The 56087-nt window shown below is 69.6% G+C and carries 52 protein-coding genes; 30 read left to right on the top strand and 22 right to left on the bottom strand.

The window, feature by feature from the left end; all coding sequences use genetic code 11:
* Positions 1-19 precede the first annotated feature (19 nt).
* Complete coding sequence (gene uvrA, locus HZU84_RS12125; RefSeq protein ID WP_149502253.1) at positions 20-2947, top strand: excinuclease ABC subunit UvrA; 2928 nt, start codon at positions 20-22, stop codon at positions 2945-2947.
* Here uvrA and HZU84_RS12120 read toward each other — a convergent pair.
* Positions 2928-3959, bottom strand: a complete 1032-nt coding sequence (locus HZU84_RS12120) for a GGDEF domain-containing protein (RefSeq protein WP_180692934.1) — start codon at positions 3957-3959, stop codon at positions 2928-2930. The genes uvrA and HZU84_RS12120 overlap by 20 nt on opposite strands.
* A 266-nt stretch (positions 3960-4225) precedes the next feature.
* Here HZU84_RS12120 and HZU84_RS12115 point away from each other — a divergent pair, with 266 nt between their 5' ends.
* Positions 4226-6709 carry a putative bifunctional diguanylate cyclase/phosphodiesterase gene (locus HZU84_RS12115; protein ID WP_149502256.1) on the top strand — a complete coding sequence of 828 codons (2484 nt, stop codon included), beginning with the start codon at positions 4226-4228 and terminating at the stop codon, positions 6707-6709.
* A gap of 78 nt (positions 6710-6787) precedes the next feature.
* Entirely contained in the window at positions 6788-9226 is a 2439-nt protein-coding gene (locus HZU84_RS12110; RefSeq protein WP_149502257.1) for a putative bifunctional diguanylate cyclase/phosphodiesterase, read from the top strand.
* Here HZU84_RS12110 and HZU84_RS12105 read toward each other — a convergent pair.
* Genes HZU84_RS12105 through HZU84_RS12095 form a run of 3 tightly spaced genes read right to left on the bottom strand, consistent with a single transcriptional unit; the run spans position 9210 to position 12921 of the window.
* The gene (locus HZU84_RS12105) at positions 9210-11102 is read right to left on the bottom strand and encodes a polysaccharide biosynthesis protein (protein ID WP_149502259.1); all 1893 of its coding nucleotides are present in this window, start codon (positions 11100-11102) and stop codon (positions 9210-9212) included. The two genes, HZU84_RS12110 and HZU84_RS12105, sit on opposite strands and share 17 nt — an antisense overlap.
* Positions 11099-11695, bottom strand: coding sequence for a sugar transferase (locus HZU84_RS12100; protein WP_149502261.1), 597 nt, complete (start codon positions 11693-11695; stop codon positions 11099-11101). Before HZU84_RS12100 ends, HZU84_RS12105 begins: the two co-directional genes overlap by 4 nt.
* A gap of 23 nt (positions 11696-11718) precedes the next feature.
* Positions 11719-12921: a DegT/DnrJ/EryC1/StrS family aminotransferase gene (locus tag HZU84_RS12095; RefSeq protein WP_149502263.1), complete on the bottom strand. Its 1203-nt coding sequence runs from the start codon at positions 12919-12921 to the stop codon at positions 11719-11721.
* Positions 12922-12998: 77 nt separating this feature from the next.
* On the opposite strand from HZU84_RS12095, the gene HZU84_RS12090 reads away from it, so the two are divergent.
* From HZU84_RS12090 to HZU84_RS12075, 4 genes are all read left to right on the top strand, one after another.
* Positions 12999-13328: a YkgJ family cysteine cluster protein gene (locus HZU84_RS12090; protein WP_149502265.1), complete on the top strand. Its 330-nt coding sequence runs from the start codon at positions 12999-13001 to the stop codon at positions 13326-13328.
* A 115-nt stretch (positions 13329-13443) separates the two neighbouring features.
* Entirely contained in the window at positions 13444-15651 is a 2208-nt protein-coding gene (locus HZU84_RS12085; RefSeq protein WP_149502266.1) for a type I secretion system permease/ATPase, read from the top strand.
* Positions 15648-16997: an HlyD family type I secretion periplasmic adaptor subunit gene (locus HZU84_RS12080; protein WP_149502268.1), complete on the top strand. Its 1350-nt coding sequence runs from the start codon at positions 15648-15650 to the stop codon at positions 16995-16997. The genes HZU84_RS12085 and HZU84_RS12080 overlap by 4 nt, the downstream gene beginning before the upstream one ends.
* Positions 16998-17031: 34 nt before the next feature.
* Complete coding sequence (locus tag HZU84_RS12075) at positions 17032-18489, top strand: TolC family protein (RefSeq protein WP_180692933.1); 1458 nt, start codon at positions 17032-17034, stop codon at positions 18487-18489.
* On the opposite strand, the gene HZU84_RS12070 is transcribed toward HZU84_RS12075, so the two are convergent.
* The 14 genes from HZU84_RS12070 to HZU84_RS12005 all read right to left on the bottom strand — a co-directional run bounded on the left by HZU84_RS12070 (position 18476) and on the right by HZU84_RS12005 (position 32112).
* Complete coding sequence (locus HZU84_RS12070) at positions 18476-19225, bottom strand: class I SAM-dependent methyltransferase (protein WP_149502270.1); 750 nt, start codon at positions 19223-19225, stop codon at positions 18476-18478. The genes HZU84_RS12075 and HZU84_RS12070 overlap by 14 nt on opposite strands.
* Positions 19226-19289: 64 nt before the next feature.
* Complete coding sequence (locus tag HZU84_RS12065) at positions 19290-20723, bottom strand: flagellin N-terminal helical domain-containing protein (RefSeq protein WP_180692932.1); 1434 nt, start codon at positions 20721-20723, stop codon at positions 19290-19292.
* Positions 20724-20864: 141 nt separating this feature from the next.
* On the bottom strand, positions 20865-22133 hold the full coding sequence (locus HZU84_RS12060) for a glycosyltransferase family 4 protein (RefSeq protein ID WP_149502272.1): 1269 nt from the start codon (positions 22131-22133) through the stop codon (positions 20865-20867).
* Positions 22134-22153: 20 nt separating this feature from the next.
* Positions 22154-23293 carry a glycosyltransferase gene (locus tag HZU84_RS12055; protein ID WP_149502273.1) on the bottom strand — a complete coding sequence of 380 codons (1140 nt, stop codon included), beginning with the start codon at positions 23291-23293 and terminating at the stop codon, positions 22154-22156.
* Position 23294: 1 nt separating this feature from the next.
* Positions 23295-23912 carry an acyltransferase gene (locus tag HZU84_RS12050; protein ID WP_149505103.1) on the bottom strand — a complete coding sequence of 206 codons (618 nt, stop codon included), beginning with the start codon at positions 23910-23912 and terminating at the stop codon, positions 23295-23297.
* Positions 23913-23923: 11 nt separating this feature from the next.
* Complete coding sequence (locus tag HZU84_RS12045; protein ID WP_149502274.1) at positions 23924-25180, bottom strand: lipopolysaccharide biosynthesis protein; 1257 nt, start codon at positions 25178-25180, stop codon at positions 23924-23926.
* A gap of 11 nt (positions 25181-25191) precedes the next feature.
* Positions 25192-26316 carry a DegT/DnrJ/EryC1/StrS family aminotransferase gene (locus HZU84_RS12040; protein ID WP_149502275.1) on the bottom strand — a complete coding sequence of 375 codons (1125 nt, stop codon included), beginning with the start codon at positions 26314-26316 and terminating at the stop codon, positions 25192-25194.
* An 11-nt stretch (positions 26317-26327) separates the two neighbouring features.
* The gene (locus tag HZU84_RS12035; RefSeq protein ID WP_149502276.1) at positions 26328-27059 is read right to left on the bottom strand and encodes an HNH endonuclease family protein; all 732 of its coding nucleotides are present in this window, start codon (positions 27057-27059) and stop codon (positions 26328-26330) included.
* Between the two features lie 3 nt (positions 27060-27062).
* Positions 27063-28289: an AAA family ATPase gene (locus tag HZU84_RS12030; RefSeq protein WP_149502277.1), complete on the bottom strand. Its 1227-nt coding sequence runs from the start codon at positions 28287-28289 to the stop codon at positions 27063-27065.
* Between the two features lie 90 nt (positions 28290-28379).
* Positions 28380-28652: a hypothetical protein gene (locus HZU84_RS12025; RefSeq protein ID WP_149502278.1), complete on the bottom strand. Its 273-nt coding sequence runs from the start codon at positions 28650-28652 to the stop codon at positions 28380-28382.
* Positions 28653-28656: 4 nt separating this feature from the next.
* Entirely contained in the window at positions 28657-29166 is a 510-nt protein-coding gene (locus HZU84_RS12020) for a hypothetical protein (protein ID WP_149502279.1), read from the bottom strand.
* Positions 29166-30440, bottom strand: coding sequence for an AAA family ATPase (locus HZU84_RS12015; RefSeq protein WP_149502280.1), 1275 nt, complete (start codon positions 30438-30440; stop codon positions 29166-29168). Before HZU84_RS12015 ends, HZU84_RS12020 begins: the two co-directional genes overlap by 1 nt.
* Before the next feature lie 3 nt (positions 30441-30443).
* A complete protein-coding gene (locus tag HZU84_RS12010; protein ID WP_149502281.1) occupies positions 30444-31028 on the bottom strand; it encodes an acyltransferase in 585 nt (194 codons plus the stop codon).
* A gap of 25 nt (positions 31029-31053) precedes the next feature.
* Positions 31054-32112 (bottom strand): Gfo/Idh/MocA family protein, encoded by a 1059-nt coding sequence (locus HZU84_RS12005; RefSeq protein ID WP_149502282.1) that lies wholly within the window; start codon positions 32110-32112, stop codon positions 31054-31056.
* A 159-nt stretch (positions 32113-32271) separates the two neighbouring features.
* Here HZU84_RS12005 and lysS point away from each other — a divergent pair, with 159 nt between their 5' ends.
* Both lysS and HZU84_RS11995 read left to right on the top strand, forming a co-directional pair.
* Positions 32272-33777 carry a lysine--tRNA ligase gene (lysS, locus tag HZU84_RS12000; RefSeq protein WP_149502283.1) on the top strand — a complete coding sequence of 502 codons (1506 nt, stop codon included), beginning with the start codon at positions 32272-32274 and terminating at the stop codon, positions 33775-33777.
* Positions 33778-33782: 5 nt separating this feature from the next.
* Positions 33783-34664 carry an NAD(P)-dependent oxidoreductase gene (locus HZU84_RS11995; protein WP_149502284.1) on the top strand — a complete coding sequence of 294 codons (882 nt, stop codon included), beginning with the start codon at positions 33783-33785 and terminating at the stop codon, positions 34662-34664.
* A gap of 31 nt (positions 34665-34695) precedes the next feature.
* On the opposite strand, the gene HZU84_RS11990 is transcribed toward HZU84_RS11995, so the two are convergent.
* Positions 34696-35082, bottom strand: coding sequence for a DUF4148 domain-containing protein (locus tag HZU84_RS11990; RefSeq protein ID WP_149502285.1), 387 nt, complete (start codon positions 35080-35082; stop codon positions 34696-34698).
* Positions 35083-35317: 235 nt separating this feature from the next.
* Here HZU84_RS11990 and HZU84_RS11985 point away from each other — a divergent pair, with 235 nt between their 5' ends.
* From HZU84_RS11985 to HZU84_RS11960, 6 genes are all read left to right on the top strand, one after another.
* Positions 35318-35944, top strand: coding sequence for a pyridoxamine 5'-phosphate oxidase family protein (locus tag HZU84_RS11985; RefSeq protein WP_149502286.1), 627 nt, complete (start codon positions 35318-35320; stop codon positions 35942-35944).
* Between the two features lie 89 nt (positions 35945-36033).
* On the top strand, positions 36034-36516 hold the full coding sequence (locus HZU84_RS11980) for a DUF3429 domain-containing protein (RefSeq protein ID WP_244954386.1): 483 nt from the start codon (positions 36034-36036) through the stop codon (positions 36514-36516).
* Positions 36517-36538: 22 nt separating this feature from the next.
* The gene (locus HZU84_RS11975) at positions 36539-38278 is read left to right on the top strand and encodes a M61 family metallopeptidase (protein ID WP_149502287.1); all 1740 of its coding nucleotides are present in this window, start codon (positions 36539-36541) and stop codon (positions 38276-38278) included.
* Between the two features lie 13 nt (positions 38279-38291).
* Complete coding sequence (locus HZU84_RS11970) at positions 38292-39509, top strand: DUF3108 domain-containing protein (RefSeq protein WP_149502288.1); 1218 nt, start codon at positions 38292-38294, stop codon at positions 39507-39509.
* A gap of 83 nt (positions 39510-39592) precedes the next feature.
* Positions 39593-40399, top strand: coding sequence for an enoyl-CoA hydratase (locus HZU84_RS11965; RefSeq protein ID WP_149502289.1), 807 nt, complete (start codon positions 39593-39595; stop codon positions 40397-40399).
* Positions 40400-40627: 228 nt separating this feature from the next.
* Positions 40628-41071 carry a CAP domain-containing protein gene (locus HZU84_RS11960; protein WP_180692931.1) on the top strand — a complete coding sequence of 148 codons (444 nt, stop codon included), beginning with the start codon at positions 40628-40630 and terminating at the stop codon, positions 41069-41071.
* A gap of 7 nt (positions 41072-41078) precedes the next feature.
* Here the strand turns inward: HZU84_RS11960 and HZU84_RS11955 are convergent, their stop codons facing one another.
* Both HZU84_RS11955 and HZU84_RS11950 read right to left on the bottom strand, forming a co-directional pair.
* Positions 41079-41828 (bottom strand): DsbC family protein, encoded by a 750-nt coding sequence (locus HZU84_RS11955; RefSeq protein ID WP_149502291.1) that lies wholly within the window; start codon positions 41826-41828, stop codon positions 41079-41081.
* 50 nt (positions 41829-41878) lie between these two features.
* Positions 41879-43045 carry an FAD-dependent monooxygenase gene (locus HZU84_RS11950; RefSeq protein ID WP_149502292.1) on the bottom strand — a complete coding sequence of 389 codons (1167 nt, stop codon included), beginning with the start codon at positions 43043-43045 and terminating at the stop codon, positions 41879-41881.
* 43 nt (positions 43046-43088) lie between these two features.
* Here HZU84_RS11950 and HZU84_RS11945 point away from each other — a divergent pair, with 43 nt between their 5' ends.
* The 6 genes from HZU84_RS11945 to HZU84_RS11920 all read left to right on the top strand — a co-directional run bounded on the left by HZU84_RS11945 (position 43089) and on the right by HZU84_RS11920 (position 47144).
* A complete protein-coding gene (locus HZU84_RS11945; RefSeq protein WP_149502293.1) occupies positions 43089-43982 on the top strand; it encodes an MOSC domain-containing protein in 894 nt (297 codons plus the stop codon).
* A gap of 72 nt (positions 43983-44054) precedes the next feature.
* On the top strand, positions 44055-45149 hold the full coding sequence (gene ychF / locus HZU84_RS11940; protein WP_149502294.1) for a redox-regulated ATPase YchF: 1095 nt from the start codon (positions 44055-44057) through the stop codon (positions 45147-45149).
* 309 nt (positions 45150-45458) lie between these two features.
* Entirely contained in the window at positions 45459-45695 is a 237-nt protein-coding gene (locus tag HZU84_RS11935; RefSeq protein WP_219340929.1) for a hypothetical protein, read from the top strand.
* Between the two features lie 40 nt (positions 45696-45735).
* Complete coding sequence (gene infA / locus HZU84_RS11930; protein WP_037484844.1) at positions 45736-45999, top strand: translation initiation factor IF-1; 264 nt, start codon at positions 45736-45738, stop codon at positions 45997-45999.
* A 101-nt stretch (positions 46000-46100) separates the two neighbouring features.
* Positions 46101-46415, top strand: a complete 315-nt coding sequence (locus HZU84_RS11925) for an RNA recognition motif domain-containing protein (protein WP_037484846.1) — start codon at positions 46101-46103, stop codon at positions 46413-46415.
* A 24-nt stretch (positions 46416-46439) separates the two neighbouring features.
* Positions 46440-47144: a class I SAM-dependent methyltransferase gene (locus HZU84_RS11920; RefSeq protein WP_149502295.1), complete on the top strand. Its 705-nt coding sequence runs from the start codon at positions 46440-46442 to the stop codon at positions 47142-47144.
* A gap of 16 nt (positions 47145-47160) precedes the next feature.
* Here HZU84_RS11920 and HZU84_RS11915 read toward each other — a convergent pair whose 3' ends face one another.
* Positions 47161-47958 (bottom strand): DUF2189 domain-containing protein, encoded by a 798-nt coding sequence (locus HZU84_RS11915; RefSeq protein ID WP_149502296.1) that lies wholly within the window; start codon positions 47956-47958, stop codon positions 47161-47163.
* A gap of 260 nt (positions 47959-48218) precedes the next feature.
* Between HZU84_RS11915 and HZU84_RS11910 the strand changes: the two genes are divergently transcribed.
* The 9 genes from HZU84_RS11910 to HZU84_RS11870 form a co-directional block, all read left to right on the top strand.
* Positions 48219-48821, top strand: a complete 603-nt coding sequence (locus tag HZU84_RS11910) for a DUF3455 domain-containing protein (RefSeq protein WP_149502297.1) — start codon at positions 48219-48221, stop codon at positions 48819-48821.
* 111 nt (positions 48822-48932) lie between these two features.
* Positions 48933-49520, top strand: coding sequence for a sigma-70 family RNA polymerase sigma factor (locus tag HZU84_RS11905; RefSeq protein ID WP_149502298.1), 588 nt, complete (start codon positions 48933-48935; stop codon positions 49518-49520).
* Complete coding sequence (locus HZU84_RS11900) at positions 49514-50260, top strand: anti-sigma factor (RefSeq protein WP_149502299.1); 747 nt, start codon at positions 49514-49516, stop codon at positions 50258-50260. Before HZU84_RS11905 ends, HZU84_RS11900 begins: the two co-directional genes overlap by 7 nt.
* 301 nt (positions 50261-50561) lie before the next feature.
* The gene (locus HZU84_RS11895; protein ID WP_149502300.1) at positions 50562-51083 is read left to right on the top strand and encodes a hypothetical protein; all 522 of its coding nucleotides are present in this window, start codon (positions 50562-50564) and stop codon (positions 51081-51083) included.
* Between the two features lie 296 nt (positions 51084-51379).
* Positions 51380-51745 (top strand): hypothetical protein, encoded by a 366-nt coding sequence (locus HZU84_RS11890; protein ID WP_149502301.1) that lies wholly within the window; start codon positions 51380-51382, stop codon positions 51743-51745.
* A gap of 260 nt (positions 51746-52005) precedes the next feature.
* Positions 52006-52932, top strand: a complete 927-nt coding sequence (locus tag HZU84_RS11885; protein WP_149502302.1) for a restriction endonuclease — start codon at positions 52006-52008, stop codon at positions 52930-52932.
* A 40-nt stretch (positions 52933-52972) separates the two neighbouring features.
* Positions 52973-54784 (top strand): protein kinase domain-containing protein, encoded by a 1812-nt coding sequence (locus tag HZU84_RS11880; RefSeq protein WP_149502303.1) that lies wholly within the window; start codon positions 52973-52975, stop codon positions 54782-54784.
* A 72-nt stretch (positions 54785-54856) separates the two neighbouring features.
* Complete coding sequence (locus tag HZU84_RS11875) at positions 54857-55318, top strand: hypothetical protein (protein ID WP_149502304.1); 462 nt, start codon at positions 54857-54859, stop codon at positions 55316-55318.
* Between the two features lie 270 nt (positions 55319-55588).
* A partial coding sequence (locus HZU84_RS11870) for an ISAs1 family transposase (protein WP_180692930.1) occupies positions 55589-56087 on the top strand: 499 nt, incomplete at its 3' end.

Here is a 56087-nt window from a genome sequence, read left to right as displayed (position 1 = left end):
GCTCGCCGCCTGTCGCCCCATGTCGTCCGCTGATCCGCTTGTTCCCCCGTTCCCGCCTGCGCGCCTGTCGTCGCTGATCTCGGTGCGGGGCGCCCGCACCCACAACCTGAAGAACATCGACCTCGATCTGCCGAAGAACGCGCTGGTCGTCATCACCGGGCTGTCGGGCTCGGGCAAGTCCAGCCTGGCCTTCGACACGCTCTACGCGGAAGGGCAGCGCCGCTATGTCGAGAGCCTCTCGGCCTACGCGCGCCAGTTCCTGCAGCTGATGGACAAGCCCGATGTCGACGTGATCGAGGGCCTGTCGCCGGCGATCTCGATCGAGCAGAAGGCCACCAGCCACAACCCGCGCTCGACGGTGGGCACGATCACCGAGATCCACGACTACCTGCGCCTGCTCTTCGCCCGCGCCGGCACGCCGCACTGCCCGGACCACGGCCTGCCGCTGCAGGCGCAGAGCGTCAGCCAGATGGTCGACGCGGTGCTGGCGCTGCCCGAGGAGACGAAGCTGATGGTGCTCGCGCCGGTGGTGCGCGACCGCAAGGGCGAGTTCGTCGAGCTGTTCGAGTCGATGCAGGCGCAGGGCTATGTGCGATTCCGCATCGACGGGCGCATCGTCGAGGCGGCCGACGTGCCGGCGCTGGCGCTGAAGAAGACCGAGAAGCACGACATCGACGTGGTGCTCGACCGCCTGAAGGTGCGCCCCGACGCCCAGCAGCGCCTGGCCGAGAGCTTCGAGGCGGCGCTGCGCATCGCCGACGGCCGCGCGCTGGCGCTGGAGATGGACACCGGCGCCGAGCATCTGTTCTCGGCCAGGTTCGCCTGCCCGGTCTGCAGCTACTCGCTGGCCGAGCTGGAGCCGCGGCTGTTCTCGTTCAACTCGCCGGTGGGCGCCTGCCCGAGCTGCGGCGGCCTGGGCCATGTCGATGTGTTCGACCCCGAGCGGGTGGTGGCCTTCCCGTCGCTCAGCCTGGCCAGCGGCGCGATCAAGGGCTGGGACCGCCGCAACGCCTACACCTTCTCGATGCTGGAGAGCGTCGCGGCCCACTATGGCTTCGACCTGGAGGACGCCTTCGAGGATCTGGCGCCCGAGCATCGCCAGGTGGTGCTGCATGGCTCCGGCGACGAGGAGATCAGCTTCACCTACGCCGCCGAGGGCGCGGGCGGCAAGAAGCGCAGCGTCAGGCGCGCGCATCCCTTCGAGGGCATCCTGCCCAATCTGCAGCGCCGCTACCGCGAGACCGACTCGTCGGCGGTGCGCGAGGAGCTGGCGCGCTTCATGTCGAACAAGTCCTGCCCGGACTGCGGCGGCTCGCGGCTGCGGCGCGAGGCGCGCCATGTGCTGCTGGTCGATGCCGACGGCCAGCCCGCGCGGGCCATCTACCAGGTCGAGCATGCGACGCTGGCCGAGTGCCAGCGCTATTTCGACGCGCTGCGGCTGCAGGGCGCCAAGGCCGAGATCGCCGACAAGGTGGTGCGCGAGATCCGCGCGCGGCTGCGCTTCCTCAACGATGTCGGCCTGAACTACCTGAGCCTGGACCGCAGCGCCGACACGCTCTCCGGCGGCGAGGCGCAGCGCATCCGCCTGGCCAGCCAGATCGGCTCAGGGCTCACGGGCGTGATGTACGTGCTCGACGAGCCGTCCATCGGCCTGCACCAGCGCGACAACGAGCGCCTGATCGGCACGCTGAAGCACCTGCGCGACCTGGGCAACTCGGTGCTGGTGGTCGAGCATGACGAGGACATGATCCGCGCCGCCGACCATGTGGTCGACATGGGGCCGGGCGCCGGCGTGCACGGCGGGCAGGTGATGGCGCAGGGCACGCCGGAGCAGGTCGCCGCCTCGCCGGACTCGCCCACCGGCCGCTATCTGGCGCAGGTGCTGCGCATCGAGGTGCCCCGGCAGCGCCGGCCCTTCCTGAAGGACGAGGACGGCGCGCCGCGCGTGCTGCGCATCCGCAACGCCCGCGGCAACAACCTCAAGGGCGTGACCGCCGAGATCCCGGTCGGGCTGATGACCTGCGTGACCGGCGTGTCCGGCTCGGGCAAGAGCACGCTGATCAACGACACCCTCTACGCCGCCGTCTCGCGCCAGCTCTACCAGAGCCACCAGGAGCCCGAGGCGCATGACGAGATCGAGGGCCTGGGCCACTTCGACAAGGTCATCAACGTCGACCAGAGCCCGATCGGGCGCACGCCGCGCTCCAATCCGGCGACCTACACCGGCCTCTTCACCCCGATCCGCGAACTCTTTGCCGAGGTGCCGACCGCACGCGAGCGCGGCTACGGCGCCGGGCGCTTCAGCTTCAACGTCGCGGGCGGGCGCTGCGAGGCCTGCCAGGGCGACGGCGTCATCAAGGTGGAGATGCACTTCCTGCCCGATGTCTACGTGCCCTGCGAGACCTGCCTGGGCAAGCGCTACAACCGCGAGACGCTGGAGGTGCTCTACAAGGGCAGGAACATCACCGAGGTGCTGGAGCTGACGGTGGAGGATGCGCGCGAGTTCTTCTCGGCGGTGCCCTCGATCGCGCGCAAGCTGCAGACGCTGATGGACGTCGGCCTGGGCTACATCCGCCTGGGCCAGTCGGCGACCACGCTGTCAGGCGGCGAGGCGCAGCGGGTGAAGCTGGCGCTGGAGCTGTCCAAGCGCGACACCGGCCGCACGCTCTACATCCTCGACGAGCCGACCACCGGTCTGCACTTCGCCGACATCGAGCTGCTGCTGCGGGTGCTGCACCAGCTCTGCGAGGCCGGCAACACGGTGGTGGTGATCGAGCACAACCTGGACGTCATCAAGACCGCCGACTGGCTGCTCGACATGGGCCCGGAGGGCGGCTCGGGCGGCGGCACGCTGCTGGCGGCCGGCACGCCCGAGGACATCGCCGCGTGCGCGGGCAGCCACACCGGGCGCTTCCTGCGGCCGCTGCTCAGCCCATCCGCACGGTGATGCGGTCGCGGCCGCCGTGCTTGGACTGGTAGAGCGCCTGGTCGGCGCGCTCGATGAACTGGCGGCCGGTCTCGCCGCGCTGCAGCGAGGTCAGTCCGATCGAGATGGTGACCTGCACCTGCAGCTCGGCGCCGGTCTTGCTGCGCGCCGGGGTGCGCAGCGTGGCGACCTTCTGGCGCAGCTGCTCGGCCACCAGCCGGGCGCTCTGCAGCTGCATGGCCGGCAGCAGCATCACGAATTCCTCGCCGCCGATGCGTGCGGCCAGCGCGTTGTCCGGCGTGCCGGCCTGCAGCGCCGCGGCGACCGTGCACAGCACCTGGTCGCCGGTGCCGTGGCCGTAGCTGTCGTTGACCCGCTTGAAGTGGTCGATGTCGAGCATCAGCAGGCAGGGCGCGTGGCTGTTCATGCCGGCGCTGGCGGCCAGCGTCATGCAGGCGGCCAGGCGCTGCTCGAAGGCGCGGCGGTTGGGCAGGCCGGTCAGCGTGTCGGTCAGGTTCTCCTGGCGCACCCGCTCGAGTTCGTCGCGCAGCTGGCCGATCTCCTGGCGGCTGTCGCCGAGCTGGCGCTGCAGGGCCTGGATGGCCGCCTGCATCTGGCGGGTGGTGGCGAGAATCTCTTCCAGGCCCGGCAGCGCCTGGCCGGCCAGACCGTCCTGGAAGCGTGACAGCGAGCTGCCGTAGGCGGCGGTCTGGTCGCCGGCGCGGGCGGCGGATTCGGCCGCCTGGCCCAGCGCGCTGCTCATGCGCTCGCTCATGCGCTGCAGCAGGGCCGGATCGGCGCTGCTGCCGATCACATGCCGGCGGTAGAGCGCCTCGGTCACCGCATCGTCGAGATGCAGGTGCTGCAGCATGTAGCGGTCGATCGCGTTGCGCAGATCGAGGTTCTCGCCGCTGGCGTAGGCATGCCAGACCGCGTAGTTGACCGGATGCATCGGCACGCTGTGCTTGCGCATGAGGTTCAGTGCGTCGCGGACGATGTCCGCCGCACGCTCGACGTTCTCGGTGTTCTTCATGGTCTTGGCGCCTCTCGCCATCCGGACGTGATGTCCCGGGGTCATCGGCGTGCGGTGCGGGCGATTTCAGCCGGAATCAGGGCGGCCGAGGCGGAAAAGCGTTACTTTTCCCGGCGATCATCGATCCGGTTCCGTGGCCCCCGCGTCTGGAGGGCCGGGATCGGTGCGTGACGCTGCCCGAGCATTCCGACCTGGGTGGCTCGCGCGCGGAGCTCGAGAATTTTCGTCCGATGAATGTCGAACCTGTCGAAGCTGTCGAACCGAAAATGAGCCGCTCCCGGCCTGACGAACTGCCGCAGGCGCCCTGGCGCGCGCAGCAGGTGCGCGGGGTGCTGCAGATCGTGCCCCGGATGACGGCCTCGCTGCTGCTGCTGACGGCGGTGGCGGCCTGGCTGTGCGCCGAGGCGCTCGGACCGGCGCTGATCCTGCCCTGGGCGGCGCTGCAGACGCTGCTGGCGCTGGTCTGGCATCTGGACATGCGCCGCCTCGATCGCCGTGACGACGAGGCGCTGCGCTCGACGCTGGCGCTGCTGCGCCTGGGCTGGCCGGTGAGCCTGTTCAGTCTGCTGCTGGCGATGCTGGCGGTGCAGGCCTTTCCCGAAATGGCCCGCGAGGGCCAGTTCCTGGTCGGCGTGATGCTGGGCGGGGCGCTGTGCGCCGGCGCCATCGAGCTGGCGGCGCTGCCGGTGCTCTCGGCGCTGTGGGCCGGCACGCTCGGTGTGGGCGCGCTGCTGGCGCTGCTGGTGGTGGGCACGCCGGTGTTCTCGGTGGCCTTCGCGCTGCTGGTGCTGATCGGGCTGCTGGTCAGCGTCTCTGTGCGCGGGGTGTCGCGCACGCTGCTGGCGCGGCTGCAGGCCCAGAGCGAGGCGGCCCGCGGCGAGCACACCATCTCGATGCTGCTGCGCGACTTCGAGACCCAGTCCGACGCCTGGACCTGGAGCGGCGACCGGGCCGGCCGGCTGTGGCAGGTGGCGCCACGCATGGCCGCCGAGCTGGGCCTGAAGGCGCCGCAGGTGCTGGTCGGGCAGGATCTGGTGCAGGTGCTGCGCAGCGGCGAGGGCGGCGCCTCGCTGGCGATGCGCCAGGGCTTTCGCGGCCGCATCGATGCCCGCATGCCGGCCGAGCTGATGGCGCTGATGGCGGCGCTGCAGTCGGGCCAGCCCTTTCGCGGCATCGAGGTGGCGGTGAGCCGGCCCGGCCGCCCGCCGAGCTGGTGGTCGATCAGCGGCGTGCCGGTGCTCGACGCGCTCGGGCTGCAGACCGGCTGGCGCGGCATCGTGCGCGATGTGACGCTGCTGCGCCAGCAGTCCGGCGAGCTCGAGCGGCTGGCGCGCACCGACACCCTGACCGGTCTGGCCAACCGCCATGTGCTGCAGCAGCGCGCCGAGGCCGCGGTGCAGGCGCTGGCCCGCCGGGCGCCGCCGGTGCCCGGTGCGGACGATGACAGCCCGCTGTCGCTGCTGCTGCTGGATCTGGACAACTTCAAGACGGTCAACGATCACTTCGGCCATCTGGTGGGCGATCTGCTGCTGCAGGAGGTGGCGCGGCGGCTGCGTGCGGTGCTCGAGGAGCGCGGTCTGGATGTGCTGGGGCCCGAGGGAGTGCTGGCCCGGCTGGGCGGCGACGAGTTCGCGCTGCTGGTCGAGCGGCCGATGCTGACGGTCGAGCGCGAGGATCTGGCGCTGGCGCTGCTGGCGGCGCTGCGCGAGCCCTGGCAGCACGAGACGCTGTGGGTGGAGATCCGCGCCAGCCTGGGCGCCGCGGCCTGGGACGGGCCGGGCACCCGCGCGGCACGGCTGCTGCAGCAGGCCGACATCGCGCTGTACGAGGCCAAGGCGGCCGGGCGCGACATGGTGCGGCTCTTCGATGCGGCGATGGGCGAGCGCATGGCCGGCCGGCATCTGGTCATCCAGGAGCTGGGTCAGGCCCTGGAGGCGGCGCGGCGCCGGCTCGCACGCGGCGGCGAGCGCCAGCCCGAGCCGTCCTGCGGCTGGCTGAGCGTGCATTACCAGCCTCAGCATGATGTCGCCGACGGCCGGCTGACCGGCTTCGAGGCGCTGCTGCGCTGGCGCCATCCGCAGCGCGGCTGGATCTCGCCGGCGGATTTCGTGCCGGTGGCCGAGGAGACCGGGCTGGTGGTCGCGCTGGGCGAGTGGGTGCTGCGCCAGGCCTGCCATGACGCGGCCCGCTGGGGCGGCGACACCAAGATCGCGGTGAATGTGTCGGGCGTGCAGTTCGCCGGACGTCATCTGGTGCGCACCGTTTCCGAGGTGCTGGCCGAGACCGGGCTGGCGCCGCGGCGCCTGGAGCTGGAGATCACCGAGACCGCGGTGCTGGCCGATCCGGCCAGCGCGCGCACCCGGATGCAGGCGCTGCGCACGCTGGGCATCCGGCTCGGGCTGGACGACTTCGGCACCGGGCATTCCTCGCTGTCGTCGCTGCGCACCTATCCGATCACGACGCTGAAGATCGACCGCAGCTTTGTCGTCGCGCTGGACGGGGGCGGGCCGCAGGCCGACCAGATCCTGCGCACCATCGTGCAGCTCGGCCAGGCGCTGGGCATGAAGACGCTGGCCGAGGGCGTCGAGACCCCGGCACAGCTGGAGGTGCTGCGCCGTCATGGCTGCGACCAGGTGCAGGGCTATCTGTTCGCTGCGGCACTGGATGTGAAGGAAGCCACACGCCGTGTGGCCGCGACGCGACCGACCGGGGAGTGGTCCTCGGTCGTTTCCGTGCCGGAATCGCGATAATCCGCGCCGCCTTGCCCGGCTCCGTTCCTGTTTTGTCTCCTGTCATTTGTCATTTTTCATTCGCTGCTCACCTGCTCCATGCCTGCTGCCGAATCCCGCTCCACGCTGATCGGCGACCGGTCCGGCTGGGCTGACGCCGACGGGCTGGGGCTCGAGCAGGGGCGGCTGATGCAGGCGGTGCTGCGCATGGCGGTGATGGCGGCCGGCAGCTCGATCGGCATCGGGCTGCTGGTGCTGTGGCTGGTGCATCCGGTGATGAGCGGGGCGCAGCGCTGGATGCTGCTGTGGCCGGTCGGCCTGGCGGCGGCCGGGCTGCTGCAGCTGCTCGATGTGCTGCGCAGCCTGGGCTGGCCGCTGGCTCGGCTGGCGCAGCCGGCGGTGCGCTGGCGCCTGATCGGCCACAGCATGCTGACCGGGCTGATGTTTGCCGGCATCTCGGTCTTCATCTATCCGCAGGTCGATGCGGAGCGGCGCTATCTGCTGGGCATGATCGCCTGCGCCGCGATCCCGATCGGCGCGATGGCCGGGGCGCCGCTGCGCTGGGGCGGCATGGGCTGGACGCTGGTGACCTCGGCCGGCGTGCTGTTGGGCGTATTGCAGATCGACGGCCTGGTGCGCGATGTCTCGGTGCCGCTGACGCTGCTGATGGCTGTGCTGGTGATGGTGTCGCTGAACGCGATCGGGCGCAGCGTGCGCCACCGGCTGCAGGCCGAGGCCACCGCCCGGCGCGAGCGCCATGCGCTCGACCTGCTGCTGCGCGACTTCGAGCATCACGCCGATGACTGGCTCTGGGAGACCGATGCCCGCGGCCGGCTGAGACGCATCTCCTCGCGCATGGCGCAGGCGCTGGGCGTGAGCGATGCCCATCTGCTGATCGGCCGTGTCCTGATCGAGCTGCTGCGCGATGCCGAGGGCAGCGATCAGCTGGCCCGGCATCTGTCGGAGCCCGAACCCTTCCGGGCGCTGGCGCTGCGTCTGCCCTCGCGCCAGCTGCTGCAGACCGCCTGGCAGCACTGGACGGTCAGCGGCGTGCCGCTGCTCGATGCCGAGGCGCGCATCGTCAGCTGGCGCGGCGTGGTGCGCGATGTCACGCTGCTGCGCGAGCAGTCGCGCGAGCTGCAGCGTCTGGCCCACACCGATGTGCTGACCGGCCTGGCCAATCGCCATGTGATGCAGCGCCGCTGCGCCGAGGCGGTGGCGCGCTGCCATGTGGCGGTGGCCGGCCGTCCGGCCGAGGCGTCAGCACTGCCGCCATCGCCGATGCTGACGCTCTGCCTGCTCGATCTCGACAACTTCAAGGAGGTCAACGACACCCTGGGCCATGCGGTCGGCGATCGCCTGCTGCGCGAGGTCGCGGGCCGACTGTCAGCCTGCGTGGCGTGCTTCGGCGATCCGGCCGCGCATGTGCTGGCCCGGCTGGGCGGCGACGAGTTCGCCTTGCTGATCGACCGCCCCCACCCGGTGGCCGAGCGCGAGGCGATGGCGCAGGCCCTGCTGCAGGCGCTGCGCCCGGTCTGGCAGGACGAGCAGGCCGCCGTCGATGTGCGTGCCAGTCTGGGCGTGGCCTCCTGGGATGTGCTTCATCCCGATGCCGATCGCCTGTTCCAGGATGCCGATCTGGCGCTGTATGCCGCCAAGGCGGCCGGTCGCGATGTCGCGCGCACCTTCGACGCGCCGATGCGGGCCGAGCTGATGCGCCGCCGCGGCCTGGTCCGCGATCTGGGCCTGCTGCTGCATGCACCCACCGGCGAGCAGGCCGAGGCCGGCCGGCTGATGCTGCATTACCAGCCGCAGTTCGATCTGGCCGACGGCCGGCTCAGCGGGGCCGAGGCCCTGCTGCGCTGGCGCCATCCGGTACGGGGCTGGATCTCGCCGGCCGAGTTCGTGCCGCTGGCCGAGGAGCATGGCCTGATCGTCCCGCTGGGCGAATGGGTGCTGCACCGGGCCTGCCAGGAGGCCGCCGGCTGGCCCGAGCCGCTGCGGCTGGCGGTCAACCTCTCGGCGCTGCAGCTGCGCGGCGATGGGCTGATCGACAGCGTGCGTTCGGCGCTGGCCGGCGCCGGCCTGCCCGCCGAGCGCCTCGAGCTCGAGGTGACCGAGACGGTGCTGATGCAGGATGCCCGCCGCGCACGCGAGCAGCTGCACGCGCTGCGTCTGCTGGGCGTGTCGATCGCGCTCGACGACTTCGGCACGGGCTATTCCTCGCTGGCGCAGCTGGCCGAGCTGCCGGTCGATCTGCTCAAGATCGATCGCAGCTTCGTGGCGGCGCTGGGCGAGGCCGGACCCCGGGCGCAGCAGGCCGAGGCGATCGTGCGGCTGATCGTGCAGCTCGGTCAGGCCACCGGCATGGCCACGCTGGCCGAAGGCGTGGAAACGCCCGCGCAGCGCGAGGCGCTGCGGCTGTGCGGCTGCGAGCGACTGCAGGGCTATCTGCTGGGCCGGCCGCTCGAGTCCGGCCTGCTGCGCGAGCGCATGCGCCTGAGTTCGAGCGCCGCGCCGCTCAGTCTGCCGACCTGATCCGCGCCGGGCGGTACTCGGGCACCAGCCGTGCCAGGCGCTCGCGCACCTCGTCGTCGGGCGCGCTCGAGCGGGCGGCCGCCCAGTCGAGCAGGGTCTGCACCTCGTCGAGCGAGGTGGCCGAGGCATCCAGCCGCGCGATGCGCAGCCGATCGAAGCGGGTGGGCAGCGTCGCGTCGGCGTCGGCCAGCAGCTCCTCGAACAGCTTCTCGCCCGGGCGCAGGCCGCTGAAGGCGATCGGGATCTCGGCCAGCGTGTGACCGCTCAGGCGGATCAGGTCGCGCGCCAGATCGACGATCTTCACCGGCTCGCCCATGTCGAGCACGAAGACCTGGCCGCCCTCGCCGATGGCGCCGGCCTGCACCACCAGCCGCGCCGCCTCGGGAATCGTCATGAAGAAGCGGGTGATGTCCGGGTGCGTCACCGTGACCGGGCCGCCGCGGGCGATCTGCTCCTTGAACTTCGGGATCACGCTGCCCGACGAGCCCAGCACGTTGCCGAAGCGCACCGCCATGAAGCGCGTGCGCCCGCCGCCGGCGGCCATCTGCGCGGCCAGCCGCGAGATCACCATCTCGGCGGCGCGCTTGGTCGCGCCCATCACGTTGGTCGGGTTGACCGCCTTGTCGGTCGAGATCAGCACGAAGCGCTCGACGCCGGCGGCCGCCGCCGCGCTGGCCGCGCGCCAGGTGCCCAGCGTGTTGTTGCGCAGCGCGGAGAAGGCGTTGTCCTCCTCCATCAGCGGCACGTGCTTGTAGGCCGCGGCGTGGAAGACCACCTGCGGGCGCAGGCGCGCGAAGGTGGCGCCCAGGTGCTCGGGGTCGCGCACGTCGCCGACCAGCCGCACCAGCGGGATGTGCGGGAAGTGCTCGCCCAGCTCCTGCTCGATGCGGTAGAGCGCGAACTCGCTCAGCTCGTAGAGCACCAGCTTGAGCGGCCCGTAGCGCGCCACCTGCCGGCACAGCTCCGAGCCGATCGAGCCGCCCGCGCCGGTGATCAGCACCACCTTGCCCGACAGGCATTCGCTGATGCCGCCCTCGTCGAGCTGCACCGGCGCGCGGCCGAGCAGGTCGTCGGGCTCGATGTCGCGCACCTGCGCCACGGCCTGGCCCTCGCGCAGCTCGGCGGCGGTGGGCACCGTCACCACCGGCAGGCCGGTCGCGGCGGCCAGATCGAGCGCGCGGCGGCGCTGCGCCGCCGAGGCCGAAGGCATCGCCACGATCAGGTGGGTGATGCCGTGCACCTCGGCCCAGCGCGGCGCGCTCGCCAGCTCGCCCAGCACCGGCACGCCGCCGATGCGTGCGCCCAGCTTGCGCGGGTTGTCGTCGAGCAGGCCGACCACCACCCAGCCGTGGTGCTGGATGCCGGCGATCAGCAGCTTGGCGGCGTCGCCGGCGCCCAGCACGAGGGCGCGGCGCGTCTCGTGCATCGAGCCGGACAGGCGCCCGCGCATGTGCTCGTAGAGCATGCGGTAGCCGATGCGCACCATCGCCAGCCCCATCAGGCTGACGACCGGATGCAGCGCCAGCACCGCGCGCGGCACCTGCACCAGCTGCGCCATCAGCACGCCCACCGCGCCGAGCAGCCCGGCGATCGCGCAGGCGAAGGTCAGCCGCTGCACCTCGCCGAAGCCGGAGAAGCGCCACATGCCCTTGGGCACCTTCAGCGCCGCGAACACCGCCACGTACAGCGTCAGCAGCCCGGCCAGCACCCAGCCGTCGTAGGAGGGCCGCGCGCTCCACCCGCGCTCGAAGCCGAGGCGGAACAGGTAGGTGATGTTCCAGCATGCGGCGATGACCGCGGCGTCGATGGCCAGGGCCAGCGGCTCGCGGTGCGGCCGGATGCGGGTCAGCAGGGTGTCGAGGGTGTGCCAGCTCATCGTTCGAGGATCGCGCGCAGCGTGCGCAGGATCAGCCTCAGGTCGGTCAGCACGCCCGCCTCGTCGACGTAGCGTGCCTGCAATGCCAGCTTGGCCGGCAGGACCACCTCGCGGTAGGTGCGCTCCGGGTCGGTGCTGCGTGCCAGCAGCGTGCTCTCGTCGCGGTACTCGATCGAGGCGAAGTCGGTGATGCCGGGGCGCACCGACAGCACCTTCTCGCGCAGCCCGGCCGGATAGAGCGCCACATAGCGCGGCACCTCGGGCCGCGGGCCGACCAGGCTCATCGTGCCCTCGAGCACATCGATCAGCTGCGCCAGCTCGTCGAGCTTGGTGCGGCGCAGCAGCGCGCCGACGCGGGTGATGCGCGCATCCTGGCCCACGGTGAGCTGCGGGCCGCGGTCCTGCGGCGCGTGCGTCATCGTGCGGAACTTGTGGATGCGGAACTCGCGCCCGTGGCGGCCGACCCGCACCTGGCGGAAGAAGACCGGCCCGGGCGAGTCCAGCCGGATCGCCAGCGCGATCGCCAGCAGCACCGGCGAGAGCACGATCAGGCCGCAGCCGGCCAGCAGCAGGTCGAGCAGGCGCTTGGCCATGTCGTGCGCAGACCGCCCGGCGCTCAGCGCGCCAGCACGCCGCGCAGCACCGCGGCGACCCGCTCGGCGTCGGCCAGCGTCATGCGCGAATACAGCGGCAGGCTGAAGGTGGCCAGGTAGGCCTTCTGGCTGTGCGGGAAGTCCTCGGCGCGCAGGTCGTAGCGCTCGCGCCAGTAGGGCTGCTGGTGCAGCGGGATGTAGTGCACGCTGCTGCCGATGCCGGCGGCGAACAGCGCCTCGATCACCGCGTCGCGCCCGACCGGCGCGTCCTCGCGCAGGCGCAGCACGTAGATGTGCCAGGAATGCAGGTCGCCGCCAGCGGGCTGCGGCGGCAGGACGAGCGGCAGGTCGGCCAGCAGCGCGTCGTAGTGCGCGGCGATGCGGGCGCGTGCGTCGCGGAACTCGCGTGCCCGCCTGAGCTGATGGATGCCCAGCGCCGCGGCGATGTCGGTCAGGTTGTACTTGAAGCCGGGCGCGACGATCTCGTAGTACCAGCTCGGCACCTTGGCGGTGAAGCGGTCGAAGGCGTCGCGGTTGATGCCGTGCAGACGCATCACCTTCATGCGCGCGGCAAGCTGCGCATCGCGCGTGACCGCCATGCCGCCCTCGCCGGTGGTGATGGTCTTGTTGGCGTAGAAGCTGAAGACGGTGACATCGCTGGCCAGCGTGCCGATCATCTGGCCGGCGTGCGTGGTGGGCAGCGCGTGCGCGGCGTCCTCGACCACCTTCAGGCCGTGGCGGCGCGCGATCGCCAGGATCTCGCCCATCTCGGCGGCGCGGCCGGCGAAGTGCACCGGCACGATCGCCCGGGTGCGCGGGGTGATGGCGGCTTCGATGGCGGCCGGGTCGATGCACAGCGTGGCCGGGTCGATGTCGACCAGGCGCACGTCGGCGCCCAGATAGCGCGCCACCTCCGCGCTGGCGGTGAAGGTGTGCGTGGTGGTGATGACCTCGTCGCCGGGGCCGACGCCGACAGCCTCGAGCGCCAGGTGCAGCCCGGCGGTGGCCGAGTTGACCGCGATCGCCTCCAGGCCCGGCACCGGGGCGTCACCGCCCAGGAAGGCGGCGAAGTCCTGCTCGAAGCGGCGCGCCTTCGGGCCGGTGGTCACCCAGCCGTGGCGCAGCGTGTCGACCACCTCGGCGATCTCGTCCTCGCCGATCTCGGGCAGCGCGAAGGGCAGGAAGGGCAGTGGGGTCGGATCGGACGGGGCGGTGGGCGAGGACATCGGCGGCAGGGTTTCGGGGGATGCGGCGGGAACCGCCGATGCTAATGCAGTTCCGAACGGTGATAAGTTCGCGGTCCATGGCCGACTTCAATCCCTGCCAGAGCTGCGGCGCCTGCTGCGCCCATTTTCGCGTGTCCTTCTACTGGGCCGAGGCCGAGTCCCTCGGCCTGCCCGAGGCACTGACCGAAGCGATCAATCCCTGGATGAGCTGCATGAAGGGCACCGGCCAGCGCGCCGGCGTGCGCTGCGTCGCGCTGGCCGGCGAGATCGGGCGCGAGGTCGGCTGCACCATCTACCCGCAGAGACCCTCGCCCTGCCACGAGCTGCAGCCCGGCGAGGAGCGCTGCCTGAGGGCGCGTGCGGCGCACGGGCTGCCGGCGCTTTCCGGGAAGATGTCCTTGACCTGACGCGTGAGCGCCACGTCGCGCGGGCCGGGTACGCAGGCGCACCTGGCGGCTTTTCCATTTCCGCCGAGGCGCGGCATGATCCGCGCTGCTCGCTCCGCCCCGCGCCTGCTCCGTGATGACTTCCGCCGCCTCCGTCCCGCTTCCTGACGCCTCTGCTGCCCCTGCAGCCCATGCCGCGCCTGCCCCCGACTCCGGCCTGTGGGCGCTGCTGGCGATGGCGGCGCTGCACGGCATCGCCGCCGACGAGGCGCAGCTGCGTCACCAGCATGGCCGCGAGCCCTTCGACCTGCAGCGCCTGCTGCTGGCGGCGCAGCAGCTCGGGCTGAACGCGCGCTCGGTGCGTCAGGATCCGCGTCGGCTGGCGCGCGCGCCGCTGCCGGCGGTGGCGCGCGATGCGGCCGGGCGCTTCTTCGTCGTCGCGCGCATCGAGGGCGCGGCCGCGCTGCCGGCCGGCGCCGAGCTGCCGGGCAGCACCCGGGTGCTGATCCAGCGCGCGGGCGAGCCGCCGGCGGTCATCGCGCTCGAGGAGCTGCTGCGCCTCTGGACTGGCGAGCTGATCCTGTTCACCAGCAAGGCGAGCTTTTCCGGCGCGATGGCGAAGTTCGACTTCACCTGGTTCATTCCGGCGGTGGTCAAGTACCGCCGGCTGCTGGCGGAAATCCTGCTGATCTCGCTGGTGCTGCAGCTCATCGGCCTGGCCACGCCGCTGTTCTTCCAGGTGGTGATGGACAAGGTGCTGGTCAACCATGCGATGCAGACGCTCAACGTCATCGCCATCGGCCTGATCTGCGCGATGGTGTTCGAGGCGCTGCTGTCGGGCATCCGCACCTGGGTGTTCGCGCACACCAGCAGCAAGATCGACGTCGAGCTGGGCGCGCGGCTGTTTCGCCATCTGCTGAACCTGCCGCTGGCGTATTTCCAGTCGCGCCGTGTCGGCGACTCGGTGGCGCGCATCCGCGAGCTCGAGAGCATCCGCAGCTTCCTGACCGGCAATGTCATGACGCTGGTGCTGGACCTGCTGTTCTCCTTCGTCTTCCTGGGCGTGATGCTCGGGTACAGCGTGACGCTGACGCTGGTGGTGCTGGCCTCGATCCCGGTCTACGTGCTGCTGTCGCTGGTGTTCACGCCGGTCATCCGCCGCCGCCTGGAGGACAAGTTCAACAAGGGCGCGGAAAACCAGTCCTTCCTGGTCGAGACGATCAGCGGCATCGACACCGTCAAGTCGATGGCGGTGGAGCCGCGCTGGATCCAGAAGTGGGACCAGCAGCTCGCCGCCTATGTCTCGTCGGGTCTGGCGGTGACCAATGTGACCACGGTGGCCGGCGGCGGCGTCGCGCTGACCAGCAAGCTGGTGACCGCGGCGATCATGTGGATCGGCGCCACGCTGGTGATCGACAAGCAGCTCACGGTGGGCGAGCTGGTGGCCTTCAACATGCTCGCCGGCCAGGTGTCGAGCCCGATCCTGCGGCTGGCGCAGCTCTGGAACGACTTCCAGCAGGTCGGCATCTCGATGAGCCGGCTGGGCGACATCCTCAACACGCACCCCGAGGTCGCCGGCCAGAAGACCCGGCTGCCGCGGCTGCAGGGTGCGATCGAGTTCGACCAGGTCTCCTTCCGCTACCGCCCCGACGCCGCCGACGTGCTGCGTCAGGTGTCGCTGCGGGTGCGCCCGGGCGAGGTGATCGGCATCGTCGGGCGTTCCGGCTCGGGCAAGAGCACGCTGACCCGGCTGGTGCAGCGCCTCTATGTGCCCGACCGCGGCCGGGTGCTGGTCGACGGCCAGGACCTGGCGGTCATCGACACGCCCAGCCTGCGCCAGCAGATCGGCGTGGTGCTGCAGGAGAACACGCTGTTCAACCGCTCGGTGCGCGACAACATCGCCTTGAGCCACCCGGCCGCGCCGATCGAGCTGGTGATGCAGGCGGCGAAGCTGGCCGGCGCGCACGAGTTCATCTGCGAGCTGCCCGAGGGCTACGACACGGTCGTCGGCGAGCATGGCACCGGCCTGTCGGGCGGGCAGCGCCAGCGCATCGCCATCGCACGCGCGCTGATCACCAACCCGCGCATCCTGATCTTCGACGAGGCCACCAGCGCGCTCGACTACGAGAGCGAGAAGATCATTCACGACAACATGCGCCTGATCTGCCAGGGCCGCACCGTGCTGATCATCGCGCACCGGCTCTCGGCGGTGCGTGGCGCCAACCGCATCGTGGTGATGGAGCGCGGCCAGATCGCCGAGGTCGGCAGCCATGAGGAACTGCTGCGCAATCCGCGCGGCATCTACACCCATCTGCACGGCTTGCAGCACGGAGGTGCGGCATGAACCTGCGCCACCGTCTGCAGGCCTGGGGCGAGCTGCTCGGCCGCTACCGCCGCGCCTGGTCGCACGCCTGGTCGCACCGCCGCGAGCTCACGCCGCCGGCGCACACCGCCGAGGAGGCCGAATTCCTGCCCGCGGCGCTGTCGCTGCAGGCGCGGCCGGTCTCGCCCTCCGGGCGCTGGACCGCGCGGCTGCTGATGCTGCTGGTGCTGGCGCTGCTGGCCTGGTCGGTGATCGGGCGCATCGACATCGTCGTCAATGCCCAGGGCCGGATCGTGCCGCGTGGCCAGACCAAGACGCTGGCGGCGGTCGAGACCGCGCGCGTGCATGCGCTGCACGTCGAGGAGGGCCGGGTGGTGAAGGCCGGCGATCTGCTGGTCGAGCTCGACACCCGCCTGAGCGACAGCGAGGGCCGGCGCGCCGCGCAGGCGCTGGCCCAGGCGCTGCTGCAGGTCGAGCGGGCCGGCGCGCTGCTGGCGGCGCTCGACGGCCGGGGCGACGCGGCGCCTCGGCTGGCCGCGCTGCCGGATGTCGATGCCGTGCAGCACCGCCTGGCCGAGCAGCATCTGCAGGACCAGTGGCGCGAGTACCGCAGCCGGCTGGCGCGGCTCGAGGCCGATGCCGGCCGCCTGGCCCAGGCGCTGCCGCTGGCCGAGCAGCGTGCCCGCGACCATGCCGAGCTGCTGCACAGCGGCGATGTCTCGCGCCATGCCTGGATGGAGCGCGAGCAGGCCCGGGTGGAGATCGCCGGCCAGCTGGCGGTCATCCGCGCGCAGCAGCATGCGCTGACCGCCGAGATGCGCCGCGCCGCGCAGGACAGCCGGGTCGAGGGCCAGCGCCAGGTCGACGCCGCGCGCTCCGAGCTGGACCGGGCGCGCACCCAGGGCGAGCTGCTGCGTCTGGTGGCGCCGGTCGACGGCACGGTGCAGCAGCTGGCGGTGCACACCGTCGGCAGTGCGGTGCCGGCGGCGCAGCCGCTGATGCAGATCGTGCCGACCCAGGCCCAGGTCGAGATGGAGGTGCGCGTCGAGAACCGCGACATCGGCTTCGTGCGCGAGGGCCAGCCGGCGCAGGTCAAGATCGACGCCTTCCCGTACACCAAGTACGGCACCGTGCCGGCGGTGGTCGCGCAGGTCTCGCGCGATGCGGTGCAGGACGAGAAGCGCGGCCCGGTCTATGCGGTGCGCATCACGCTGGCGCAGCCGGTGCTGCAGGTCGACGGCCGGGCGGTGCCGCTGACGCCCGGCCTGAGCGGCAGCGCCGAGATCCGCACCGGCGACCGGCGCCTGATCGAATATGTGCTGTCGCCGCTGCTGCAGCAGGGTCGGGAGAGCCTGCGTGAGCGCTGAGCCGATCCGCCGGCCCCGTCATCGGGCCCCGCTCGTGGCCGCCGCCCTGCTGCAGGGCGCTCTGGCGGTGCTGCCGGGCGCCGCGTGGTCTGCCGCCTCCCTCGAGCCGCCCGACCTGCTGCGCGTCGCGCCCGGACCCTCGGTGCCCGATCTGCTGCACGATCCGCTGCAGGTGCCGATGCTTGCCGGGCCGATGGCCGTGCCGCCGCCGGTCTGCGCCGAGCCGTTCGAGGGCGCGCCGCCGCTGTCGCTGGCCGATGCGCTGGCGCTGGCGCTGTGCCGGCATCCCCAGCTGGCCCAGGCCCAGGCCGAGATCGAGGCCCAGGCGGCCGCGTTGGGCGAGGCCCATGCCGCCTTCTGGCCGCGGCTGCAGGCGAGCGTGTCGCGGCAGTCGACCACCACGCTGTCCACCCGCAGCGGCCAGTCGGTCGACCAGGCCAGCACCGCACGCAGCCTGGCGCTGAACTGGCGGCTGTTCGACTTCGGCACCCGCGCCGGTGCCCGCGACGGGGCGCAGCGGCTGCTGGCCGCCGCCGGTGCGGCCCGCGATGCGCTGGTGCAGCGGCTGATGGCGGCGCTGGTCTCGGCCTATTTCGAGGCGATCACCGCGCAGGCGATGGTGACGATGCGCGAGCAGGCCAGAGCGCAGGCGCGAGAGGCGCTCGACACCGCGCAGCGGCGCGAACGCCACGGCCTGGTGGCCGGCAGCGATGTGCTGCAGGCCCGCGCCCAGCTGGCCCGGGCGCAGCTCGCGCTGGAGCGCGCGAGCGGCGAGGCGCAGCGCGCGCAGCTCACGCTCTCCAGCCTGATGGGGCTGGCCGACGGCACGCCGCTGCGCCTGCCCGCACAGCTCGACCCCGCTCAGGACGAGGAGACCGAGGACCTGTCGCGCTGGCTCGACGAGGCGCGGGCGCGCCATCCGTCGATCCTGGCGGCGCAGGCGCGGCTGCAGATCGCCCGGCTGCGGGTCGGCAGCGTGCGCGCCGAAGGGCTGCCGACGCTGGACGCCAGTGCCGCCCGCCATGTCGACGGTCAGCCCGACCAGGGGCTCTATGCCAGCGGCAGCCGCGTGACCACCTACGGCCTGCGGCTGACGCTGCCGCTGTTCGACGGCTTCGGCCACACCTACCGCATCCGCGGCGCACAGGCGCAGCTCGCGCAGAGCGAGGCCCAGCTCGAGCAGGCGCGCCAGCAGGTCGCGCTCGAGGTGCTGCGCGCCCATGCCGACGCGCTCTCCGCCCGGCGCACCCTGCCGGCCGCCGCTGAGCTGGCGCAGGCCGCCGAGGCCGCCAGCGCCAGCGCCGCGCGCCGCTACGACAAGGGCGTGGCCGACATTTCCGAGCTGCTCTCCAGCCAGTCGCTGCTGGCCGAGGCCCGGCTCGAGCAGGTGCGCGCGCTGGCCGGCTGGCATGCGGCACGGCTGCGGCTGCTGGCCGCGGCCGGGGTGATGCAGCAGGTGGAGGCGCCGGCCGGCGCCGTCACCGTGCGTTGACGGGCGCGCTGACGGGTGTGCTGACCGGCTTGCCGATCCACGCCAGCACATGCGTGCGCAGCGGCGGCAGCATGTTCAGCAGCGGATAGAGCGACGGCGACAGGCGGCAGGCCGCGCGTGCCAGCGGCGGAGCCAGCGTCAGGCGTTGCGCCTCGATGCGGCCGTGCGGAAAGAGCGCCCGCATCCGCGCCAGCGGCACGCCGCGCACATCGCGGTTGCGCGGGTTGTTCCAGGTGAAGTCGTACCAGAGCACCGCGCCGCCGGGCCGCACCCAGCGCCACATCGTGTCGGCCAGGCGCTGCTGGAAGGCATCGTCCAGCAGCGAGGAGAAGACGGTCGACTGCAGCACCAGGTCGGCGCCGGCCTCGGGCAGCGGCGCGGCGCAGGCGTCGCCCAGATGCAGCGTCACGCCGGCGGGCAGCACCGCGCGGGCCTCGGCATGACGCTCGGCCAGCAGCTCGATGCCGCACAGATGCTCGGGGCGGAAGCCGGCGCGCAGCAGCTCCAGCAGATTGCCGCCGGCACCGCAGCCGACCTCCACCACCCGCCGCTGCGCCAGGTCATGCCAGCCATGGCGGGAGAACAGGCCGAGCATCGCGCGCTGGCGCTCCTGCACCGTCTGCCAGACATCGGGCTGCAGCAGGCTGTAGCGGTCGGCCAGCCCGGCGGCGGCCCGGCGGGCGTAGCGCTGCTCGATGCGGGCGGTCTCGTCGTCGCTGGAAGGAGGGTGGGCCATGGGCGGAGATGCTGCCACGGCCAGGGGGCGCTCGACCAGCCCGCAGACCCGGATGTCCCCGGGCTCAGCGATCCGGCAGCAGCAGGCCCAGCACCATCCTGGGCATCAGCTGGGCCTGTCCGAGCAGGGTCCGGGCGGCTTCGGTCTGCACCTGATGGCGCATCCGGTCGGACAGCTCGGCGGCGATGTCGGCGTCGACGATGCGGCTCCGCGCGGACCGGGCCGCCTCGTCGGCGTCGCCGAGCTGCTCGAGGGTGCGCTCGAGCCGGCTGGCGCTGGCGCCCAGCCGGCCGCGGTGGCCGCCGACCCGGTCGATCGCCCGGTCGATCAGGGCCAGGCTGGCCTGCGCTCCGTCCTGCGTGCCGATGCCGCTGCCGGTCAGGCCGAGCGCAGCACTGTCCGAGGGGAGATGATCCAGCGACAGCATCGTCGGAGCGCTGCCCGAGTCGGCCTGCAGGACCACCTCCGAGCCACGGGCACCGCTCGACACCAGGGTGCTGCCGTCCTCGGCCTCGATCCACGAGGCCTGCGCGATGAAGCTGCCGGAGCCGACCACCATCACCAGCAGCGGCTGGGTGGTCTCGTCGATCGTCATGGCCTCGTAGCGGTAGCTGTCGTTGACCCTGCCGTCGTTGACGCCGCCGTCGTGCTGATCGCCGTCACCGCTGTAGCTGAGGGTCATGCCGGCGAACTGGCTGACCAGCGGCAGCGCGTTGGACGTGACCAGCAGCGGATCGGCAAAGCCGGTGCGCCCGTCGAGCAGCACGCTGTCGTCGTAGGTGGCGCCGTCCGCGAAGCCGAGGTCCGGCTGCATCACCGCCCGGGTCAGCGTCTGCGCATCCTCGATGCCGTTGGCTCGCCAGCCGCTGTCTCCGGGGCCGGTCCCCAGCAGCTGCTGGCCTTGTGTCGTGAAGACCTGAATGTCGTCGTCGGCGCCCAGGGCATCGATCTCCAGGCGCACGTTGCGCATGCCGGCCGGAATGTAGGCGATCGGGCGGATGCCCGAGCTCATCGCCACGCCCTGATCCAGCGCGGAGAAGGCTTCGCTGAGGTAGGGCGTGTGTCCCGATGCGCGCTGCGACTGCAGCAGGCTGGTGCCGAACAGCCGCGCGCCATCGGCGATCGCGTCGACCTGCGCCAGCAGGGCCTGGTATTCCTGCTGCAGGTTCGCGCGGTCCGCATCGCCGAGCGTTCCGTTGCCGGACTCGAGCGCGAGCTCGCGGGCGCGCTGCAGCGTCTCGCTGATGCGCTCCAGACCGAGGTCGGCCTGCTGGACCTGGCCGATGGCATCGTTCAGGCCGCGGCCGATCACGCCGTGCGCGCGGATCGTCGCGCTCATGCGCTCGGAGATCGCCAGACCGGCCGGATCGTCGGCGGCCTGCTGCACGCGCAGGCCCGAAGACAGCCGCGCGACTGCGCGTGCCGCCATGCCGTCCGGCTGCGACAGGCGGCTCATGCCCGCCTGCGCGACCGACATCGTCGCGAAGAGACTCGCCATCATCATTCCGGCCTGGCTCTTGCGAGCCGGCCGCCACCCTGGACCGTCAACGGTTGTGTTGTCTTCTGCAGGGATGATGCTAGGACGGCATGCCCGCCCGCCAGGACCGGATCTGAAGCCGGTTCAGTTCACTGATTCCGCTCAGTTCCTCGAAGATGGCAAAGCTGAAACCGCGTCGATGAAGCGCCGGGCCAGCACCGGATAGGTGTGGTTCGCCATCACGAAGGCGCGGCCGCGCTCGCCCATGGCGCGGCGCTCGGCCGCGGGCAGCGCGGCGAGCCGGCGCAGTCCCTCGGCCACCGCGTCCGGTGACTCCGGCGCCACCGTCAGGCCGCAGCCGGCCTCCGCGACCGGGTCGTTGCCGGCCTCGACCGAATGCAGCACCGCGCAGCCGGCCATCATGTAGTCCATCAGCTTGTTCGGCGCGATGCCGAAGCGGTAGATGGGCACGCGCTGCCAGCCGATGTAGGCGATGTCGATGCCGGCCAGGAAGCTCGGGATCTGGCGCTTGGGGATCGGCGCGAGCATCGTGACGCTGGCCTCCAGGCCCTCGGTGCGCACCCGCTCGGCCAGGCGATCGCGCTCGTGGCCGCCGCCGACCATCACGAAGGCGATCGCGGCACCGGCGTCGCGCAGCCGCTTGGCCGCGTCCAGCAGCGTGTCGAGCGCGTTGGGCAGGCCCATCGAGCCGGCGTAGCCCACCACCGTGCGCCCGGCGGCCCGCGCCGCCGCGACCGCGCCGGCGACATCCTCGCGCAGCGGCTCGGGCTCGCCGTCCCACTCGTCGAGCGTGATGCCGTTGGGCACGATGTGCAGCTTGCGCAGGTCCAGGCCGCGCCCGGCCATGTGCTCGTGCACCTTCGGCAGCATCGACACGACCACGTCGGCGTCGCGGTAGGCATCGTCCTCGGCCTTCTGGCACATCAGGATGAAGGGATGGCGCGGCGACATGCCGCCCAGCTCGATCGGCGACAGCGGCCAGAGGTCGTGTACCTCGAAGACCAGCTTCGCGCCGGCCAGCCGGGCCAGGCGGCGCGCCACCCAGATGTCCATCGGATAGGTGCTCGAGGCGATCACCACGTCGGGGCGGAAATGCCGGGCGATGCCCGGCGCGGCGCGCCAGACCTGGCTCAGGAAGGCCCAGATGTTCTTGACCCGGCCCAGGCCGTTGCCCTGGTAGGGCGGGCCGGGAAACCACAGGTAGTCGATGCCGTCGATGTCCTGGTGCTCGGGCTGCTCGACCGGGCGGCCTCGGGGCGTGGGCGCGGTGGCGCGCACATGCGAGGTCGCGCAGGCCACCATCTGCACCCGGTGGCCCAGGCGCACCCATTCGCGTGCGAGATAGTAGGGACGGAATTCCATGCCGAGCGCGGGCGCGCCGGCATAGTGGTTCAGGTAGAGAAGATTCATCGGGCTCCGGGGACGGCGGCTCACATCAGCTCGGCCATGCGGTCGAGCAGGCCGACCACCGCCGGCGCGAACTGGCCGTGCAGCCGCACCCACTCGTGATTGTCGCGGCCGATCTCCAGCGCCTGCGGCAGCAGCGGCGCGAGCTGCATCGGCAGGTTCATCAGCTCGATCGGGGTGTCGGTCAGGATCAGGCCGTTGTGGCCGGAGCGCACCAGCTCGTGGTTGGCCGGCAGGTCCGACAGGATCGGAATGCAGCCGCTGGCCATCGCCTCCAGCACCGACACCGCCACCGAGTCGCTCGAGGGCAGGCTGAGGTACCACTGCGCCTGCTCGTAGTGGCGCTGCTGCGTCGCCGCATCCAGCCGGCCGACGAACGCCACATGGCGCGACAGGCCCAGCTCGGCCACGCGCGCCTCGAGCGCGCCGCGCAGCGAGCCGTCGTTGGCCACCGTCAGCCGCGCCTCGGGGAAGGCGCTGGCCAGGGTCGCGAAGGCGGAGATCACCCGCTCCGGGCGGTAGATCGGCTCCAGGCCGCGGTTGGCGAAGAAGGTCCACGGCGCCTTGCGCACCGGCACCGGCGGCATGCGCTCCAGGCCGAAGGGAAAGACCTGCACCTCGGCGGCGCCGAGCTGGCGCATCTGCGCGGCCATGTGCTCGGAGTCGCTGGTGGTCAGCGTGCTGGCGCGCAGCACCTGCGAGGTGATCCAGCGGTAGTGCGGCCCGCGCTGCGGCGTCACCAGGATGTCGCTGCCCCAGGCCGAGGCGCAGATCTGCCCGCGCAGCTTCCAGCCCTTCTTCGCCGCCACCGTCAGCGTGCCGTGCGAGGTCAGGTAGTGCGGGTGCAGCCAGTCGGCGTCGACCTGCTGCAGCCAGCGGCCCAGCTCGGGCAGCCGGCGCAGCACGCCGACGTTGCCGCCGCCGTGGCGGGTGTCCTCGCCGAGCGCGAAGCGGCAGCGCTCGGGCACCAGCGCGTCGAAGCCCGGCGCGAAGCCGCGGCTGGAGGCCACCCACAGGTCGACCTGCGGCGCCAGCGCGCGCGCCCATTTCAGCAGGTGCGGGCTCTCGGCGTCGCCGATCAGCACATGGCGCCAGCGGCCGTAGGCAGGCGGGTCGGTCTCTGGCAGGGCTTCGGGAAGGTCGCGGATCAGTCGTCGGGCCATGTCAGCGGCGGTGTGTGTCGTCGTCAGCCGGGCCGGGCGCCGGTGCGGCGGTCCAGGCGGCGTGATGCTCCCTGCATTGCGGATGTCGTTGCAGCAGTGTCTCATCCCCGTCGCGGCTGTCGCCGACCACTTGCGCCGGGCTGCCCTCCAGGACCGCGAAATCCGGAAACGAACCCCTCACCCGGGTGCCGGCGCGCACCACGCTGCCGCGGCCGATCCGGCTGCCTGCCTCGATGACGCAGTGCGGACCGATGTAGCTCCAGGCGCCGATCTCCACCGGCGCGGCGATCCAGCCCGGGCGCTCGCCCGGTCCGGCCCAGGTCGCGAAGGCGGGCCCGAGCAGGCGCAGGCTGCGGTGCGAGCTGTGGGTGACGATGGCGCAGTGGCTGGTGATCTGCACCCCGTCGCCGATCGTCACGCCGGCGCCGGCCTCGATCAGGTTGAAGTGGCCGATGAAGACATGGTCGCCCAGGCGCAGACCGTGCTCGTGCTCGATGCAGGTCGACGGCGCGATGCGGGTGTGCGGCAGGTCGCGCCCGTGCGAGCGTTCGCCGAACAGCATGCGGAACCGCAGCGGCCACAGCAGGCGGCGGCGCCAGCGGTTGAGGGCAGCGCGCAGCGCCAGGGTGTTCATCGCGGGGTCTCCGCAACCGGCCAGGTGGCCAGCCGCCAGAAGTAGAAGCCGAAGTAGAGCAGCATCGCCAGCGACACCGCCTGGCCGGCGCCCTGCAGCCCGCCCAGATGCAGCCCGAGCGCCAGCGCGCCGACGAAGGCGATCTGCCCGACCAGCGCCAGGCGCAGCGCCCAGCCCTGGGCCTGCCAGGCCATGGTCACCACCGCCAGCGGCGCGGCGACGAAGTGCACGCCGATGTAGGGCGCCAGCACCGCCGCCAGCTCGCCGGCCGGACGCCATTGCGCGCCGAAGAACCAGCCGAACAGCGCCGGTGCGAGCAGATGCAGCGCCAGCGCCAGCGCGGCGCCACCGGCCAGCAGCACCGCCATCACCCGGCGCACCATCGTGCGGGCCGCCGGCGTGCTGCCGCCGGCGGCGACCAGCTTCGGATAGAGCGCCTGCGACACCGCGCCGCCCACCAGCGTGGCCGGCGCCTTCAGATAGCGCAGCGACAGCGCCCAGAAGCCGGCCGCCGCCGGCCCGAGCTGGGCGGCGATCAGCGCCACCGCCAGCGTGTCCTGCAGCGCGCCGGCGAAGGCATGCGGGGTGTTGAGCAGCGGGAACTCGCGGTGCCGGCGCGCCATCTCGCGCTCCAGTGCGCGCTCGGGCGCCGGGGTGTGGCGCAGTCCGCCCAGCGGCAGCCGCAGCAGCGCGATCGCGCCCGCCACCGCGGCGATGCTGCCGGTGATCAGCCCGCCCACGCCCCAGTGCAGCCAGCCCAGCAGCAGCTGCACCAGCGTCGTGCCGGTGTGCTGGCTGAAGCGCGCCGCGGCCATGTCGGCGAAGCGCTGCTCGCGCGTCGCCCAGAGCGTGGCCAGCGAGGCCAGGCTGGCGCTGGCCACCGCCGCCGGCAGCGCCAGCCAGCCCAGCTCGGCCTGATGCCAGGCGGCCAGCGCGCCGCCGGGCACGCACAGCAGCGTCAGCGCCATCAGCAGGCGCAAGCACAGCCGGCGCAGCGCCTGGGCCTCGGCCTCGTCACGGGCCAGCGGCAGCGCGAATTCGTAGCGGCCGCAGCCCAGCACCGCCAGATTGGTCGCCACCGAGGCAAAGAGCTGGAAGCGGCCGAACTCCTCCGGGCTGTAGAGCCGCGTCAGCAGCGGGCCCAGCAGCAGCGGGATGGCCTGGGCCGCGGCGCTGCCCAGCAGCAGCAGCAGGCTGGCGCGCAGCAGTCCGGCCGGGACCCGACCGGCCGGCGGCGCGGAAGACTCGCTCATCTCGGACCGGCTCAGGCGTCCGCGGCCAGCCCGGCCAGCGCTTCGGCCAGCGCCGCGACGACGCGGTCCTGGTCGGCCTCGGTCAGGTCCGGGCTCATCGGCAGACTCATCACGCGGGCGGCGGCGTCCAGGCTGCCGGGGCAGCAGTCCGGGCAGCAGCCGGCGGCATAGGCCGCCTGGTGGTGCAGCGGCTTCGGGTAGTGCACGGCGGTCGGGATGCCGGCGGCCTGCAGCGCCGCCTGCACCTTGGCCCGCTCCGGCACGAACACGGTGTACTGGCCCCAGACGCAGTCGCGGTCCGGCCGCACGGTCAGCAGGCCGAAGCCGGGATGCTGCGCGGCCAGCGGCGCCAGCAGCGCGTGGTAGCGCGCGCCCAGCTCGCGCCGGCGCTGCAGTTCCCACTCGAAGCGCGGCAGCTTGGCCAGCACGACCGCGCACTGGATCGTGTCCATGCGTCCGCCCACGCCGACGCGGGTGTGCGTGTAGCGCGCGCTCTGGCCGTGCACCCGGATCTCGCGCGCGGCCTGCGCTATTGCCTCGTCGTCGGTGAAGAGCGCGCCGCCGTCGCCATAGCAGCCCAGCGGCTTGCTCGGGAAGAAGCTGGTGCAGCCGATGGTGCTGGTCGCGCCGCTGCGCCGGCCCTGGTAGGTCGCGCCGAAGCTCTGCGCCGCGTCCTCCACCACCGGCAGGCCGTGGCGCGCGGCGATCGCGTTGATGTCCGTCATGTCGGCGACCTGGCCGTACAGGCTCACCGGCATGATCGCGCGCGTCCTCGGCGTGATCGCCGCCTCGATCAGGCGAGGATCGATGTTGCAGGTGTCGGGTTCGATGTCGACGAAGACCGGCCGCGCGCCCAGCAGCGCGATCACCTCGGCGGTCGCCGCGAAGGTGAAGGGCGTGGTGATGACCTCGTCGCCCGCCTTCACGCCCAGCGCCATCAGCGCGATCAGCAGCGCCTCGGTGCCGCTGGAGACGGTCACGCAGTGCTTCGTGCCGGCAAACGTCGCCAGCGCGGCCTCGAGCGCCTGCACCTCCGGCCCCATGATGTACTGGCCGTGATCGAGCACGCGATGGATCGCCGCGTCGATGTCGGTCTTCAGCGCGGCGTAGGGGGTCTTGAGGTCGATGAATTGCATGGGCAGTGTGCTCAACGAAAGGCCGCTTCGCAGGCCATCCAGGTGTCAGGTTGTTGGAGACGCAAGTCGGAGAAAGGCTCGACGGTTCGGCCGATCTCGCCGAAACACCAGGGCAGCAGGCCGTGGTCGTCCTCCTCCAGCAGTTCGGCGATGAGTGCCGGTGCGGATCCGCCGGCATCCAGTGCGCGCTCGACCGTCCTTTTCAGGCGCCGAAACGTCTTGCTGTGTCCGATCGTCACTTCCCGGCGGTCCAGTGCCAGCAGGCGTACGGTTTCCAGCCCTTTCGGAGAGCGCTGATCCGATTGGGCATCGTAGCGTGCCTTGATCAGGCCAGACTCCGGCTCGAAGTCCAGGTGTTCCCATGGATCGTCCACGGTCGGGTCGATCAGCAGAGGGGCGCCATTCAGCGTCGGAAACTGGTCGCCCTTCTTGCGGTTGCATGTCGTGCAGCACAGCAGCAGGTTCAGCCAGTGGAACGCATGGGTCGGGTAAGGCTTCTTGGGGCGGAAATGCTCGATGTCGCAGCCGTGCGAATCGGTGCAGTACATGCAGCGCCAGTGCGGGCCGCTCATGTTGCGCAGGGCATCAAGAACGCCGGTCAATGCCTTGCGCTGGCGGGCATTGCGCCACTCGCGTTCGATGTCGAGGGTGCCTTGTTCCTGCAAGGTGTCGGCGCGTGACTGGCAGCGGGCCAGGAAGGCGCTGGTCCGGGCGGGCAGAGGCGGGCGCGTGAGGCGGCGCATCGCTCAGGGCTCTTCGTCCGGGTTGATGTACTGGCGCAGTCGTTCCAGCTCCACCAGTTCAGCCTGGGTCAACTTGCCGCCTGCGCGCTGCTTGGTGCGCAGGTCCGCAAAGGCCGACCGGGCTTCGACGGCCACGGGCGAGCGGGTGTTCTGCAAGCCGAATGCTGCGGAGCGCAGGATCGTGTCCGGCCGCGACGAGATCACCTCCTGATATTCCTCCGCCGTCAGCGCCCGGGCCGGCTCGTCGCTGCCGGGCTCGGGCAGCACGAACAGGCCGTTCGGATCGGCCGCCTGGCAGATCAGCGGGCTGTGGCTGGTGACGATGAACTGGATGTTCGGGAAATGGCGCTTCAGCCAGAAACCGATCTCCCGCTGCCACTCGGGATGCAGATGGGCGTCGATCTCGTCGATCAGCACGACGCCGGCCGGTTTCAGGAACAGCCGCCCCTCGTCATCCCGTCCGGTCAGGTCGTCCGTGCCGCAGGCGTTGACCATGTGACGCAGGATGTCGGCGAGCAGGGCCAGCGCAGCGCGGTAGCCGTCGCTCATGTCGGCCCAGGACAGCGCATTTCCATCGCGGTCCTTCAGCCACAGCCCGTCGGAATCGACCCGATCGACGGTGATCTGATTGGGCAGGAAATCGTCGTTGAGCAGTTCGAGAACGACGGCGAGCGTGGCTGCGGCCTCGGGCTTCTGTTCCAGACGCTTGTAGTTCAGGTTGCGGAGCCAGCGATCAACTTCTACGAGCGATGCCGTTTCCTGGAACAAGGTGACAAACCGTTCGACGACCGGAGCGGTCATCAGGTCGGAAATGTCCGGTGCTGCCCGGGAGATTCTGCGAAATGGCCCGTACCCGCAGGAAAACCCATCTATTGGGTGCGAGTCGAATACACCCATGGCGTCTGGCATGAGAACACCGCCCACTCTTGCAGGGTGCTCGACGATCTCGATGTGTGCCCGATGATCTGTGCTGCCATTTGCGATGGCGTGTAGCTCAATTTTGCCGTTGCCCGCTCCTGAGCGAACCCAGCCGCGAAAACTGGGTTGTAGTGCAGCCCGGATATTTTCTGCGAGGACCAGCGCCATCGCCCGCAGCACCGTGCTCTTGCCCGACCCGTTGTCCCCGGTCAGCACCGTCCAGCCGGCGTACTGTCCCTGGCCGCGGTCGAAGCTGAACTCCAGCTCCCGGAAGCCGCGGATGTTCTCCAGCCGGATCGTGTCGATGTACATGGCGCAGTGGATGAGCGGAGGAAGGCGGAGGAAAAAGGCGCGTGCAGCAGGCGCCCGACGATTGTTGCAGAGCGCCCCGATCCGACTGGCTCAGGCGGCTCGCCGGCGCCGCCAGCGGCGCACCCCGAGCCCGAGCAGCGCCACGACCCAGGGCAGCAGCGCCAGCAGCAGCGGCGTGCCCCAGTCCATCGCCTGCAGCTCGTCTGCCGAGGGAAAGGGGCTGCCGACGAACTGGTGAAGCCGCTCGCGGTGCCAGCGCTGCCCGGCCAGCGCGAGCTGGGCCTGGGTCCAGAAGGCCAGCGCCAGGGCGGCGGCCAGGATCAGGAGCCGGCGCCATGGGCGGAACACGGTGGCAAGGGGCATGGCGTCAGGGCAGCTCGACTCGTCGCTGAGGAGACGACAGGCCGGCCTTGGCGAGTCGCCGGGCTTCCGCGCTGTGGGGCAGGATGCGGATGGCCCCGGTCATGGCCAGCCAGCGGTAGGCCGAGACCTCGTGTTCGAGACGGCGCAAAGGCTCGAAGGCGGGCTGGTTCAGCTTGTCTTTCAGCCAGGCCAGCTTGTCGAGCATCTTCTGCACTTCTCCTGTGCTGGATGCCGGGTGGGCTTCCAGCCAGACCAGACTTTCCTGGCCCGACTCACCGCGCACGCCGATGCCGTAGTCCCACCGAGCTGCCGTGGGCTCGCTGGCCAGAAGGCAGGCATCCAGATCGATGCTGGCCGTGTGGCGATGACCTGGCTTCAGCGCCACGCCCGGACGGTATTCGCCCTTGACGGCGCTCAGCCCGTGTTGCGGCTCCAGTTCCGCATGGCGGCAGGCGTGCTCGAAGTCGGACGGGGCTTGCTCGGATCGAGCGTTGGCTTGGCGACGGGTGGCCATCAGATCGAGGTTCCGGTGCGGACTGCTGCGCGGTTCACGGCGGCTGCGATGGTGGCGTTCACTCGCGATGAGAAGCCGGTGATGCCGCCCCATTCGGATTCGGCCTGTTCCAGCGCTCCCGGGTCCAGCGCCGAGATGTCCCGGACTGGGCTCTGGCGGTCGAAGAAGTAGACACGGTAATCCTTCGACAGGGCGGCTTGAGCCAGTTTCTTGGCGGAGTCCTCTGCCTTCAGGCTGAACAGGTCGCGGATGTCTTTTTCCGTGGCTCCAAGCTGCTTGAACTCCTGTATAGCCCAGATCATTTCCAGCACGACCGGCGAATGGGTCGAAATGACGACCCGATAGCCTCGCCGCATCAATTCCAGAACCAGCAGCAGCACGGCGGAGATGCCTTGGGGGTGCAGGCCCATTTCCGGCTCTTCGAGCACCACCCATTCGATCACCTCGTCCTGGGTTGCGCCTGACATGCGCTGAGGGTTGGGGACTTGGCACAGCCAGTATAGGCCCATCAGCAGCGGCGTGAATTCGCGCTGACCGGCAGACCAAGACAAGAAGCCTAGCGCTTTGGACTGGCCATCCAGCTGCAGCGCCAGACGCTTCGTGAAGTTCGACTCGTCGATCAGTAGCTTGCCACCACCAAAAAGATGCTGGTGGATCGGGGTGCGCAGACTCTTGTTGAGCTTCCGCGGGGAGGGGAACAGTTCTCCCTGGGCACCGAATTCGTTCTGGATCAGGTCATGCACGGCATCGCTAAAAACGCGAAGGGTGTAGGGATCGCCGTAATTGAACTGCCCGAAATTCTGAGACACGCCGCCTGGCAGACTCATGACGCGCTGCGCAGGAATATAAAAAAGCCGTTCGTGCTTGATGCGACTCTTGGGCGCCTTTCCGGGCGAGGCATAGTCCGGCAGGTTGATCTTCTTGCCGTTCCAGGTCAGCGCGGAGGTTTCCGCGTTCCAGGCCCCGGCCATGCCGCCGCCAAAATAGCCTTCCAAGAAGGCTTCGGCCCTTCCTGCCACATTGACGTTGTGATGGCGGAAGGTATCGTGAATGTGATCGCGGTCGATCAGCAGCTTGAGTGTTTGTAGAAAGATGCTTTTGCCAGTAGCCTGCGGGCCGACGATCACGGTCAGGTCGCCGAAGGTCACATCGGCCGACAGGATCGGCCCAAGATGCTCGATTTGCAGGCGAGGAGCGGCCGCCGGTCTGGTGACGCGAGCCCGCTTGCTCGTGATGGCAGGCGCTGCTTGTGGGTTTAGGGAGTCGTTCGTCATCCGTCACTCCACCATGATCACCACGTCGCCGACGAGCCGATACCGCTCCCCCGTCGCCGGGCAGCTGGCCTCGCCCTCGCCGCGCACCGGCAGGCCCAGGCGTTCGCCGTGGCGGCTCATCCAGCCGATGCGCCTGGCCGGCACGCCCACCATCAGCGCGAAGGCCGGCACGTCGCGGGTGATCACGCTGCCGGCGCCGACGAAGGCGTGTTCGCCCACCGTGGTGCCGCAGACGAGGGTGCAGTTGGCGCCCAGCGTGGCGCCGCGCTTCACCACGGTGCGCAGGTATTCGCTCTTGCGCGACACCGCCGCGCGCGGGTTGTAGACGTTGGTGAAGACGACGCTGGGGCCGCAGAAGACGTCGTCCTCCAGCGTCACCGCGTCGTAGACCGACACGTTGTTCTGGATCTTCACGCCCGAGCCGATGACCACGTCGTTGCCGACGAAGACGTTCTGGCCGAGCGAGCAGCCCGCGCCGATGCGCGCGCCGGCGCAGACGTGGCTGAAGTGCCAGACCCGGGTGCCGGGCCCGAGCCGGGCGCCGTCGTCGATGATCGCGGTGTCGTGGTGCCAGGCGGGTGCGTCCATGTCGGTTCTCCGGATCGAGGGGGGATCAGAACACCAGCGGCAGGCCGACGCGCACGCCGTCGCGCGCCGAGCGGTAGCCGGCGATCAGCACTTCCAGCGAGCGCAGGCCGCTGTAGCCGTCGACCTCGGCGTGCGCCTCGCCGCGCAGCGTGTCGATGACGTTGGCGTAGTAGAGCGGATGACCGAAGCCGTAGACCGAGGTTGTGGCGTAGCTGGCGGCTTTGATCTGCTCGTCTTCGGGGCGGGGCGCGTCGAATTCCCAGTGCTGGATGTCGTTCACCGCCACGCCGCCGATGCGCACCGTGCCGCGCTCGCCCAGCACCGTGATCGAGCCTTCGAGGTTCTTCGGATACGTCAGCATCGTCACGTTGATGCTCGCCAGCCCGCCGGCGCGCAGGCGCAGGCTCATCACGCCCGAGTCCTCGGCCTCGATGTCGCGGCCCTGCGTCGCGGTGTAGGCATGCACGTTGTCGACCGGGCCGACCAGCCAGTCGACCATGTCGACATAGTGGCTGGCCTGGTTCATGAAGGCGCCGCCGTCCATGTCCCAGCGGCCGCGCCACGGCGCCTCGTCGTAGTAGCTCTGCGGCCGGGTCCAGAAGACGTTGACCGTGACCATGTGGATGCGGCCGAAGCGCTTCTCGTCGATCGCCTTCTTGAGCAGCTGCATCGTCGCGTTCAGGCGGTTCTGCTTGACGACGAAGAGCTTCACGCCGGCGTCGCGGCACTCGCGCACCATCGCCATGCCCTCGTCCCACTTGGTGGCCATCGGCTTCTCGGAGAGCACATGGCGGCCGGCGCGCGCGGCGCGGATCGCCTGCTGCGGATGCAGGCCGCTGGGCGTGGTCAGCACGACGATGTCGGCATCGACTTCAGCCAGCATCGCCTCCAGCGAGGTGAAGGCGCGTGCGCCGGTCTGCGCGGCGGCGGCCGCGGCGCGCTCGGGCAGCTTGTCGCAGACGGCCACCAGCTCGGCGCGGTCGGCATGCTGCGCCAGCGCGCCGAAATGGTTCTTCGCGATGCGGCCGCAGCCCACCAGGGCGAAGCGGATCTTGCGGTCGGTGATGGGGAAGGCGACGGTCATGGTGGCAAAACAGGCGGCAGAGGCGCCGCGAAGGGGCGGCGGGGCGGTCGATCGATTTTAGGCGGCGGCCCGGGCGGGCCTAGAATCGCCGCGAAATCCTTCCCTCCACACGACACCCGCCTGCCGCGCCCGCCGCGGCCGGGCCGAGCCGAGCCGACGATGAGCCACGCCGCCCCCACTCCCGTTCCCGCCGACGACAACCAGCTGATCGCCGAACGCCGCGAGAAACTCAGCCAGATCCGCGCCCAGGGCGTCGCCTTCCCGAACGACTTCAAGCCGCGTGACCACGCCGCCGACCTGCTGGCCTCGGCCGAAGGCCGTGACAACGAGGCGCTGGAGGCCACGCCGATCAGCGCCTGCATCGGCGGCCGCATGATGCTCAAGCGCGTCATGGGCAAGGCCTGCTTCGCCACGCTGCAGGACGGCACCGGCCGCATCCAGCTCTACATCACCCAGGACAATGTCGGCCCCGAGAAGCTGGCCGACTTCAAGCGCTGGGATCTGGGCGACATCCTCGGCGCCGAAGGCACGCTCTTCCGCACCAAGACCGGCGAGCTGTCGATCAAGGTCACCTCGATCCGCCTGCTGACCAAGGCGCTGCGTCCGCTGCCCGACAAGTTCCACGGCATGACCGACCAGGAACAGAAGTACCGCCAGCGCTATGTCGACCTGATCACCGACGACGCCGCGCGCGCGCGCTTCCGCGCCCGCTCCAAGGCGGTGTCGAGCATCCGCGAGTTCATGATCGACAACGGCTTCCTCGAGGTCGAGACGCCGATGCTGCATCCGATCCCGGGCGGCGCCAACGCCAAGCCCTTCATCACGCACCACAACGCGCTCGACCAGGAGATGTTCCTGCGCATCGCGCCGGAGCTGTATCTGAAGCGCCTGCTGGTCGGCGGCTTCGAGCGTGTGTTCGAGATCAACCGCAACTTCCGCAACGAAGGCATCTCGGTCCGGCACAACCCGGAATTCACGATGATGGAGTTCTATGCGGCGTACTGGAACCATCATGACCTGATGGACTTCACCGAGAACCTGCTGCGCCAGGCCGCGATCGCCGCCACCGGCGCGGCCCGCGTGACCTACGCCGGCAAGGAGGTCCACCTCGACGAGCCCTTCGCGCGCCTGTCGGTGCGCGACTCGCTGGTGAAGCACGCCGGCCTGACCGAGACCGAGGCCGACGACGCCGACGCGATCCACGCCAGGCTGAAGTCGCTCGGCGAGGAGCCGCCGAAGCACTGGGGCCTGGCGCAGCTGCAGTTCGGCCTGTTCGAGGCGGCGGTCGAGGAGAAGCTCTGGCAGCCGACCTTCATCATCGACTATCCGGTCGAGGTCTCGCCGCTGGCACGGGCGTCGGACACCAACCCGACGATCACCGAGCGCTTCGAGCTGTTCATCACCGGCCGCGAGTACGGCAACGGCTTCTCCGAGCTGAACGACGCCGAGGACCAGGCCGCGCGCTTCCAGTCCCAGGTCGCCAACAAGGAGGCCGGCGACGACGAGGCCATGTTCTTTGATGCCGACTTCATCCGTGCGCTGGAATACGGCATGCCGCCGGCCGGCGGCTGCGGCATCGGCATCGACCGCCTGATCATGCTGCTGACCGACTCGCCCAGCATCCGCGACGTGATCCTGTTCCCGGCGCTGCGCCGCGAGGGCTGAGTCGCGTGGACATCGGCGTCATCGGCATCGGCAACATCGGTCTGGGGCTGGCGCAGCGCCTGATCGACCGCGGCCACGGCGTCAACGTGCGCGACCTGCGCAAGGTGCCCGAGCGCATCGCCGCGAAGTCGGGCGCGCGGGTGCTGCCGACGCCGGCGGCGGTGGCCGAGTCCTGCGAGCTGCTGATCGTCGCGGTGGTCGACGCGGCGCAGGTCGACGAGGTGCTGTGCGGCCCGGGCGGCGTGCTGTCGGCGCCGCCGGTCGACGTGATGATCTGCAGCACCATCGCGCCGGCCGAGGTCGAGCGCTTCGCGCGGCTGGTGCGCGCGCGCGGCGCCGAGCTGCTGGACGCGCCGGTCTCCGGCGGGCCGCTCAAGGCGCGCAACGGCACGCTCAGCCTGATGCTGGCCTGCGCCGAGGCGGCGCGGCTGCGGCACTCCGCGGTGCTGGCCGATCTGGCTGGCTGCACTTTCCTGGTCAGCGACAAGCCGGGCGACGCGGCCCGGGTCAAGCTGATCAACAACCTGCTGGCCGGCGTGCATCTGGTGGCGGGCGCCGCGGCGCTGGCCACCGGCGAGCGCATGGGGCTGGACCCGCGCCTGCTGCAGCAGGTGATCTCGGCCAGCTCGGGGCAATCCTGGATCACCGACGACCGGATGCCGCGAGCGCTCGACGGCGACCATGCGCCGCGCGCGCACATGCAGATCCTGACGAAGGACCTGACGCTGGCGCTGCAGATGCTGCAGGCCGCCGGCGAGCGTTCGCCCTTCGGCGAGGCGGCGCTGGCGGCCTTTCGCACCGCCTGCTCGACCGGTCTGGCCGAGCATGACGACGGGGCGGTGCTGGAGCTGTTCCGGCGTCGGCAGCTGGCCGCGCCGGGCGGCTGAGCGACGCCGCCGTCGCTCGGCCTGGCTGGAATCAGCGCAGCGTCGGCGTGCTGCCGGCGGTGCTGCGCGCCTTGGCGGCCGGCCGCACCCGCACCGCGGCGGGCTCGTCGGCATGCAGACGCTCGAACTCGCCGCTGGCCTGGGCCTCGCGCAGCTCGGCGATCACCTCGGCACGGGTGCGCGGGGTGGCGGCCACCGTCAGCACCGGTGCGTGGTTGTCGTCCCAGATGAAGTTCAGGCCGGCCTGCTGCGCCTGCTGCAGCTCGGCGATCACTTCGGCGCGGGTCTTCGGCGTTCCGACACGTTCATGCTCGAAACTGCGCGGGCTCTCGTCGGCCAGGGCGGCGCCCGACAGCGTCGCGGCGGCCAGCAGGGCGATCAGGGCGGGCAGGGTCTTGGTGGTCTTGGTGGGGGTCATGGTGGGTCTTCCTTCGTGAGTGCTGTCCATGTCCGTGACTGTATTGAGATGAAATACGTTTAGAAATCGCTAAATATTCAATGAAACATTCCTGATAAATAAACAATTGAGCCGGGAATTTCTGGAATTCCTTGAGCCATGCGTCCGGCGCTTGCCGGACACTGTCCATTGCTGTTGGCAGCGTCGGGGGGCCGTGGATGCCGTATCCCGCGGCGGCGCTGCCTGGAGTCGATCGATGAATGCCACATCCCTGTCCGGACCGACGCTGGAGCAGCTGGGTGCCACGCTGTGGCGCGAGCTGGCTGGCGCCGCTCAGGACCGCGCCCATGAATGGCGCCAGCCGGTGCTGGCCACCGTCTGTCCGGAGTTCGGGCCGCAGGCGCGCACCGTGGTGCTGCGCGAGGTCGATGTCGCCTCGCGCACGCTGCTGCTCTACACCGACGCCCGCTCGCCCAAGGTGGCGCAGCTGCAGGCCGATCCGCGTGCGCAGCTGCTGTGCTGGTCGCGGACGCTGGGCTGGCAGCTGCGGCTGGGCGGGCGCATCCTGGTCAGCACCGAAGGGCTGGACGTGACCTCGCGCTGGGCGCTGCTGCGCCATACCCGCGCCGCGCAGGACTATCTCTCGCCGCTGAGCCCGGGCCAGCCCTGCGACGACACCGGCGCGAAGACCGATGGCGATGTCGAGGGCGAGGGCCAGACCGAAGCGTCGCCCGACCGCTCGCGCGGCCAGCGCGCGCACTTCGCGGTGATGCGCCTGCAGGTCGAGCGCATGGACTGGCTGGCCCTGGATCCGCAGGGGCATCGCCGTGCGGTGTTCGATGCGCGCGACGCCGCACTGTCCGGACGCTGGTGCGCGCCCTGAGGATCAGCCCGGCGGCGTGCGCGTCCGCGCTGCTGCGGTGACAATCCGGCATCGCGCCCTGCGGCGCCCTTGCCTTGCCGAGATCCACCGTGTCCGCCTCGCCCCTGCTGCCTGTCGATCCTCCGCCGCCGCTGCCCGCGCGGCTGCCTGCCGCGCCTGACGAGCTGGCGCTGCGCCTGGGCTATGCCGGGCTGCTGCCCTTCGGCTTCGGGGCGCTGCTGTCGATGGTGGTGCGTGCCGATGTGCAGCCCTATGTGCTGCTGTCGCTGGCGGTCTATGCCGGCATCATCGTGTCCTTCCTGGGCGGCATTCACTGGGCGCTGGCGATGCTGGTGCTGGCGGTGCCGCACCGCCGGCTGTGGACCGGCGTCACGCTGTCGCTGCTGGCCTGGGTGTCGGTGGTGATGCCGCCGGCCTCCGGGCTGGTGATCCAGGCGGTGCTGCTGATCGCCTGCTATCTGATCGACCGGCGGGTCTATCCCGCCGCCGGCCTGTCGAAATGGCTGACGCTGCGTTTCCGGCTCACCGCGGTGGCTGCGCTGAGCTGCTTCCTGGCCGCGGCCCAGGCCTGATCTCCGAACCGACCGCGCCCGCATGATCCGACTTCATCTGGAGATCGACGATCTCCGCAGCCACCATTACCGCGTCACGATGACGCTGCCGCATCCGGCCCCGCGCCAGCGCCTGTCGCTGCCGGCGTGGATTCCGGGCAGCTATCTGGTGCGCGAGTTCGCCCGTCACCTGAGCGGGCTGAAGGCCAGCCAGGGCCGCCGCGAGGTGGCGCTGACGCAGATCGACAAGCACACCTGGGAGGCCGACTGCAGCGGCCGCGGCGCGCTGACGCTGAGCTGGCGGGTCTACGCCTTCGACAACTCGGTGCGCTGCGCCTGGCTGGACGCGCAGCGCGGCTTCTTCAACGGCACCGGCGTCTTCCTGCGCGCCGAAGGCCGCGAGACCGACGAGCACCGGGTCACGCTCGGCCCCCTGCCCGAAGGCTGGCAGGTCGCCACCGGCCTGCCCGAGGCGGCGCCGGGCGAGTGGTCGGCGCCCGACTACGACGCGCTGATCGACCATCCCTTCGAGCTGGGCGCCTTCTGGCGCGGCCGCTTCACCGCCTGCGGCACCGAGCACGAGTTCGTCGTTGCCGGTGCGCCGCCGGGCTTCGACGGCGAGCGCCTGCTGGCCGACACCAAGAAGATCTGCGAGGCGCAGATCCGCTTCTGGCACGGCCGCGACGACGGCTGCGACCCGCCGCCCTTCGAGCGCTATGTCTTCATGCTCAACGCCACCGACGACGGCTACGGCGGCCTGGAGCACCGCAACAGCACCGCGCTGATCTGCACCCGCCGCGACCTGCCGCGCCGCGGCGACGCCAGCAGCGCCGACGGCTATGTCACGCTGCTGGGCCTGATCAGCCACGAGTATTTCCACACCTGGAACGTCAAGCGCCTGAAGCCGCGCGAGTTCGCCGCCTACGAGCTGCAGCGCGAGAACTACACGCGGCTGCTGTGGTTCTTCGAGGGCTTCACCAGCTACTACGACGACCTGTTCCTGGTGCGCACCGGCCTGATCGACGAGGCGCGCTATCTGCGCCTGGTCGCGCGCACCGCCAACCAGGTGCTGGGCACGCCGGGCCGGCGGGTGCAGAGCGCCGCGGCCGCCAGCTTCGACGCCTGGGTCAAGTACTACCGCCCGGACGAGAACAGCGCCAACGCCACCGTCAGCTACTACACCAAGGGCGCGCAGATCGCGCTGTGCCTGGACCTGACGCTGCGCGCGGCCGGGCGCGGCTCGCTCGACGAGGTGATGCGCGAGCTGTGGCGCGCCAGCGGCGGCGGCCCCATCGGCGAGGACGACATCCTGGCCGCGCTGCGCCGGGTGGGCCGGCGCGACTTCGCGCCCGAGATCGCCGCCTGGGTGCACGGCACGGACGAGCTGCCGCTGGCCGAGCTGCTGCCCGCGCTGGGCGTCGACCTGCGCCGCGAGCGCCCGCTGCTGCAGCAGCGCCTGGGCGCGCGGCTCAACGAGGCGACCGCCGGGCTGAAAGTGCAGTCGGTGCTGGCGGGCGGGCTCGCCGAGGCCGCCGGCCTGTCGGCCGGCGACGAGATCCTGGCGCTGGGCGACTGGCGTGTCGTCAAGCCGGAAGATCTCACGCTCTACGGCGCCTTCGAGCAGCCGCTGCCGCTGCTGGTGGCACGTGACCGCCGGCTGCTGCACCTGACGCTGCCGCAGGGGCGCGAGGTCGAGGGTGCGGTGGCGCTGTCGCTGCAGGGCAAGCCGGCGGCCGCGGTGCGTCGCCGCCGCGAGGCGTGGCTGACGCGCGCCGGCGCCTGATCCGCGCGCACCCATGCGCAGGCTGAGGCTGCTGGCGGCGCTGGGCGCGGCGGTGCTGGGCCTGCATGCGCTGCTGCTGGTCTGGTTCGGCGAGCGCCTGCGGGCGTCGACCGCGCCGGATCCGGCGATCGAGCGCCTGTCGGCGGTCTACACCCGCGAGATCGCCCAGAGCCTGCCGCCGGTGGCTGCTGCCGCCGCCGCACCCCGGTCGGCCGCCCGCCCGCAGGCGGCGCCGGGCGCGCCAGCCGCACCTGCGCCGCAGCCTGATCGGCCTGAGCCGCTGGAGCCGCCCGAAGCACCGGCCTCCGCGCCGCTGCTGGCCGATGCCGCCGAGATCAGCGTGTCCGCCGAGCCCCCGCCGGCCTCGGCCGGACCGCAGCCGCCCGACTTCGATCCGCTGGCCGCGCCGGGCAGCGTCGCGGCGGCTCCGCCGGGGGCCGTGGTCGCGGCGGCGAGTGCGACTGCGGCTGGAGCGAGCGCGCCGGCCGCGGCGGCGTCCGGCCCGGCCTTCGAGTGGCCGGCCTCGACCCGGCTGCGCTACACGCTGACCGGCTGGTACCAGGGCGAGGTGCACGGCGAGGCCCAGGTCGAGTGGCTGCGCTCGGGCGAGCGCTACCAGGTCCATCTCGAGGTCTCGGTCGGGCCGAGCCTGGCGCCGCTGATGTCGCGGCGCATGAGCAGCGAGGGCCGCATCACGCCCGAGGGCCTGCGCCCGCAGCGCTACGAGCAGGAGACGCGCCAGATCGTCGGCCGCGACCGGCGGGTGCTGATGAGCCTGGACGGCGAGGGCGTGCAGCTGGCCGACGGCCGGCGCATGCCGGCACGCGCCGACGTGCAGGACAGCGCCAGCCAGTTCATCCAGATGGTCTGGCTGTTCTCGACCCGGCCCGAGCTGCGCCAGCCCGGCCAGCGGATCGAGTTCGACCTGGCGCTGCCGCACCGGGTGCGGCGCTGGGTCTACGAGGTCGGCGCCCGGGTGCCGGTGAACACGCCGCTGGGCCCGCTCGAGACGCTGCATGTGCGGCCGGTGCCGATCACCACCGCGCTGCCCGAGGCCGCGGCCGAGGCGGTGCGCCGTGGCGGCAGCCTGCTCAGCGCGCAGATCTGGTATGCGCCGACGCTGCAGATGCTGCCGGTGCGCATCCGCATCGAGCAGGACGCCAGCACCTGGCTCGATCTGCAGCTGTCGGAGGTGCCGCGGCAGGCGGGTTCGCCCGCAGCGACAAAATAGAACGGTCGTTCTATAGTCTCGCCTGCTGCGGTGCAGCATGGTGCTGTACCGTTCCCCGTCCCCCTCGCTCAGGATCTCCCGCCATGACCGAACGCACCTACGAGAACATTCTTGTCGAGACCCGCCCGGGCAGCGGCGCCCAGGCGCTGTCCTACGGCTGGATCACGCTGAACCGGCCCAAGGCGCTCAACGCGCTCAACGATGGCCTGATGGATGAGCTGGGCGAGGCGCTGCTGGCCTTCGATGCCGACGACTCGATCGCCTGCGTGGTGGTCACCGGCAGCGAGAAGGCCTTTGCCGCCGGCGCCGACATCTCGGTCATGCATCCGTTCGACTTCCCGAACGCCTTCCGCAAGGGCCTGATCTCGCGCAACTGGGACACCATCCGCCAGGTGCGCAAGCCGATCATCGCGGCGGTCTCGGGCTTCGCGCTGGGCGGCGGCTGCGAGGTGGCGATGGCCTGCGACTTCATCATCGCGGCGGACAACGCCAAGTTCGGCCAGCCTGAAATCAAGCTGGGCATCATTCCCGGCGCCGGCGGCACGCAGCGCCTGCCGCGTGCGGTGGGCAAGAGCAAGGCGATGGACTTGGCGCTGACCGGCCGCATGATGGACGCGGCCGAGGCCGAGCGCGCCGGCCTGGTCTCGCGGGTCGTGCCGCTGGCCGAGCTGCATGCCGAGGCCGCGAAGGCCGCCGAGGCGATGTGCGGCTACTCGCTGCTGGCGCTGATGGCGACCAAGGAAAGCGTCGATCGCGCCTTCGAGTCGCCGCTGTCGGAAGGCCTGCTGTTCGAGCGCCGGCTGTTCCACGCGCTGTTCTCCAGCGCCGACCAGAAGGAGGGCATGGGCGCCTTCCTCGAGAAGCGCGCACCGGGCTTCACCCACCGCTGAACCGGCGGTTCGACGCGGCGCGCCGTGGTACGGCACGGTGCGGCGCTTTTTCGGCGATCGAAATGATAAATCCGTCACTATAGTGACGGCTTTTGTCCTGCCGATCCGCCGGAGGTGCGATCGGCCTCGCCGAGGTCTGCCGTGCTGTCGCGCTTTCTTCCTGCCCTGGTCCTGCTGTCCGCTTCGTGCTTGCCGGTCGTGGCGGCACCTTCTGCCGGCGAACGCGCCGTGCTGCCGTCCGAGGCCCGCCAGGCGATGCTGCAGCGCCACAACGAGTGGCGCCTGCATGCCGGGGTTCGGCCGCTGACTTGGTCGGACGAGATGGCGCGTGCGGCCGGGCAGTGGGCGCTGCAGCTCGAGCGCGGCCGCGGCCAGCCCTGCGAGGCCCAGCCCAGTCCGGACCTGCACATCGGCGAGAACATGTACTGGTCCAGCGCCTACCGCTGGAAGGATGGCCGCACCGCGCTGCAGCCGCTGGACCCGGCCTATGTCGTCGACCAGTGGGCGCAGCAGGGCGCCGATCTGGATCCCGAGACGCGCCAGTGCCGGCCGGGCCGGGTCTGCAGCCATTACCAGCAGCTGGTCGCGCCGTCGGCGCGCGAGGTCGGCTGCGCGCGGCTGGTCTGCCCGGCGCTCGATCAGGTCTGGATCTGCCAGTACCGGCTCGGCTGAGCCGGCTTCAGGACCTGGCCAGCGCCGCCAGCCGTTTCTCGATCTCGGCGGCGGGAATCGCGCCGGGCGCGCGGGTGCCGTCCTCGAAGACGATCGCCGGTGTGCCGTTGACCTTGTGCTTGCGCGCCAGCGCCGCGTTGCGCTCGATCGCCGAGGCGTCGCACTGGCCCATCACCCGCGGCGGGGCGACGCCGTCGACCATCCAGCCGCGCCAGGCGGCGGTGCTGTCCTTGGCGCACCAGATCGAGCGGGCCTTGTCGGCCGAGTCGCCGCCCAGGATCGGGATGACGAAGTTGTAGACCGTCACGTCCTTCACGTTGATCAGGTCCTTTTCCAGCCGCTTGCAGTAGCCGCAGTTCGGGTCGCCGAAGACGGCGATGCGGCGCTTGCCGTTGCCGTTCTTCCAGACGATGGCGTCCTTCAGCGGCAGCGAGGCGAAGTCGATCGCGGTCAGCTTGTCGATGCGCTCCTGCGTCAGGTCCTTGCGGGTGGCGGTGTCGATGATCGAGCCCTGGATCAGGTAGGCGCCCTTGGCATCGGTGTACATCACCTCGGTGCCGATGCGCAGCTCCCACAGGCCGGCCACCGGTGCCGGGCGCACCTCGTCGATCTTCGGCAGGTTCTGGAAGCGTTCGGCCAGGGTCTTGCGGATGATGTTCTCGTCGGCCCGTGCGGCCGGCGCGGCCGCGAGCAGGGCCAGCGCCAGGGCGCCGAGGCCGGTGGCGAAGGCGGGGAGAGCGGGGCGCGGCAGCTTCATGGAGTGTCCTTGGTGGGATCGGTGCGGGGAGAGGGCACAGGGCCGGGAGATCAGGCGTCGAGCGCCCGGGCGGTCAGCCAGCGCTTGAGCGGGCCGAGCTGCTGGACCAGAGTCATTCCGTGGTTGCGCAGTTCCCTGAGCGGCGGTGCGGGCTGCGCGAACAGGTGCAGCAGGCCGTCGGTCAGCCGGCTCATCGCCAGCGTCGGCACGCTGCGCTCGCGGGCGTAGCGGCGCAGCAGGCGCTCGTCGCCGAGCGGGCGCCACGGTGCGGTGCGCCGCGCCTCGACCAGCACCTGCGCCAGCACCCGCACATCGGCCAGGCCCAGGTTCAGGCCCTGGCCGGCCAGCGGATGCACCGCATGCGCCGCATCGCCCAGCAGCACCCAGCCGGGGCCGCACCAGCGCGAGGCCTGACCGACCCGCAGCGGCCAGGCCGCGCGCGGCGACACCGGCTCGAGCCGGCCGGCAGCGCCGCCGGTGGCCTCCTGCAGCCGTGCGGCGAATTCGGCGTCGGACAGCGCCATCACCTGCTCGGCCTCGTCCTGCGGCAGCGACCAGACCAGGCCGTAGCCGTGGCCGGCCTGCGGCCGGTCGAAGGGCAGCAGCGCCAGGATGTCCGGCTGGCGGAACCACTGCCGCGCCACGCCGTGGTGCGGCCGGTCGCTGAGCAGCCGCGCCGCCACGCCCAGGTGGCCGTAGGCGAAGGCCTCGAAGCCGGCGCCCAGCGCCTCGCGGGTGGCGGAGTCGCGGCCCTCGCAGATGGCGGTCAGCGCCGCCGGCGCGGGCTGCGTCAGCCGCTGCACATGCGGCGCGAAGCGCAGCGCCTCGCCGAGCACCTGCTCGAGCGCGGCGGCGTCGACGATCCAGGCCAGTTCGGCCACGCCCTGCTGCCAGGCGCTGAATTCCAGCGCGCCGCCGTCATCGCCGCGGATCTGCATGTCGCTCACCGCGGTGCGCGCGTCCTCGGGCAGCGCGTCCCAGACCCGCAGCTCGCGCAGCAGCGCCACCGCGCCGGCATTGAGCGCATAGGTGCGCACATCGGGCGCCGCATCGCGCCGGGGCGGGGCGGCCAGCAGGCCGACCTTCAGGCCCTCGCGCGACAGCGCCAGCGCCAGGCTGGTGCCGACCGGGCCGCCGCCGCGGATCAGCACATCGAGCGTCGAGGCGGAGGAGTGTCCGGAGCCGGCCGGACTGGAGGCGAAGGGAGGCACGAGCATGATGGGGCAAGATTGTAGGAACAGCCCGACCGAGATCCCGACAATGCCTTTCCCCGACACCTCCGCCCCCTTCGACGCTGACGACGGCAGCAGCGCCTTCACCGTGGCCGCGCTGCACCTGCATCCGGTCAAGTCCTGCGCGGGCCTGAGCGTGCCCGAGGCCCGGCTGGCCGCCACCGGCCTGGCCGGCGACCGCGAGTGGATGCTGGTCGATGCGGCGGGCGAGTTCGTCTCGCAGCGCGAACATCCGCGCATGGCGCTGATCCGCCCGGCGATCGCGGCCGACGGCAGCCTGCAGCTGCAGGCGCCGGGCCTCGCGCCGCTCCAGCTGCCGGCCGAGCCGCTGGGCGAGCGGCTGCGGGTGCGGGTCTGGGATGACGAGGTCGCCGCCCGCTCCGCCGGTCCGGGCGCCGCGCGCTGGTTCAGCGAATGCCTGGGCGAGCCGGTGCGGGCGGTGCGCTTCGAGGCCGGCCAGCGCCGGCTCTCCAGCCGCAAGTGGACCGGCGAGATCGAGGCCGAGAACGCCTTCTCCGACGGTTATCCCATCCTGGTGGTGTCGCAGGCGGCGCTCGACGAGCTCAACCGCCGCCTGGCCGCACGCGGGCAGCCGGCGGTGACGATGCAGCGCTTCCGGCCCAATCTGGTGCTGGCCGGCCTGGACGCGCATGCCGAGGACCACCTCGACGAGCTGCACATCGCCACGCCGGACGGCCCGGTGGTGCTGCGCCTGGTCAAGCCCTGCCCGCGCTGCCCGATCCCGAACATCGACCCCGACACCGCCGTGCCCGGCCACGAGCCCGGCGACACGCTGGCGGGCTACCGGGCCGATCCGCGCGTCGGCGGCGCGATCAGCTTCGGCATGAACGCGGTCATCGTCGAGGGCGTCGGGCGGCGGCTGGCGGTGGGGCAGGACGGGCGCGGCACGGTGCGTTTCTGAGCGGACCGCGCCCCTACAATCGCGCCATCCTTTCGCGCGGCCCGGCCGTGCCCCCTCCAAGAGATTGTCATCATGAGCCTCAAGTGCGGCATCGTCGGCCTGCCCAACGTCGGCAAGTCCACCCTCTTCAATGCCCTGACCAAGGCCGGCATCGCTGCCGAGAACTATCCGTTCTGCACCATCGAGCCCAATGTCGGCGTGGTCGAGGTGCCTGATCCGCGTCTGAACGGCCTGGCCGAGATCGTCAAGCCCGAGCGCATCCTGCCGGCCATCGTCGAGTTCGTCGACATCGCCGGTCTGGTGGCGGGCGCGAGCAAGGGCGAAGGCCTGGGCAACCAGTTCCTGAGCCACATCCGCGAGACCGACGCGATCGTGAACGTGGTGCGCTGCTTCGAGGACGACAACGTCATTCACGTCGCCGGCCGCGTCGATCCGATCGCCGACATCGAGGTCATCCAGACCGAGCTGTGCCTGGCCGACCTGGGCACGGTCGAGAAGACGCTGCAGCGCTCGCTCAAGGCCGCGCGTTCGGGCAACGACAAGGAAGCCGCCGCGCTGGTGAAGGTGCTCGAGAAGTGCCAGGCCGCGCTGGATCAGGCGCAGCCGGTGCGCTCGATCGACTTCAGCAAGGAAGAGCGTCTCATCCTCAAGCCGCTGTGCCTGATCACCGCCAAGCCGGCGATGTTCGTCGGCAACGTGTCGGAAGACGGCTTCGAGAACAACCCGCTGCTCGACCGCCTGAAGGCCTACGCCGAGGCGCAGAAGGCGCCGGTGGTGGCGATCTGCGCCAAGACCGAGGCCGATCTGTCGGAGATGGACGACGAGGACCGCGCGATGTTCCTGGCCGAGATGGGCCAGGACGAGCCGGGCCTGAACCGCCTGATCCGCGCAGGTTTCCGGCTGCTGGGCCTGCAGACCTACTTCACCGCGGGCGTGAAGGAAGTGCGCGCCTGGACCATCCGCGTCGGCGACACCGCGCCGCAGGCTGCCGGCGTCATCCACGGCGACTTCGAGCGCGGCTTCATCCGCGCCCAGACCATCGCCTACGAGGACTACATCCAGTTCGGCGGCGAGCAGGGCGCCAAGGACGCCGGCAAGATGCGCGCCGAAGGCAAGGAGTACGTCGTCAAGGACGGCGACGTGATGAACTTCCTGTTCAACGTCTGATCATCGGCTGACCGCCAAGGGCGGCATGAGTCGTGCTATAGTGCGGCGGAATTGCTGCCGTTTCGCTTACCTCAGCAGCATTTCGTCGCACTCCATGCCTCTCGGGGCATCGCGTCCTCGGCAAGGTCGGTCCGGTTCGTGACTGGCCCGCCATTCCAGGCAAGCTCCGTCTGGTACATCGATCCCGACTCCTGTGGCTGTTGCGGCAGGGGTGGCGTGACTCGGGACATTGATCTGCCCTCGTCGGGCAGTCCTGCCGACCGTTCCAGGCAGTCTCGCGCTGGCAGCCCCTGCTGCGGCGCCGGTTCCTTGATTCCTTCTTCTCCTGACATTCGCACCGTGGGCAGGTTCATCCTGTCCTCCACCACCCGACGCACCGACTGCGGTCGGTATGCCGCGTCGCTCTCCATTCGCAGCGGCCGTGGCGAGGGGACCCATGATCGGGTCTACCGCTTCATCCCGCTGTTCCCTTCATCCGAGGCCGCCGCGCAGTACGCGCTGGATCAGGGCCTGGGGTACCTCCACCAACCCGCGCTGCCGGCCTGATCGTTTCAGGACGGGGCGCCACTGCACAGGAATTCTGCTCATGGCCAAGGAAGAACTCATCGAAATGCGCGGCGAGGTCGAGGAAGTGCTGCCCGACTCGCGTTTCCGCGTGAAGCTCGAGAACGGGCACAGCCTCATCGCCTACACCGGCGGCAAGATGCGCAAGCACCACATCCGCATCCTGGCGGGTGACAAGGTCTCGCTCGAGCTGTCGCCCTACGACCTGAACAAGGGTCGCATCACCTTCCGTCACCTCGAGCCCCGCTCGGGTGGCGCGCCGTCCGCTCCGCGTCGGCGCTTCTGATTCACGGGGCTGACCGCCGGCTGGCGCCGGTGGCGGGCCCGGATCGCCTGGCGCCTGCGGCAGGCACGTCACATTCCGCGGCATTTCTGGAAAGGTCCATCATGGACAACAAGCTCTACGTCGGCAATCTGCCCTACACGATGCGCGACGAAGATCTGCGCGAGCATTTCGCCCGCTTCGGCGAAGTCGCCTCCGCCAAGGTCATGACCGACCGCGAAACCGGTCGGTCCAAGGGCTTCGCCTTTGTCGAGATGGCTTCCGGTGAAGATGCGCGCAGCGCCATCTCCGGCATGCACGGCCAGTCCTTCGGCGGCCGCGCCCTGGTGGTCAATGCCGCCCGTCCCCGCGAGGATCGCCCGGCTGGCGGCGGCTACGGTGGTGGCGGCTTCGGCGGCGGCAACCGTCGCAGCTACTGATCCGGCGGCGCGAAAGCGCTCCGGATGCCCGGCTACCAGACCCGGCAGCAGCAGGTCGCCATCCGTGGCGCCGACAGCCTGCTGATCCGGTCGCTGCTGGATCGCCAGCAGTACGCCGATCCCGACGGCCGGGCCGAGGCCGCGGGATTCTCCTCCGCCACCTGGCCGCTGTTCGGCATGCTCTGGCCCTCGGGCCTGCAGCTGGCGGCCCACATGGCGGCCCGGCCGCTCAAGGCGGGTGAGCGCATTCTCGAGGTCGGCTGCGGGCTGGCGCTGGCCAGCCTGGTCTGCCACCGGCGTGGCATCGACGTGACCGCCTCCGATGCCCATCCGCTGGCCCCGGATTTCCTGCACGACAACCTGAGCCTGAACGCACTCGCCCCGCTGGTCTACCGGCGCGGCGACTGGGCAGGCCGGGCGGGCGTGCCGGCAGCGGCCCATCCGGCCGATGCCGCACCGGTGCAGGGACGCTTCGACGTCATCATGGGCAGCGACGTGCTGTATGAGCGCGACGCGCAGGGCCATCTGGCCCGCTTCGTCGAGCGCCATGCCGAGCCGGACGCCGAGGTGCTGATCGTCGATCCCGATCGGGGCAACCGGCCGGCCTTCACCCGCCGGATGAGCGGCCTGGGCTTCGTGCTGCACGAGACCACGCTGCGCACGCCCGAGGCCGACGGCCTGCCCTATCGCGGGCGGCTGCTGCGCTACTCGCGCACGGCGCCGGCCTGAGCCCGGCGCGGCCCGCCTACTCGACCATGTCGCGGTAGGCGTGCCAGCTCGCGTGGCCAAGCAGCGGGAAGATCACGATCAGCCCGAGCAGCGCGGTCGCGTAGCCGACCGCCATCAGCGTGACGATCAGCCCCGCCCACAGCAGCATCGCTGCCGGGCTGGCGTGGCAGGCGCGCACGCTGGTGGCGATCGCGGCGATCAGGTCGCCGTCCTCGCGGTCGAGCAGCATCGGCACCGAGACCACCCCGATGACGAAGACCGCCGCCGCGAACAGCGCACCGATGCCGACGAAGGCGATGGCCAGCGCGCTGTAGCGGCCCGACAGCAGCACGTCGAACAGCAGGTTCGACAGGTCCGGCACCAGGCCGCCGTACAGCAGCGCGAAGCTCACCGCGCCGACCCGCTCCCAGAGCAGGAAGGCGATCGCCAGCACCAGCCCGAACAGTCCGAGCGAGCCGGCGTTGCGCCAGCCATCGGCCAGCGCCTCGCCCAGGTCGGGCCGCGCGCCGGCCAGCCGCTGGCGCGACAGTGCATGAAAGGGCAGCGCCACCAGCGGCGCCAGCAGCAGGAAGCCGCCGACCAGCGTCGGCGCCAGGTGCGGCAGATGCCGGCCGGCGACGATCAGCGCCGCGCCCATCGCGGCGACCGCCAGGCCGCCGCCCAGGCTGGCGGCCGGGTGATGCGACAGATCCTCCCAGCCGCGTTTCAGCCATCGCAGCGGCTGGGTGACCGTGACCTGGCGGACCTCGGGCGCGTCGGCAGCCTGGCGGGCGCGGCGCGGAAGGTGACCGGTGACCTGTGCGACATGATCCATGGTGCAGACCTCCTTCGGACGACAGACCGACCGGCCGCCCCGTGCGAGCCGGCGGTGCGTGTGTCGATGCTAGGACGATGTGCGGCCGGGCACCATCGGGTTCCCCTGAGGTCGGATCGCAGGATTGATACATGTTGTTGCATCTGCGTCGTCTCCGGCTGCATCCGTCCGGCATCGGCCCGGCTAGTGAAGGTTGAGACGATCGTCGCCAGCCCGGCGTCGACGGCTCCTCCGATTCATTCACCTCCGGGAGCATTGCCATGACCGTTCGCTCGTCCTTCGCCGCCGCCACCCCCCGCCGCCTCGCCTTTGCCGCCGCCGTGCTGCTGAGCGCCGGCCTGGCCGCCTGCTCGTCGACCTCCGCGCCGATGGGCGCGACCACCTCGATGACCGCCACCTCGCAGACCGCGCTGCCGACGCCGGTGCAGGTGCCCGCCGGCCACCGCGTCGCCTGGGAAACCGTCGGCGTCGGCCAGATCACCTATGAATGCCGCGCCAAGGCCGGCACGCCGGGCGCGTTCGAGTGGGTCTTCGTCGGCCCGGACGCCGAGCTGCGCAGCCGCAGCGGCATGAAGCTGGGCCGCTACTTCGGCCCCCCGGCGACCTGGGCGGCCGACGACGGCTCGGCGCTGACCGGCACGCAGGTCGGGCTGGTGCCCGCCGCGGCCGGCAACATCCCGCTGCAGCTGGTCAAGGCCAATCCCGCCACCGGCCGCGGCGTGCTCGAGGGCGTGAGCTACATCCAGCGCGTGGCCACCCGCGGCGGCGTGGCGCCGGCGATGGCCTGCGGCGAGGGCCAGACCGGCCAGCGCCAGGTGGTGCAGTACCAGGCCGACTACATCTTCTGGAAGCCGGGCGCCTGAGCCGGGCGAATGCCCCCTGGCGGCTGACGGCTGGCGGCCGGTGCCTTGGTTCTGGGTAGTCCCTTCTCGCAGAATGGCAAAACGCCGCTGCCGAGACCGAAAGGACCGCCCTTGCCCCCTGCCGCCGCCTCCGCTGCCGCCGCCCTGACCCTCGACCATGATGCCGCGCTGCAGGCCTGCGCCCGCGGCGAGCGCTTCGCGCTGCGCATGCTCTACGAGCACGAGGGCCGCTGGCTGCTCGGCGTGGTGCGGCGCATCGTGCGCGACGACGCGCTGGCCGAGGATGTGCTGCAGGACGCCTTCCTGCAGGTCTGGCAGCGCGCCGCCACCTTCGATGCGGCGCTGGGCTCCGGCCGGGGCTGGATCTACACCGTGGTGCGCCACCAGGCGCTGCGCGCGGTGCGCGGCGGTCGTGGCGTCGAGACGGTCGCGGTCGATCCGGAGGATCTGGCCGGCCTGTCGGACCGCCTGCAGTCCGCCACCGCGCCCGACGGCGACGATCGCGGCCTCGACACCGCCGGCCTCGAGCGCTGTCTCGACCGGCTGGAGGATCGCCCGCGCGCCTGTGTCGTGCACGCCTATGTCGATGGCTACACCCACGAGCAGATCGCCACCCGGCTGGGTTCGCCGCTGGGTTCGGTCAAGTCGTGGATCCGCCGCAGCCTGCTGGCGCTGAGGGAGTGCCTGTCCACATGCTGAATCTGCAGACCCCCGAGGATCGCAGCGCCGCCGCTGGCGAATATGTGCTGGGCACGCTGGCGCCGGACGAGCGCGAGGCCTTCGAGCGGGCGCTCGGCGGTGACGCCGCGCTGCGCGCCGAGGTCGCGCACTGGCAGGACCGCTTCCTGGCGCTGAGCGCCCGGGTGGCGCCGGCCGAGCCCTCCGCCGGGCTGTGGCGGCGCATCGAGGCGCGCCTGTCGCCGGGGGCTGCCGCCGCGCGTGCCCCGGCCGCGACGCCGCCCTGGTGGCAGCGCCTGGGCCTGTGGCAGTCGCTCAGCGGGCTGGCGCTGACCGGCTGCGTGCTGCTGGGCTCGGGGCTGGTGCCGCGGCTGATGGCGCCGCCGGCCGCGCAGCAGCAGTTCGTCGCGGTGCTGCAGGCGCCGCAGGGCGGCGGCAACGGCTGGGTGGTCGAGGTGCGGGTCGACGCGGCGGGGCAGGGCCGGCTGCGGCTGCGCCCGGTCGTGCCGCCCCAGGCGCCGCCGCCGGGCCGCACGCTGCAGTTCTGGACCAAGGCCCCCGGCGCCGCCGGCCCCAGCTCCCTGGGCCTGGTGCGCACCACGGATGCCGGCGGCGCCATCGAGCTGCCGCTCGAGCGCCTGCCCGACCTGCGCCCCGAACAGCTCTTCGAGATCACCCTCGAGCCCGAGGGCGGCTCGCCGATCGACCGCCCGACCGGGCCGATCCTGTACATCGGGCGGGCGGTGCAGCTGGAGGGGTGAGCCGCGCTCCCCCATGTTCATGGGGGGCGGCTCTTCACGATTGTTTACGTATTGCTATCGAGTGACTAAGCTCGATCGCTGATTCCAGAAAAAACGAGTTCATCAGGGAGGACATGCCGGCATCCCGCCGGCATGGGCGTTGCCGTTGCGGCGTCAGCCGGACGGTGTGGACGTGCTGCGTGCCTGCGCGTCGAGACGATCCTGGCGGGCTTGCGATGTCCGCCGCAGGGCTCCGCGGTGGCGGGTGTCGACGAGCTGCGAATCACTCGCGGAGAAACACGTCTCACACAGCCCCTACAACATGATCTCTTCTTCCCTGCGCACTCTTTCTGCCATCGCTCTGGCCCTGTCGCTGTCGGCCTGCGCCACCATCATGGGTCAGCCGACCCAGCTCGTCCCGATCGCCAGCACGCCCAGCGACGCGTCGATCTCGATCACCGACGAAGCCGGCCTCGAGGTCTTCCGTGGTCGCACCCCGACCTCGGTGACGCTGCCCAAGAGCACCGGCCGCTACTGGGGCGGCAAGAGCTTCAAGGTCGTGATCACGAAGGACGGCTACCAGGCCCAGACCATCCCGGTCACGGCCGCGCCCAACGGCTGGTATCTGGCCGGCAACTTCCTGTTCGGCGGCGTGATCGGCTGGTTCATCGTCGATCCGCTGAGCGGCAACATGTACACCCTGTCGCCGGACGCCATCTCCGCGCAGATGAGCACCAGCACCGCGCAGAACCACAACAACCGCGCCACCGACGGCAGCATCTCGATCGTGCTGCTGCAGGACGTACCGGCGGCGCTGCGCGACAAGATGGTTCGCGTGAACTGACGATGTACCTCGCCCCTTGTTTCGGGGGTGATTGATGCTCAATTTGTTCACTTTTGGTTATTGGTTCGCTAAGCTCAATAGCAGATTTACAAGAGCTAGCAAGCCAATCCAGGGGGAAGCGCATTCGTGACCAGAGCACGGTGCGCGGGTCGAGTGCGTGTCCAGCGCAGGCGGCCGTGTGTGCATGCGTCGTTCCCGACGGAGCTTGACCGATCTTGCGAGGTCCGTCGCCTGAGCTCCGCGGCGCCGGATCGGTCTGATGCCGCGGAGAGATGCACTCACAGGGACCGACGATCATGAGCTTTTCCACTTTCCCCCGCCTTTCTTCCTTCCGTCTGCTGGGCAGCTTCGCGCTGGTTGCGACGCTCAGTGCCTGTGGCGGTGGCGACAACGATGTCGTGCTCGACACCAGTCGGACGCTTGCCGATGGTGCCTCTGTCTCTTACGCACTGGAGGCCGGCACCTACCAGGCCGAGATCACCGCGTCGAACAACGGCGTGAACATCCAGTGGGTCGGCGGCAACTGCAGTACGGTCAGCAACATCAAGACCTACGTGCAGACCTGCACGATGAGCAGCAAGGGCCAGCTCACCATCACCAACCCGACAGTGCTTAGTCTGGGCGGTGCGGAGATCGTGACCATCAAGCTGACGGAGAAGTGAGGCGCGGAGCCCCCACCCCGTCATGCCCGCGCAGGCGGGCACCCACGCCCACCCCCATCCCCGGGAAAACAGCCCCGGAAATACCGGCTTATTTCTCACTTCAGGCCGTCACACGTGCTCCCGCGCACGTTCCCGCTGCCTAGACTGGATCCTTCACCGGGATCGAAGAATCCCGCAGCCCGCGCCCTGGATGCGCTGCGGCTGACGCACAAAGACGCCGTGGGAATGGACGCGACCGCACCAGCAGGGAGAGATGCGGCTTGACGACGACAACACCGGCCACGCTGCCGACCTACGACCGATTCATCGAGCCGCTGCTGCGCTTTCTCGCCGGCCGACCGGAGGGCGCGCCCGCCCGCGAGGCCCACGAGGCAGCGGCCGACGCGCTCGGGCTGGACGCCGCGGCGCGCCAGCAGCCGCTGTCGAGCGGCGCGCAGCTCATCTACAAGAACCGCGCCGGCTGGGCGCATGACCGGCTCAAGCGCGCCGGGCTGTCGGACAGCCCGCGGCGCGGCTGGTGGCAACTGACCGAGGCCGGCCGACGCTTCGTGGCCGAGCATCCGGCGCCGCTGACGCCCGAGCAGCTCGGCACGCTGGCGATGGTGCACCTGGACGTGCAGCGCCTGCGACCGGTGGCACCCGATGCCGGCCCGGACGAAGCGGCCGGCGTGCCGCCGCAGCCGATCGCCAGCCCGGAAGAGCGGCTGGGCCTGGCGCTGGAGGAAATCCGCCGCGCGGTCGTGGCCGAGCTGCTGGACACGCTGGCCACCGTGACGCCGGCGTTCTTCGAGACGCTGGTGCTCGACCTGCTGCACCGCATGGGCTATGGGGCCAACCGCGCCGACCTGCAGCGCGTCGGCGGCTCGGGCGACGCGGGCATCGACGGAATCATCTCGCTGGACCGGCTCGGTCTGGAAAAGGTCTACGTGCAGGCCAAGCGTTGGCAGGGCACGGTCGGGCGGCCCGAGATCCAGGCGTTCTACGGCGCCCTGGCGGGCCAGCGCGCCAAGAAAGGCGTCTTCATCACCACGTCGGGCTACACCGCGCAGGCGCTGCAGTTCGCGCAATCCGTCGAGGGCATCGTGCTGGTGGACGGGCTTGGTCGCTTAGTAGGTTGGCGTCGGGATAATGTCAGGCGTCAGGGATATTCGGGTAATTCGTTGTGTTGCAATGAATTTTCCGGTTAACAGTGGAAGTAAGTTCGCCTAATTTTCTGGAAAGGTCGTTATGTCTGCGATTGATAATTTAAAGGTTGAGTTTTCTGATCGGGCTCGGCAAATAGTTTTTTGGACTGGGGCTGGTCTGAGTTCCCCCGCAATGCCTAGCTGGATTTCTTTAAGGGATCAACTGTTTTCTGAAGCGAGGATCGCAAATAGTAGATTGGATGGGGCGGTTCAGAAGAAAAAAAATGCTGAGTTGGCTGCTATTGCCAAAATACAGGACATATGGGTTCAGTTTGATCGGGTGCATGATCTTCTTGGCCGTGATTCTTATGTAAGAAAGATTAAGGATATTTTCTCCGCTAGTGAGACTATGCCTATACCAAGGGCTCATGAGATCATATGGGGTCTTGACCCATCGGGGGTTATTACTCTTAATATTGATTTATTCACTCAGAGGGCTAGTGCCAATATGCCTAGCGGAGCAATTCCAATACAAATACAGGCGACAAAATTTGCCGAGCATTTTAATGTTTTGAAAGAAAAACGTCCGTTTGTCGCGTATCCTCACGGTCATATTGATGAGCCGAATTCGTGGACTTTTACAAAAAAAGATTTGGATAGGAGGCTTACTGATGCAAGTTATATAGAGTGGTTGAAGATAATATTCAGGGTGTGTACTGTTGTATTTGTTGGTGTTACTGCTAGTGATGTGGCGATAGGCGGCCCTATAGAGAAAATTGTTGCAAAAAATATACCGTTAACCGGCCATTATTGGATTACGCCCAGAGGTGATTTGGAAGCATCTGAGTGGGCGGAGCAGAGTGGGGTTAATATTGTTCATTACTCTGTAAACAATGGGTCTCATGCCGAGCTGCTACATGTTCTTTCTTCATTGAAGGCTGTTGTAAAAAGTGAGGATTACGAGAAGGAGCGTCCCGTATACTTAAGAAATTTGAATGGTGAATTTAAGGAGCCCATTTCCCCTAAGGACCTTCAGAGGTTGTCTGATGAGGAAAAAAGAATTTATCTGAATTCGGAGGCAAAAAGAATACTACAAAATAGAGACTTGAATGCAAAAAATTCAGAATATGCGGCATTTTTAGCAAAATACCAGCGGGCAATTCATGATTCTTGGTATGTGTCTTCTGATCCTGATGATAATGAGTTTATTGGTTATAGAATAATATCCAAGGTTGATGAGGGTGCTTTTGGAAATGTATATAAAGCGATTTCTGAAAACGGTAGCACTGTTGCTGTTAAAATTCTAAAAAACGATAATTTTGGCAGGACTGATTTTTATAAAGGTTTTAGGCGTGGCGCGAATTCTTTGCGGATAGTGACGGACCGCGGCATTGAAGGTGTTATTAATTATATCGATGCCGCTGAAATACCTCCAACAATTATAATGAACTGGTGTGATGGGCAGAGCCTTTCAACGTTGGTGCCGGCAAATTTTGTTCGGGAGTGGGATGAAATAATTGAGGTTTTTTCTCAGTTGGCGATCGTATTAAGAAAATGTCATCTATTGCCTGAGCGTGTTCTTCATAGGGATTTGCGGCCTGCAAATATAATGATTGAGGGTTGTTTTGAATCTATCGATGAATGGAGAGTTGTGGTTCTTGATTTTGATCTTTCTTGTTATCGCGATTCTGATGACCATTCTATAATGCATAGTCCTGCATTTGGTTATCTTGCGCCTGAACAGAGAGGCGGTTCTGCGTTTTCTAGGAGAAATTCTGCTGTTGATTCATACGGTTTTGGGATGACGCTTTATTATGTCTGCGGTGGGAAGGATCCTTTTCCTGATCAGCACACCACGCCATCATGGATGGAATCTGTTAAAAAGGCTGTTTCTTCGAGAAAGAATATTTCGTAGAGGAGTTTGCCAAAAAGAATTTCTAGATTAATAATATCTGCAACGCTGGATGATCAGTCTAGTAGAATAATGATGAGTCAAATAGAGGGTGAATTGGAGTCATTGAAAATAGCTATGATGTCAAGTGGGCCTGTGCCGCTTGTAGATGTTGTTCTTGAGGAGCTTGTTTGTCGAGTTAAATATATTAATGATTACCATTGGGATTCGGCCAAATCGTCTGCATCTTATAATTCCCCTAGCGGCGTATATGTGATTTTTTCGAGAGTTGAGGGGACAAGATTTGTGAGAATATCAATGGGGTGGGTTAGTAATGGTATGCAGGATTGGGTTAATATTGAGAGTGCTCTCAGTAAGAAAAATCAAAGGATTTCTGATTTGCTTGGTAGTGGCTGTTTAAATGTTTCGTTTAGAAAGGATAGAAGGGAGTTTTGTTTCTCTGCGGAAATTTGTGCAGACGATCTTCTTGATTCCCTTGATGCTGTGGCTGGAAATGTTTCTGATGCCATTTCGCATATCTCGTCTATTATTTTATAAATATTTTTTGTTTTCCGTTCAAAATAAAATTTGACCGATTGTGGTGCTGTTGTGAAATTCGACTGGCTGTCAACTGGCTAGAGCGTGTTATGAACTTCCCGCCGCAGCCATCACCGCTGCGGCCTTGGGGAGCATGAGGATGGCGAAGACGACGAAGTGCAAGCTGGCCAGCACCTGAGCAGGGCGATTGCATGAAGAACCTGGTCGGTTCCGTGTTATGAACGCGCCCCGCTGACCCGACCGCCGCAGCTCGAAGCGGCGCCCGCCCCGATGACCACTGCGCCGCTGTCCACCCACTTCATCGAGGCGCTGGCCGAACTGGACGATCCGCGCTCGCGGTCGTGTCCGTTTCCGCTGGACGAGCTGATGTTCGCGGCGCTGTGCAGCGTCAGCAGTGGCGCCGACAGCTGGGTCTCGGTCACCGACTGGGCAGAGCTGCAGATCGACTGGCTGCGCCAGCATCTGCCGTACGCCAACGGCATCGCCTCGCACGACACCTTCGGGCGCGTCTTCAGCCTGCTCGACCCGCATCAGTTCGAGCGCTTCTTCGCGCGCTGGATGCAGCACCTGTGCCCCGCGCTGACGGGCGAGCTGATCGCCATCGACGGCAAGAGCCTGCGCGGCTCGCATGACGGGGGCACACGCATGACGCATCTGGTCTCGGCCTGGCACCACGCGCGCGGTCTCGTGCTGGGTCAGGTCAAGACGGCAGCCAAGAGCAACGAGATCACGGCGATCCCGGAGCTGGTGGCTGCCCTGCAGATCCAGG

This window comes from Sphaerotilus sulfidivorans (genome assembly GCF_013426975.1).
In the GTDB taxonomy this organism is placed as follows: domain Bacteria; phylum Pseudomonadota; class Gammaproteobacteria; order Burkholderiales; family Burkholderiaceae_C; genus Sphaerotilus; species Sphaerotilus sulfidivorans.
This window is presented reverse-complemented; position numbering and strand designations above follow the sequence as displayed.

Bases quoted from the DNA above. Each gene is read 5' to 3' on its own strand.
- uvrA (WP_149502253.1), top strand. From the start codon at position 20: ATGTCGTCCGCTGATCCGCTTGTTCCCCCGTTCCCGCCTGCGCGCCTG.
- HZU84_RS12120 (WP_180692934.1), bottom strand. From the start codon at position 3,959: ATGAAGAACACCGAGAACGTCGAGCGTGCGGCGGACATCGTCCGCGAC.
- HZU84_RS12115 (WP_149502256.1), top strand. From the start codon at position 4,226: ATGAGCCGCTCCCGGCCTGACGAACTGCCGCAGGCGCCCTGGCGCGCG.
- HZU84_RS12110 (WP_149502257.1), top strand. From the start codon at position 6,788: ATGCCTGCTGCCGAATCCCGCTCCACGCTGATCGGCGACCGGTCCGGC.
- HZU84_RS12105 (WP_149502259.1), bottom strand. From the start codon at position 11,102: ATGAGCTGGCACACCCTCGACACCCTGCTGACCCGCATCCGGCCGCAC.
- HZU84_RS12100 (WP_149502261.1), bottom strand. From the start codon at position 11,695: ATGGCCAAGCGCCTGCTCGACCTGCTGCTGGCCGGCTGCGGCCTGATC.
- HZU84_RS12095 (WP_149502263.1), bottom strand. From the start codon at position 12,921: ATGTCCTCGCCCACCGCCCCGTCCGATCCGACCCCACTGCCCTTCCTG.
- HZU84_RS12090 (WP_149502265.1), top strand. From the start codon at position 12,999: ATGGCCGACTTCAATCCCTGCCAGAGCTGCGGCGCCTGCTGCGCCCAT.
- HZU84_RS12085 (WP_149502266.1), top strand. From the start codon at position 13,444: ATGACTTCCGCCGCCTCCGTCCCGCTTCCTGACGCCTCTGCTGCCCCT.
- HZU84_RS12080 (WP_149502268.1), top strand. From the start codon at position 15,648: ATGAACCTGCGCCACCGTCTGCAGGCCTGGGGCGAGCTGCTCGGCCGC.
- HZU84_RS12070 (WP_149502270.1), bottom strand. From the start codon at position 19,225: ATGGCCCACCCTCCTTCCAGCGACGACGAGACCGCCCGCATCGAGCAG.
- HZU84_RS12065 (WP_180692932.1), bottom strand. From the start codon at position 20,723: ATGGCGAGTCTCTTCGCGACGATGTCGGTCGCGCAGGCGGGCATGAGC.
- HZU84_RS12060 (WP_149502272.1), bottom strand. From the start codon at position 22,133: ATGAATCTTCTCTACCTGAACCACTATGCCGGCGCGCCCGCGCTCGGC.
- HZU84_RS12055 (WP_149502273.1), bottom strand. From the start codon at position 23,293: ATGGCCCGACGACTGATCCGCGACCTTCCCGAAGCCCTGCCAGAGACC.
- HZU84_RS12045 (WP_149502274.1), bottom strand. From the start codon at position 25,180: ATGAGCGAGTCTTCCGCGCCGCCGGCCGGTCGGGTCCCGGCCGGACTG.
- HZU84_RS12040 (WP_149502275.1), bottom strand. From the start codon at position 26,316: ATGCAATTCATCGACCTCAAGACCCCCTACGCCGCGCTGAAGACCGAC.
- HZU84_RS12035 (WP_149502276.1), bottom strand. From the start codon at position 27,059: ATGCGCCGCCTCACGCGCCCGCCTCTGCCCGCCCGGACCAGCGCCTTC.
- HZU84_RS12030 (WP_149502277.1), bottom strand. From the start codon at position 28,289: ATGTACATCGACACGATCCGGCTGGAGAACATCCGCGGCTTCCGGGAG.
- HZU84_RS12025 (WP_149502278.1), bottom strand. From the start codon at position 28,652: ATGCCCCTTGCCACCGTGTTCCGCCCATGGCGCCGGCTCCTGATCCTG.
- HZU84_RS12020 (WP_149502279.1), bottom strand. From the start codon at position 29,166: ATGGCCACCCGTCGCCAAGCCAACGCTCGATCCGAGCAAGCCCCGTCC.
- HZU84_RS12015 (WP_149502280.1), bottom strand. From the start codon at position 30,440: ATGACGAACGACTCCCTAAACCCACAAGCAGCGCCTGCCATCACGAGC.
- HZU84_RS12010 (WP_149502281.1), bottom strand. From the start codon at position 31,028: ATGGACGCACCCGCCTGGCACCACGACACCGCGATCATCGACGACGGC.
- HZU84_RS12005 (WP_149502282.1), bottom strand. From the start codon at position 32,112: ATGACCGTCGCCTTCCCCATCACCGACCGCAAGATCCGCTTCGCCCTG.
- lysS (WP_149502283.1), top strand. From the start codon at position 32,272: ATGAGCCACGCCGCCCCCACTCCCGTTCCCGCCGACGACAACCAGCTG.
- HZU84_RS11990 (WP_149502285.1), bottom strand. From the start codon at position 35,082: ATGACCCCCACCAAGACCACCAAGACCCTGCCCGCCCTGATCGCCCTG.
- HZU84_RS11985 (WP_149502286.1), top strand. From the start codon at position 35,318: ATGAATGCCACATCCCTGTCCGGACCGACGCTGGAGCAGCTGGGTGCC.
- HZU84_RS11975 (WP_149502287.1), top strand. From the start codon at position 36,539: ATGATCCGACTTCATCTGGAGATCGACGATCTCCGCAGCCACCATTAC.
- HZU84_RS11970 (WP_149502288.1), top strand. From the start codon at position 38,292: ATGCGCAGGCTGAGGCTGCTGGCGGCGCTGGGCGCGGCGGTGCTGGGC.
- HZU84_RS11965 (WP_149502289.1), top strand. From the start codon at position 39,593: ATGACCGAACGCACCTACGAGAACATTCTTGTCGAGACCCGCCCGGGC.
- HZU84_RS11955 (WP_149502291.1), bottom strand. From the start codon at position 41,828: ATGAAGCTGCCGCGCCCCGCTCTCCCCGCCTTCGCCACCGGCCTCGGC.
- HZU84_RS11950 (WP_149502292.1), bottom strand. From the start codon at position 43,045: ATGCTCGTGCCTCCCTTCGCCTCCAGTCCGGCCGGCTCCGGACACTCC.
- HZU84_RS11945 (WP_149502293.1), top strand. From the start codon at position 43,089: ATGCCTTTCCCCGACACCTCCGCCCCCTTCGACGCTGACGACGGCAGC.
- ychF (WP_149502294.1), top strand. From the start codon at position 44,055: ATGAGCCTCAAGTGCGGCATCGTCGGCCTGCCCAACGTCGGCAAGTCC.
- infA (WP_037484844.1), top strand. From the start codon at position 45,736: ATGGCCAAGGAAGAACTCATCGAAATGCGCGGCGAGGTCGAGGAAGTG.
- HZU84_RS11925 (WP_037484846.1), top strand. From the start codon at position 46,101: ATGGACAACAAGCTCTACGTCGGCAATCTGCCCTACACGATGCGCGAC.
- HZU84_RS11920 (WP_149502295.1), top strand. From the start codon at position 46,440: ATGCCCGGCTACCAGACCCGGCAGCAGCAGGTCGCCATCCGTGGCGCC.
- HZU84_RS11915 (WP_149502296.1), bottom strand. From the start codon at position 47,958: ATGGATCATGTCGCACAGGTCACCGGTCACCTTCCGCGCCGCGCCCGC.
- HZU84_RS11910 (WP_149502297.1), top strand. From the start codon at position 48,219: ATGACCGTTCGCTCGTCCTTCGCCGCCGCCACCCCCCGCCGCCTCGCC.
- HZU84_RS11900 (WP_149502299.1), top strand. From the start codon at position 49,514: ATGCTGAATCTGCAGACCCCCGAGGATCGCAGCGCCGCCGCTGGCGAA.
- HZU84_RS11895 (WP_149502300.1), top strand. From the start codon at position 50,562: ATGATCTCTTCTTCCCTGCGCACTCTTTCTGCCATCGCTCTGGCCCTG.
- HZU84_RS11890 (WP_149502301.1), top strand. From the start codon at position 51,380: ATGAGCTTTTCCACTTTCCCCCGCCTTTCTTCCTTCCGTCTGCTGGGC.
- HZU84_RS11880 (WP_149502303.1), top strand. From the start codon at position 52,973: ATGTCTGCGATTGATAATTTAAAGGTTGAGTTTTCTGATCGGGCTCGG.
- HZU84_RS11875 (WP_149502304.1), top strand. From the start codon at position 54,857: ATGAGTCAAATAGAGGGTGAATTGGAGTCATTGAAAATAGCTATGATG.